The 56,557-nt window shown below is 62.8% G+C and carries 50 protein-coding genes (1 of these 50 cut by a window edge); 25 read left to right on the top strand and 25 right to left on the bottom strand.

The annotated features are described in order from the left end of the window. A protein-coding gene (locus QWI18_RS22835) for a heavy metal response regulator transcription factor (RefSeq protein ID WP_065988665.1) crosses the window boundary here: on the bottom strand, nt 1-574 show its 5' portion. 122 nt of this gene lie to the left of the window's left edge; 574 of the gene's 696 nt are visible here — the first part of the coding sequence; the start codon lies at nt 572-574; the stop codon falls past the left edge of the window. Between the two features lie 324 nt (nt 575-898). On the opposite strand from QWI18_RS22835, the gene QWI18_RS22830 reads away from it, so the two are divergent. Genes QWI18_RS22830 through QWI18_RS22820 form a run of 3 tightly spaced genes read left to right on the top strand, consistent with a single transcriptional unit; the run spans nt 899 to nt 2,966 of the window. After that, nucleotides 899-1,522 carry a hypothetical protein gene (locus QWI18_RS22830; RefSeq protein WP_369319931.1) on the top strand — a complete coding sequence of 208 codons (624 nt, stop codon included), beginning with the start codon at nt 899-901 and terminating at the stop codon, nt 1,520-1,522. A 57-nt stretch (nt 1,523-1,579) separates the two neighbouring features. Then, nucleotides 1,580-2,203 carry a cytochrome b/b6 domain-containing protein gene (locus tag QWI18_RS22825; RefSeq protein ID WP_192130106.1) on the top strand — a complete coding sequence of 208 codons (624 nt, stop codon included), beginning with the start codon at nt 1,580-1,582 and terminating at the stop codon, nt 2,201-2,203. Further along, complete coding sequence (locus QWI18_RS22820) at nt 2,196-2,966, top strand: molybdopterin-dependent oxidoreductase (protein WP_369319927.1); 771 nt, start codon at nt 2,196-2,198, stop codon at nt 2,964-2,966. The genes QWI18_RS22825 and QWI18_RS22820 overlap by 8 nt, the downstream gene beginning before the upstream one ends. A 1,062-nt stretch (nt 2,967-4,028) precedes the next feature. Here QWI18_RS22820 and efeO (QWI18_RS22815) read toward each other — a convergent pair. The 5 genes from efeO (QWI18_RS22815) to QWI18_RS22795 form a co-directional block, all read right to left on the bottom strand. After that, entirely contained in the window at nt 4,029-4,853 is an 825-nt protein-coding gene (efeO, locus tag QWI18_RS22815; RefSeq protein ID WP_192130107.1) for an iron uptake system protein EfeO, read from the bottom strand. Between the two features lie 27 nt (nt 4,854-4,880). Next, entirely contained in the window at nt 4,881-6,197 is a 1,317-nt protein-coding gene (gene efeB, locus QWI18_RS22810; RefSeq protein ID WP_065988661.1) for an iron uptake transporter deferrochelatase/peroxidase subunit, read from the bottom strand. Between the two features lie 65 nt (nt 6,198-6,262). Beyond that, nucleotides 6,263-7,474 (bottom strand): iron uptake system protein EfeO, encoded by a 1,212-nt coding sequence (gene efeO / locus QWI18_RS22805; protein WP_192130108.1) that lies wholly within the window; start codon nt 7,472-7,474, stop codon nt 6,263-6,265. 8 nt (nt 7,475-7,482) lie between these two features. After that, nucleotides 7,483-8,364, bottom strand: coding sequence for an iron uptake transporter permease EfeU (efeU, locus tag QWI18_RS22800; RefSeq protein ID WP_192130109.1), 882 nt, complete (start codon nt 8,362-8,364; stop codon nt 7,483-7,485). A 197-nt stretch (nt 8,365-8,561) separates the two neighbouring features. Next, entirely contained in the window at nt 8,562-9,440 is an 879-nt protein-coding gene (locus QWI18_RS22795) for a LysR family transcriptional regulator (RefSeq protein WP_192130110.1), read from the bottom strand. Here QWI18_RS22795 and QWI18_RS22790 point away from each other — a divergent pair. From QWI18_RS22790 to QWI18_RS22780, 3 genes are read left to right on the top strand one after another with little or no spacing between them, the layout of a single operon-like run. Then, the gene (locus tag QWI18_RS22790; RefSeq protein WP_141695162.1) at nt 9,418-10,908 is read left to right on the top strand and encodes a citrate:proton symporter; all 1,491 of its coding nucleotides are present in this window, start codon (nt 9,418-9,420) and stop codon (nt 10,906-10,908) included. The genes QWI18_RS22795 and QWI18_RS22790 overlap by 23 nt on opposite strands. After that, complete coding sequence (locus QWI18_RS22785; protein WP_369319926.1) at nt 10,909-12,273, top strand: acyclic terpene utilization AtuA family protein; 1,365 nt, start codon at nt 10,909-10,911, stop codon at nt 12,271-12,273. Continuing rightward, a complete protein-coding gene (locus QWI18_RS22780) occupies nt 12,270-12,587 on the top strand; it encodes a hypothetical protein (protein ID WP_369319925.1) in 318 nt (105 codons plus the stop codon). Before QWI18_RS22785 ends, QWI18_RS22780 begins: the two co-directional genes overlap by 4 nt. A gap of 218 nt (nt 12,588-12,805) precedes the next feature. Here QWI18_RS22780 and QWI18_RS22775 read toward each other — a convergent pair whose 3' ends face one another. Next, a complete protein-coding gene (locus QWI18_RS22775) occupies nt 12,806-14,146 on the bottom strand; it encodes an ATP-binding protein (RefSeq protein WP_369319924.1) in 1,341 nt (446 codons plus the stop codon). Then, nucleotides 14,143-14,883 carry a response regulator gene (locus tag QWI18_RS22770; protein ID WP_065988653.1) on the bottom strand — a complete coding sequence of 247 codons (741 nt, stop codon included), beginning with the start codon at nt 14,881-14,883 and terminating at the stop codon, nt 14,143-14,145. Before QWI18_RS22770 ends, QWI18_RS22775 begins: the two co-directional genes overlap by 4 nt. Before the next feature lie 306 nt (nt 14,884-15,189). On the opposite strand from QWI18_RS22770, the gene QWI18_RS22765 reads away from it, so the two are divergent. Next, on the top strand, nt 15,190-15,453 hold the full coding sequence (locus tag QWI18_RS22765) for a DUF2790 domain-containing protein (protein WP_369319923.1): 264 nt from the start codon (nt 15,190-15,192) through the stop codon (nt 15,451-15,453). A gap of 111 nt (nt 15,454-15,564) precedes the next feature. Beyond that, complete coding sequence (locus tag QWI18_RS22760; RefSeq protein WP_369319922.1) at nt 15,565-17,514, top strand: hypothetical protein; 1,950 nt, start codon at nt 15,565-15,567, stop codon at nt 17,512-17,514. 206 nt (nt 17,515-17,720) lie between these two features. On the opposite strand, the gene QWI18_RS22755 is transcribed toward QWI18_RS22760, so the two are convergent. Then, nucleotides 17,721-18,797 (bottom strand): AraC family transcriptional regulator, encoded by a 1,077-nt coding sequence (locus QWI18_RS22755; protein ID WP_369319921.1) that lies wholly within the window; start codon nt 18,795-18,797, stop codon nt 17,721-17,723. A gap of 449 nt (nt 18,798-19,246) precedes the next feature. Here QWI18_RS22755 and eat point away from each other — a divergent pair, with 449 nt between their 5' ends. From eat to QWI18_RS22735, 4 genes are all read left to right on the top strand, one after another. Further along, nucleotides 19,247-20,599 (top strand): ethanolamine permease, encoded by a 1,353-nt coding sequence (eat, locus tag QWI18_RS22750; protein WP_065988650.1) that lies wholly within the window; start codon nt 19,247-19,249, stop codon nt 20,597-20,599. A 27-nt stretch (nt 20,600-20,626) separates the two neighbouring features. Continuing rightward, nucleotides 20,627-22,018 carry an ethanolamine ammonia-lyase subunit EutB gene (locus QWI18_RS22745; RefSeq protein WP_369319920.1) on the top strand — a complete coding sequence of 464 codons (1,392 nt, stop codon included), beginning with the start codon at nt 20,627-20,629 and terminating at the stop codon, nt 22,016-22,018. A 34-nt stretch (nt 22,019-22,052) separates the two neighbouring features. Continuing rightward, on the top strand, nt 22,053-22,871 hold the full coding sequence (eutC, locus tag QWI18_RS22740; RefSeq protein ID WP_369319919.1) for an ethanolamine ammonia-lyase subunit EutC: 819 nt from the start codon (nt 22,053-22,055) through the stop codon (nt 22,869-22,871). A gap of 408 nt (nt 22,872-23,279) precedes the next feature. Further along, on the top strand, nt 23,280-24,698 hold the full coding sequence (locus tag QWI18_RS22735; RefSeq protein WP_369319918.1) for a CoA transferase: 1,419 nt from the start codon (nt 23,280-23,282) through the stop codon (nt 24,696-24,698). 22 nt (nt 24,699-24,720) lie between these two features. Here QWI18_RS22735 and argC read toward each other — a convergent pair whose 3' ends face one another. Beyond that, nucleotides 24,721-25,644 (bottom strand): N-acetyl-gamma-glutamyl-phosphate reductase, encoded by a 924-nt coding sequence (gene argC, locus QWI18_RS22730; protein WP_296313159.1) that lies wholly within the window; start codon nt 25,642-25,644, stop codon nt 24,721-24,723. 117 nt (nt 25,645-25,761) lie between these two features. On the opposite strand from argC, the gene QWI18_RS22725 reads away from it, so the two are divergent. Next, entirely contained in the window at nt 25,762-26,646 is an 885-nt protein-coding gene (locus tag QWI18_RS22725; protein ID WP_369319917.1) for a LysR family transcriptional regulator, read from the top strand. A gap of 87 nt (nt 26,647-26,733) precedes the next feature. Here the strand turns inward: QWI18_RS22725 and QWI18_RS22720 are convergent, their stop codons facing one another. Then, complete coding sequence (locus QWI18_RS22720; protein WP_369319916.1) at nt 26,734-27,165, bottom strand: nuclear transport factor 2 family protein; 432 nt, start codon at nt 27,163-27,165, stop codon at nt 26,734-26,736. On the opposite strand from QWI18_RS22720, the gene QWI18_RS22715 reads away from it, so the two are divergent. From QWI18_RS22715 to QWI18_RS22700, 4 genes are all read left to right on the top strand, one after another. Beyond that, complete coding sequence (locus QWI18_RS22715; RefSeq protein WP_141695161.1) at nt 27,164-27,358, top strand: hypothetical protein; 195 nt, start codon at nt 27,164-27,166, stop codon at nt 27,356-27,358. The two genes, QWI18_RS22720 and QWI18_RS22715, sit on opposite strands and share 2 nt — an antisense overlap. Nucleotides 27,359-27,432: 74 nt before the next feature. Continuing rightward, nucleotides 27,433-28,320, top strand: coding sequence for a YghX family hydrolase (gene yghX, locus QWI18_RS22710; RefSeq protein WP_192130125.1), 888 nt, complete (start codon nt 27,433-27,435; stop codon nt 28,318-28,320). 837 nt (nt 28,321-29,157) lie between these two features. Further along, entirely contained in the window at nt 29,158-30,978 is a 1,821-nt protein-coding gene (gene atzF, locus QWI18_RS22705; protein WP_369319915.1) for an allophanate hydrolase, read from the top strand. Nucleotides 30,979-31,088: 110 nt separating this feature from the next. Continuing rightward, nucleotides 31,089-31,739: a GntR family transcriptional regulator gene (locus QWI18_RS22700; RefSeq protein ID WP_369319914.1), complete on the top strand. Its 651-nt coding sequence runs from the start codon at nt 31,089-31,091 to the stop codon at nt 31,737-31,739. A 42-nt stretch (nt 31,740-31,781) separates the two neighbouring features. On the opposite strand, the gene QWI18_RS22695 is transcribed toward QWI18_RS22700, so the two are convergent. Together QWI18_RS22695 and QWI18_RS22690 are read right to left on the bottom strand one after the other, a co-directional pair. Beyond that, a complete protein-coding gene (locus QWI18_RS22695; protein WP_192130128.1) occupies nt 31,782-32,654 on the bottom strand; it encodes an NAD(P)-dependent oxidoreductase in 873 nt (290 codons plus the stop codon). Between the two features lie 240 nt (nt 32,655-32,894). After that, nucleotides 32,895-33,791 (bottom strand): LysR family transcriptional regulator, encoded by an 897-nt coding sequence (locus tag QWI18_RS22690; RefSeq protein WP_296309538.1) that lies wholly within the window; start codon nt 33,789-33,791, stop codon nt 32,895-32,897. A 183-nt stretch (nt 33,792-33,974) separates the two neighbouring features. Between QWI18_RS22690 and dapB the strand changes: the two genes are divergently transcribed. Further along, nucleotides 33,975-34,775, top strand: coding sequence for a 4-hydroxy-tetrahydrodipicolinate reductase (gene dapB / locus QWI18_RS22685; RefSeq protein ID WP_296309535.1), 801 nt, complete (start codon nt 33,975-33,977; stop codon nt 34,773-34,775). A 73-nt stretch (nt 34,776-34,848) separates the two neighbouring features. On the opposite strand, the gene QWI18_RS22680 is transcribed toward dapB, so the two are convergent. Further along, complete coding sequence (locus QWI18_RS22680) at nt 34,849-35,778, bottom strand: DMT family transporter (protein WP_296309533.1); 930 nt, start codon at nt 35,776-35,778, stop codon at nt 34,849-34,851. A 74-nt stretch (nt 35,779-35,852) separates the two neighbouring features. On the opposite strand from QWI18_RS22680, the gene QWI18_RS22675 reads away from it, so the two are divergent. Next, a complete protein-coding gene (locus tag QWI18_RS22675; RefSeq protein ID WP_369319913.1) occupies nt 35,853-36,707 on the top strand; it encodes a LysR family transcriptional regulator in 855 nt (284 codons plus the stop codon). A 12-nt stretch (nt 36,708-36,719) separates the two neighbouring features. Here QWI18_RS22675 and QWI18_RS22670 read toward each other — a convergent pair whose 3' ends face one another. From QWI18_RS22670 to QWI18_RS22655, 4 genes are all read right to left on the bottom strand, one after another. Beyond that, nucleotides 36,720-37,118: a glyoxalase superfamily protein gene (locus QWI18_RS22670; protein WP_369319930.1), complete on the bottom strand. Its 399-nt coding sequence runs from the start codon at nt 37,116-37,118 to the stop codon at nt 36,720-36,722. A 632-nt stretch (nt 37,119-37,750) separates the two neighbouring features. After that, a complete protein-coding gene (locus tag QWI18_RS22665; protein ID WP_065988636.1) occupies nt 37,751-38,116 on the bottom strand; it encodes a hypothetical protein in 366 nt (121 codons plus the stop codon). A gap of 163 nt (nt 38,117-38,279) precedes the next feature. Further along, nucleotides 38,280-39,029, bottom strand: coding sequence for a creatininase family protein (locus QWI18_RS22660; protein ID WP_192130134.1), 750 nt, complete (start codon nt 39,027-39,029; stop codon nt 38,280-38,282). A gap of 122 nt (nt 39,030-39,151) precedes the next feature. After that, nucleotides 39,152-40,342, bottom strand: a complete 1,191-nt coding sequence (locus QWI18_RS22655; protein ID WP_369319912.1) for an ATP-binding protein — start codon at nt 40,340-40,342, stop codon at nt 39,152-39,154. Between the two features lie 312 nt (nt 40,343-40,654). Between QWI18_RS22655 and QWI18_RS22650 the strand changes: the two genes are divergently transcribed. Continuing rightward, the gene (locus QWI18_RS22650) at nt 40,655-41,992 is read left to right on the top strand and encodes a sorbosone dehydrogenase family protein (RefSeq protein ID WP_065988633.1); all 1,338 of its coding nucleotides are present in this window, start codon (nt 40,655-40,657) and stop codon (nt 41,990-41,992) included. Nucleotides 41,993-42,107: 115 nt separating this feature from the next. Here QWI18_RS22650 and QWI18_RS22645 read toward each other — a convergent pair whose 3' ends face one another. Next, nucleotides 42,108-43,004 carry a DMT family transporter gene (locus QWI18_RS22645; protein ID WP_369319911.1) on the bottom strand — a complete coding sequence of 299 codons (897 nt, stop codon included), beginning with the start codon at nt 43,002-43,004 and terminating at the stop codon, nt 42,108-42,110. A 137-nt stretch (nt 43,005-43,141) separates the two neighbouring features. Between QWI18_RS22645 and QWI18_RS22640 the strand changes: the two genes are divergently transcribed. Together QWI18_RS22640 and QWI18_RS22635 are read left to right on the top strand one after the other, a co-directional pair. Then, the gene (locus QWI18_RS22640) at nt 43,142-44,476 is read left to right on the top strand and encodes a PLP-dependent aminotransferase family protein (RefSeq protein ID WP_369319929.1); all 1,335 of its coding nucleotides are present in this window, start codon (nt 43,142-43,144) and stop codon (nt 44,474-44,476) included. A gap of 175 nt (nt 44,477-44,651) precedes the next feature. Continuing rightward, the gene (locus QWI18_RS22635; RefSeq protein WP_296308444.1) at nt 44,652-45,341 is read left to right on the top strand and encodes an ATPase; all 690 of its coding nucleotides are present in this window, start codon (nt 44,652-44,654) and stop codon (nt 45,339-45,341) included. Nucleotides 45,342-45,575: 234 nt separating this feature from the next. On the opposite strand, the gene QWI18_RS22630 is transcribed toward QWI18_RS22635, so the two are convergent. Further along, nucleotides 45,576-47,999 (bottom strand): glucose/quinate/shikimate family membrane-bound PQQ-dependent dehydrogenase, encoded by a 2,424-nt coding sequence (locus tag QWI18_RS22630; RefSeq protein ID WP_369319910.1) that lies wholly within the window; start codon nt 47,997-47,999, stop codon nt 45,576-45,578. Between the two features lie 224 nt (nt 48,000-48,223). Continuing rightward, nucleotides 48,224-48,649 carry an NUDIX hydrolase gene (locus QWI18_RS22625; protein ID WP_296308441.1) on the bottom strand — a complete coding sequence of 142 codons (426 nt, stop codon included), beginning with the start codon at nt 48,647-48,649 and terminating at the stop codon, nt 48,224-48,226. A 245-nt stretch (nt 48,650-48,894) separates the two neighbouring features. Here QWI18_RS22625 and QWI18_RS22620 point away from each other — a divergent pair, with 245 nt between their 5' ends. Next, complete coding sequence (locus QWI18_RS22620) at nt 48,895-49,290, top strand: ester cyclase (RefSeq protein ID WP_369319909.1); 396 nt, start codon at nt 48,895-48,897, stop codon at nt 49,288-49,290. Between the two features lie 61 nt (nt 49,291-49,351). Here QWI18_RS22620 and QWI18_RS22615 read toward each other — a convergent pair whose 3' ends face one another. The 3 genes from QWI18_RS22615 to QWI18_RS22605 form a co-directional block, all read right to left on the bottom strand. Next, on the bottom strand, nt 49,352-50,491 hold the full coding sequence (locus tag QWI18_RS22615; protein ID WP_244656882.1) for a cytochrome c: 1,140 nt from the start codon (nt 50,489-50,491) through the stop codon (nt 49,352-49,354). An 88-nt stretch (nt 50,492-50,579) separates the two neighbouring features. Next, nucleotides 50,580-52,772, bottom strand: a complete 2,193-nt coding sequence (locus QWI18_RS22610; protein WP_369319908.1) for a molybdopterin cofactor-binding domain-containing protein — start codon at nt 52,770-52,772, stop codon at nt 50,580-50,582. Nucleotides 52,773-52,783: 11 nt separating this feature from the next. Continuing rightward, entirely contained in the window at nt 52,784-53,236 is a 453-nt protein-coding gene (locus QWI18_RS22605; RefSeq protein ID WP_065988623.1) for a (2Fe-2S)-binding protein, read from the bottom strand. A 513-nt stretch (nt 53,237-53,749) separates the two neighbouring features. Between QWI18_RS22605 and QWI18_RS22600 the strand changes: the two genes are divergently transcribed. Then, complete coding sequence (locus QWI18_RS22600; RefSeq protein WP_065988622.1) at nt 53,750-54,022, top strand: DUF2790 domain-containing protein; 273 nt, start codon at nt 53,750-53,752, stop codon at nt 54,020-54,022. Between the two features lie 176 nt (nt 54,023-54,198). Here QWI18_RS22600 and QWI18_RS22595 read toward each other — a convergent pair whose 3' ends face one another. Then, nucleotides 54,199-55,098, bottom strand: coding sequence for a LysR family transcriptional regulator (locus QWI18_RS22595; protein ID WP_369319907.1), 900 nt, complete (start codon nt 55,096-55,098; stop codon nt 54,199-54,201). Nucleotides 55,099-55,198: 100 nt separating this feature from the next. On the opposite strand from QWI18_RS22595, the gene QWI18_RS22590 reads away from it, so the two are divergent. Then, a complete protein-coding gene (locus QWI18_RS22590; RefSeq protein WP_369319906.1) occupies nt 55,199-56,065 on the top strand; it encodes an aldo/keto reductase family oxidoreductase in 867 nt (288 codons plus the stop codon). Nucleotides 56,066-56,557 lie beyond the last annotated feature (492 nt).

The raw sequence follows: 56,557 nt of genomic DNA, 5'->3' as shown, positions 1-56,557 counted from the left end.
CCACGTCGACGACGTTGGTGTCGCTGTCGAAATTCATGTCCCAGACTTCCGAAGCGATCTGCGCCCTCGACAGCACGTCGCCCTCGCGGCGCAGAAACAGATGCAGCAGCGCGAATTCCTTGTTGGTCAGGGTGATGACCTGTTGCTGGCGCGTGACCCGACGGCGCAGCAGGTCCAGTTCAAGATCGGCGAGGTGGAAATGATCGGCCTCGCGCACCACCCCTCGCCGCAGGATGGTGCGTATGCGCAGGAGCAGTTCGGTAAACGAGAACGGCTTGACCAGGTAATCGTCGGCGCCTAGTTCGAGGCCGCGGATGCGGTCCTGCAACTGATCGCGGGCGGTGAGAAACAGCACCGGCACGTCCTGCTTCGCCCGCAGGATTTCAATGATCTGCCAGCCGTCGATGCCCGGCAGCATGACGTCCAGCACCAGCAGGTCGTAGCTGTGCTCCAGGGCCATGTGCAGGCCGTCGGTGCCGTGCTGGGTCCAGTCGACTTTGTAACCGGACTCGGTGAGGCCCTTCTTCAGGTACTCGCCAGTCTTGGTGTCGTCTTCGATAAGCAGAATGTGCATCGTCGGTCAGGCTCGCTTCACGTCATTGGCAGCGTCGCCGGCGTGGGCTGTCAGGTGGGTGATCAGATTGGACAGAAGCGGCGCGAAGGGCTGCAGGCCGCGCCGGATGTGGAGTGTAACCAACGGATGGCGCGCGGTCGGTTACATTTTTGTCATTGATTGCGCCCTGGCGGACACGCTCAACGCTGGTGTGCTTGAATGACAAAAATGTAATCGGGCGGTCATTGTCGGGTGCCGGTTGCGGGTACAGGATGGCCGTCATGCAACACACATGACCCTCAGCTTCACCTTTCCCCAACTGCCTGAAGGAATCCACCGATGAAGATGAAGACAGCCCTGACCACCACGTTCGGCATGCTGATGCTCAGCGCCGCCGTCATGGCATCCGCCGCCGGCATGGCCGCCGTTGACATGCCGGTGGTCAAGCCACTGCGCGGGACGGTCGACAGCGTCGACAGCAACACCCTGAATTTCACCACCCGTTCCGGCGCCCATCAGAGCATTGGCCTGACCGACAAGACCGGCATCCGTCTGGTCTCCAAGACCGACATCGCGTCGATCAAAGCGGACAGCTTCATCGGCTCCGCCGCCACCCCACAGCCCGACGGCACGCTGAAGGCCCTGGAAGTGACGGTGTTCGAACCGAGCCTGAAAGGCAGCGGTGAAGGCCACTACGGTTGGGAAAACGCTGACGGCACCACCGGCACCATGACCAATGGCACCGTCGGCAAGCTGAGCGGCAAGGCCAACGGCCGTACCCTGAGCGTCGGCTACAAAGGCGGCGAGAAGCAGCTGGTCGTGCCGGAAGACGTGCCCATTGCCTACGTGCAGTCGGGCAAGGTCGATGAGCTGGTCAAGGGCGCAAAAATCGTCGTGTTCCCGGGCGAAGACGGCAAGACCGCACGCGGTGTCGCGGTCGGCAAAGACGGCTTCCAGCCGCCGATGTAAGCGGGTTGCGGCGTCTCACGGCGCCGCTTTCACCGAATCCGTGATGAGTCTCGCACCATGAAAAAAACCAGAATTCATCCATGGCCCATCCGCCTGACGCACTGGATCAATGCCTTCGGCATGGTCTGCATGTTCATGAGCGGGTGGGGCATTTACAACGCATCGCCGCTGTTCAGCTTCACGTTCCCCCGGGATTTCACCCTGGGCGGCTGGCTGGGCGGCGCGCTGGCGTGGCACTTCGCAGTGATGTGGCTGTTGGTGATCAATGGCTTGATCTACGTGCTGTATGGCTTGTTCACCCGGCATTTCAAGCGCGACTTCCTGCCGGTTACCCCCAAGGCCGTCAAGCGCGACATGCTCGATGCGCTGCGTTTTCGACTCAAGCACGAGAAGGGCGTCTACAACGCCGTGCAGCGCCTGATGTATTGGCTGGTGCTGGCCGCCGGCGTGTTGATCGTGCTGACGGGGCTGGCGATCTGGAAGCCCATTCAGTTGCAGGAATTGACTGCCGTGTTCGGCGGCTACGACTTCGCCCGGTACGTGCATTTTGCGGCGATGGCGTTCATTGGCGCGTTCGTGGTGGTGCATCTGGCGTTGGTGCTGATGGTGCCGAAAACCCTGATGCCGATGATCACCGGCGGTACGCGTGGGATTGAGAGCGGGAAGGTCGAGCATGATTGAGCCTAAGAAACGCGCCATTGCGCGCATCAAACTGGAGCCGGCCCAGCAGATCCAGCTGGAGAGCCTGCAGCGTCGACATTTCCTGAAAGGCGGGCTGACCGTGGGCGCGATGGCGATGCTCACCGGTTGCAACCTGCAGGACGGCGATCAGGTGGATAAGGTGCTGTGGAGCATGTCGCGCTGGAACGATCGGGTTCAGGCTTGGTTGTTCAGCGGGCAGAAGCTGGCGCCGACGTTCACCAAGGATCAGGTTCGTAATCCGTTCCCGTTCAATGCGTTTTACAGCGAGGACGATATTCCGGAGCTGGACACGGCGGACTGGAAGCTGGGTGTGTCGGGGCTGGTGAGGGACAAGGCGCCGTGGACGCTGGAGGGTTTGCGCAAGTTGCCTCAGCGCAGTGATATCACGCGGTTGATTTGCGTTGAGGGCTGGAGCGCGATCGGGCAGTGGGGCGGTGTGCCGTTGCGCACGTTCCTGGAGCATGTGGGGGCGGACACGACGGCGAAGTTTGTCGGGTTCAAGTGCGCGGATCGGTATTACTCGAGTCTGGATATGCCGACGGCGTTGCATCCGCAGACGCTGCTGGCACTTGATTTTGCCGAGGTGGCGCTGCCGCCGGAGTATGGTTATCCGTTGCGGGTGAGGGTGCCGACGAAGCTGGGGTTCAAGAATCCGAAGCATATCGTTGAGATTGTGGTGAGTAATGATAATCCCGGTGGGTATTGGGAAGATCAGGGGTACAACTGGTTCAGCGGGATCTGATTCTTTTTAAGATCAAGATCTAAAGCGTCGGCCTAACGGCCTCGGTTTCGCCTTCGGCGAGTTACTTGGAAAAGCACCCCAAGTAACCAAGGGTGCTTGCTCTCGGTTGGGCCCGACTTCGTCGGGTTCCCTCACTCCGACGACGCTCCGTGGGCCCGCGCCGAACGGACATCCATGTCCTGACGGCGCTCTCGCGGCATCCATGCCGCTCGGCCCACTGCGCGTCGTCTGCGTTCGGCCTGCACCCAAGTCGCGTTCTGCGGTGTCTGCGCTTTTTGCGTATGAAGATCAAAAGCAGATCAAAAGCGGATCAAGGGCGGATTGCGGTCTGAGGATACTGGGGACTTGTGGGAGCGAGCTTGCTCGCGAAGGCATTGGTACAGCCGCCAAATAATTGGTGTTTGAAATGCAGCATTCGCGAGCAAGCTCGCTCCCACAGGAAGGGGGTGCGGTCAGCAAAATTGTTGGCGCCTGGGCTGGCCTCTTCCCGGCTAAAGCCGGTCCCACTGAAAGCACCGCGTTCACCCTGCTGATCGTGCCCACGCTCTGCGTGGGTATGCATCTGAGGACGCTCCGCATCCATTCCCGGCTAAAGCCAGTCCTACAAACACCGCGGTCACCGTAGGACCGGCTTTAGCCGGGAAGCTTTTGATCTGCTTTTGATCTGCTTTTGATCTGCTTTTGATCTGCTTTTGATCTCAATACGCAGAAGGCTCAAACACCGCCAATCGCGACTTGGGTGCAGGCTGAACGCAGGTTTCGCGGAGTGGGTCGAGCCGCAGGGATGCGGCGAGAGCGCCGTCAGGGCATGGATGCCCGTTCGGCGCGGGCCCACGTAGCGGGACCGGAGTGAAGGAACCCCGAGGAACGAGGGGCCAAACCAGGAGCAGGGCCTTTTTGGTTACTTTTTCGGCTCTTGGAAAAAGTGACCCGCCGTAAGGGCGGAACCATAACGTCAGCTAACACAAATAATGGATAGAGCTCCAATCCAACAAACGGCGCACCCATAAAAAAGCCCGCCTGCCGATCTCTCGGCAAGCGGGCTCTTCATTACCTGAGGAATCAGTTCAAACCCAATTTCCCGCGCATCTGCGACAGATCTTCAGCCAGCGTATTGACCGGACCTGCCAGCGCCTTGCGGTCCTGCTCCTTCACCTTATCGTACGTCTCGTAGCCACCGTCCTTGGTCTTGTACTTCGCCAGGATCTTGTCCACGGTCGCAAAGTTCTTCTCCACCTTCGCCACGAACGCCTTGTCCGACTGCTCCAGCTGCGGCTTGAACAGATCGACGATCTTCTTCGACCCGTCAACGTTGCCCTGGAAATCATACAGATCAGTGTGGCTGTAACGATCTTCCTCGCCCGACAGCTTCGTCGCCGCCACTTCTTCCATCAGCGCAGCCGCACCGCCTACCACCTTCTCCGGCGGGAACGTCATGTCCGCGATACGCGACTGCAGCTCTTTCACGTCAGCCAGCAGCTTGTCCGCGAACACGCCCTGATCCTTGGTCGAATTCTGCGAGAACAACGCATATTCCAGACGGTGGAAACCGGTGAAATCGTCGGCCTTCACGCCGTTTTCGTGATCGTCCTCGCGGGAGTCGATCGACGCGTCCAGGTCGCTGAACAGCTCGGCAATCGGCTCGATTGACTCATAGGACAGACGCGTGGTCGGGAACAGCTTCTTCGCCGTTGCCAGGTCGCCTTTCTTGATCGCGTCGGTGAACTTCTGGGTGTCGGCAGCCAGGGTGTCGACGTTTTCAGTCACGTAGATTTTGTAGTCCGAAACCGGCGTGACCAGGTCCAGCGGCGCGGTGGCAGCGAACGCGGACATCGATGTCTGCAATACGCCAAAGGTAAGCAACAACGCGAGAGGCGACTTTTTCATAGGGCTCTTCCTGTGAGGTAAAGGGTGTCAGGCAGTTTTTGTTGTCTGGGCAGAGGCGGCCAGCAGCGACCGGCCGATGAAATCGTTGTTGTCGACCACGCCCGGCAGGGTGAAGAAATAACCGCCGCCGATCGGCTTGAGGTACTCCTCCAGCGGCTCGCCGTTGAGGCGTGTCTGCACGGTAATAAAGCCTTTCTCCAGATCCGCCTGATAGCAGATGAACAGCAGGCCCATGTCGAGCTGACCGTTCTTGTTCACGCCGTTCGAGTAGTTGAACGGGCGACGCAGGATCAGGTTGCGCTGGGTCTCCGCCGTGCGCGGGTTCGCCAGGCGGATGTGTGAGTCCAGCTTGGTGATCTTGCCTGCCGGATCATTGTGGTAATTCGGGACGTCGGCTTCGGTCTTGCCGTCCATCGGCGCGCCGGTGGTTTTGACCCGGCCGAAGATGGCTTCCTGTTCCTGCAGCGGGGTACGGTCCCAGCGCTCGACGAAGTTGCGGATGATGCGCACCGCCTGATAGCTGCCATTGGCGGCCCAGGCCGGTTCGTCGCTGCCCGGTTGCACCCAGACCAGCTCGTTCATGGTCTTCTGGTTGTTCGAATCCGGGTTGGCCGAGCCGTCGCGGAAACCCAGGAAGTTGCGCGCGCTTTCCGGGGCCTGGCCCGGTTTCAGCGGGGCCTGGGCAGGCACGGTGCCTTCCTGTTTCCAGCGCACCAGCAGCAGGTCCGGCAGGTTTTTCACGATGTCGCGCAGGGCGTGAATGTTGCTGTCCGGGGCGTTCGAGCAGAACTGAATGCTCAAGTCGCCGTGGCAGCACTCGGCCTCCAGCGCGTCGTTGGGGAAACCAACCATGCGCTGCAAACGCTTGGGCTTGACGGGTTCGAGACCAAAGCGGTCGTCGAACAGCGAGTCACCCACTGACACGGTGATGGTCAGGTTGTCCGGCGTGACCACCGGGCCGAGGATGCCGGAATCGAGCGGTGGCAGTTTCGGGTCGACCTGAGGCACGGCCCCGCCGGTCATGAGAAACGTGATCCGCTCATTCAAGGTGCGGAACATGCGCTCAAGGTCTTCGCGGTCCTGGGCCAGCACGTCGAAGGAGACCATCATCCCGGCGGCAGGGCGCGGGTTGACGATGCCGCTTTGATGCTGACCGTGGAACGCGTTGTGGTCCTGGGTCTTTTCGCTTTTCGGTGCTTCGGTGACCTGCGCCGGCGCGGTGGCGGCGAACGCATTGCCGGTCAGGCTGGCACCGGCCACCGCTGCGCCTGCAGCGCCAAGGCCCAGCAGGACGCGGCGACGGTCAGTAGAGATCGGCGCGTTTTTTGAATCGGAGTCTTTCATGTGAATGCTGTCTTCGCTCTGGTTTCAAGGCCAGGCGGGCGCGTGGGGCGCCCGCCCGGGCACGCTCACAGGCCTGAGAGGCCGAGGGCCGGATCGATTCCATCGAGTGCGTCGGCCAGTGCCTTGGCCTTGTCTGCTATTTGTTTTCGTTGTTCGGTGCTGACCTGGTCGTACGGTTTGAAGCCGTCGGCGGTCTTGAGCATCAGCAGCTGGTCATCCAGTGCGGTGCTCGCGGTGTCGATCTTTTTCAGCACGTCGCCGGACGTCTTGGTCAGCAGCGGACGCAGCAGGTCGATGACCTTGCGCGTGCCTTCCAGGTTGGCGGCAAAGCCGTTCACGTCGAGGTGGCTGTAGCGTTCTTCTTCGCCGTTGTTGCGGACCTCGGCGATGCTGCGCATGTTGCGCACGACCATGCTCGCCAGTTGCTCCGGGGCGATGCTCTGGGCCAACAGTTGCTGTTTCAGGCTGGCGATGTCGGCTTGCAGCTTCTGCACGACCGGCGTCAGGCCATCGATGGATTTCTGCGAGAACAGGCCGAATTCGAGGCGGTGGAAGCCGCCGAAGCCTGGATCCTGTTCGCGTTTCTCGTAGTAGTCGGCGCGGGCGTTGATCGCGTTGTCCAGCTCGGACAGGCGCTGGGCTGCAGGGGCGATACGCTGATAGGCGGCACGGGCCGGCGCGTAGGCTTTTTGCGCCTGGGCCAGATCGCCGCTGTCGATGGCTTGTTGCAGATCGTTCGTTGCGCGGATCAGCGCGCTGCTCTGGGTGCTCAAGTAGACGCGGTATTCGGACAGCGGGCCGATGAAGGCGACCATCGACGGCCGCGCTTTGGCGGCGGCGTCCGACTCAGCGGTTGGCGTCACGTGCAGGGTGCCGCGCGGGTTGCTCAGCAAGCCGCAGGTAATCGCGTAGTCGCCTGGCTGCAGGTTGGCGTTGATGATCTGGCTCAGGCCCGGAACGATGTTTTCACGTTCTTCCACCACCAGCACGCCGTCGAGGATTTCCCACTCCACGGCGCGATCCGAGGCGTTGACGATGCGGAAGGCGTTCTTGCCGGCCGGCACGGTGATCGAGTTCGGCTCGCAGCTCTTCGCGTTGATGGTCACGACGGTTTCATTGCCGCTGTTGGCGATGCGCTTTTTCTGCGCGGCCTGGGAGGCGAAGTAGAACATGGCGCCCGCGGCGATCATCAGAATCACCGAGCCTGCAACGGCGAACTGCAGGGCGCGTGGGGGCTTGGCTTTCTTCGGAGGAAGGCCGTTGGCAGTGGAGTTCATGAGTGCCCTTATTTGTTCGTAACTGAATTCGTAACTGAAGAAGTGTGGCCGTGTTCATGGGCCGGGCGGGTAGGCAGACTCACCACCCGCGCCTGAGGCTTGAAGAACAGGAACAGCGCAAAGAACAGGTACGCCAGGTACGCCACCAGCACGCTGACGGTCGGCGCATCCTGATAACCGAACATGCCGGCCAGCACCGAACCGGTCGGGCCATCCATCGGCAGGATCGCGCTGATGTCGAAGACCACGTCCTGGAAGTGGTTCCAGACACCGGCTTCGTGCAGCGAGCGCACCGAGTTGGCGAGAATGCCCGCCGCGACGACGAGGATGAACAGGCCGGTGTAGCGGAAGAACTTGCTCAGGTTCAGGCGCATGCTGCCTTTGTAGATGCCGACGCCGATGCACACCGCGATGATCAGGCCGAACAGCGCACCCAGCGGGCCGGACATGCCTTCGCTCTGCTGGAACACGGCGAGCAGGAAGAACACGGTTTCGAGGCTTTCGCGGGCGACGGCGAAGAACACCATGCCGATCAGCGCGTAGGTCTGGTTTCTCGACCCGGCCAACGCGGCGTCCAGGGACTGGTGCAGGTCATGTTTGACCGAGCGGGCGACTTTGCGCATCCACACGACCATCGAACTGAGTATCACAACGGCGACGAGGCCGACAATGCCTTCGAACAGTTCCTGCTGCTTTTGCGGGAATTCAGCACTGACCATTTCCAGGCCACCGCCGACGAACAGCGCCAGGGCGACGGCCAGAAACACGCCGATCCACACCGCGGGCATCCACTCGCCACGGCCGGTCTGTCTCAGGTAACTGGCAATGATGCCAACGATAAGCGCGGCTTCAATCCCTTCGCGCAGCATGATCAAAAAAGGAACGAGCATTTATCACCGGTGCAGATCTGATAGGGTGTGCGACGTGAATGCGTCATGTAGCCATTCGCATTCAGCCATTGTGTAACATAATGATACTCATTATTGAATGGGTGTACTGGTTTTTTTGCAAAACCCTGCTTGTTGTGAAGGTGTTCAGGTGGGGTTCAGGTGGTGGGCGAGCGGCAGGCTGCAAGAGGTGGTGGCGTTCACAGGGCGGCTTTCATTGTTTCGACGAATCGCTGCGCGGCGGGGCTCAGGCTCACGCCCGCTCGGGTAATCAGTCCTATCTCCCGACACACCCCAGGATGCTCAATGCGGACCTGCACCAAATCGCCGCGGCCTTCGTCGGCGGATTCCGGCAGCAGCGTCATCCCCAGGCCCTGCCGCACCAGCGCCATGACCGTCGACATGTAGTTCGCTTCCAGCCCAGGCGTCAGCACAAGCCCTTCTTCGGCAAATAACTGTTCCACCCGCTCGCGCACGCTGCTGTCGCGGCCGGTGAGGATGATCGGCTGCCCAGCAAGCGCCTGCAGGGTGACCGAGCGCTCCCGTGCCAGCGGATGATCCGCGGGGACGAACAGGCTGAGCCGGTCCACCATCACCACGTCGAACGCCAGCCCGTGACCCATGCGGGCCCGCACCCCCAGCCCGAAATCCACTTCGCCTTCGCGCACCAGCGCATCGATCCGTTGCGCCACCACGTCACGCAGGCGCACTTCGACACCGGGAAACTGCTCGCGAAAGGCCTTCAGCAGCGGCGGCAGCGTGCCGGAACACATCGAGGGAAGGGCAGCGATGGTCACCACGCCCCGGCGCAGTGCCGCCAGATCCCGCGAGCCACCGACGATGTTGTCCAGGTCCAGCAGCAGTTTCTCCATGGGCCCGCGATTGTTCTGGCCGGCAGCGGTCAGGCTGACCTGGCGCGGGCTGCGCTCCAGCAAGGCGACGCCGAGCCATTCTTCCAGCTGCTGGATCTGCACGGTCAGCGCGGACGGCGACAGGTTCAGCTCCAGCGCCGCTTTGGCAAAGCTGCCGGTATGGGCAACCGTGAGAAAGGCGCGGATGTGCTGGATCGAGTTCTTCATGGCGTTGTTTTCCACGGTTTCGTCACGGCAGTTGATTCGGTTTTTCCGAACGCAGGGCGCCGAACATTTCAATTTACAAAGCTTACCCCCGTTTCGATACTCGATGAAAACAACAACAGCTCGTCCCGCCGCCCGCCGGTCAGGGATGACGAAGGATCACACCATGCTCGCCACCCTCGGTGTCATTACCATCCTCTGCCTGCTCGCCGCCGTCATGAGCAAGCGCCTCTCGCCTCTGGTTGCCCTGATTGCTTTGCCCATCATCGCCGCGCTGATCGGCGGATTCGGGCTGCAAACCAGCGGCTTCATCATCACCGGCATCAAGAACGTCGCCCCGGTGGTCGGCATGTTCGTCTTCGCCATTCTGTTCTTCGGGGTGATGACCGACGCCGGCATGCTCGACCCGATCATCGACCGCATCCTGCGCACGGTGGGCACGCGTCCTACGCGGATTGTCGTTGGCACCGCACTGCTGGCGCTGCTGGTGCACCTCGACGGTTCCGGCGCGGTGACCTTCTTGGTGACGATCCCGGCGATGCTGCCGCTGTACACGCGGCTGGGCATCGACCGGCGGATTCTGGCCTGCGTCGCGGCGATGGCGGCGGGGGTGAATTTCCTGCCGTGGACCGGCCCAGTGCTGCGCTCGTCGGCGGCACTGCACGTGCCGGTGTCCGAGCTGTTCCAGCCGCTGATTCCGGTGCAGATCGTCGGCCTGGCGTTTGTCTTCTTCTGCGCCTGGATGCTCGGGCGTCGTGAGGAAAAGCGCCTGGGGCTGGGCCGTTTTCAAACCACCGCCGAGCACATCGATGTGGTGCCGCAGCGGGTGCTGACCGAGCAGGAAGCGGTGCTGCGCCGGCCGCGTCTGTTCTGGCTCAACCTGCTGCTGACCATCGTGGTGATGGCAGTGATGATTTCCGGCTGGGTCGATCCGGTGGTGATGTTCATGGTCGGCACGGTGCTGGCGCTGTGCATCAACTACCCCAACGTCGACGCCCAGCGCGCGCGCATCGATGCCCACGCAAAAACGGCCCTGACCATGGCCAGCATTCTTCTGGCGGCGGGTGTGTTCACCGGGATCATGCAGGGCACCGGCATGCTCAAGGCCATGGCCGAAGTGGCGGTGGCGCAGATTCCGGCCGGCCATGGCAAGTTGATTCCGATGGTGGTGGGCTTCCTGTCCATGCCGCTGAGCCTGCTGTTCGATCCCGATTCCTTCTATTTTGGCGTGATGCCGGTGATCGCCGAAGTCGGCCGCTCCCTCGGCGTCGATCCGCTGCAAGTGGCCCAGGCGTCGCTGCTGGGCGTGCACACCACTGGCTTCCCGGTCAGCCCGCTGACACCGGCGACCTTCCTGCTGGTCGGCCTGTGCAAGGTCGAGCTGGCTGACCACCAGCGCTTCACCATTCCGTTTCTGTTTGCCGCATCGGTGCTGATGACCCTGACCGCACTGCTGCTGGGAGTGTTTTAAATGAAGACATTACGTATCGGCTCCGGGGCCGGTTATTCCGGTGACCGTATCGAGCCTGCGGTCGAGCTGGCCGAGAAGGGCGAACTGGATTACCTGGTCTTTGAGTGCCTGGCCGAGCGCACCATTGCCCTGGCGCAACAGGCACGGCTCAGCGATCCCGAAGCCGGTTTTGACCCGCTGCTGAGCGAGCGCATGCGCCGCGTGCTGCTATTTGTAGGCCGAGGACGCGAGGCCGGGCAGCGCCGGCTGCGGCTGATCAGCAACATGGGCGCGGCCAATCCGTTGGCGGCGGCGCAGGAAGTGCGGCGCATCGCGGTCGAGTTGGGGCTGCACGGGCTGAAGGTCGCGGCGGTGACGGGGGATGACGTGCTGGCTGTTCTCAAGGCAAGTCCTGAGCAGATGCTGGATAACGGCGCGACGATTGCTTCGTTGGGTGATCGCTTGATCTCGGCGAATGCGTACCTGGGCGCCGAGGGGATTGTGGAGGCGCTGAAGGCCGATGCCGATGTGGTGATCACCGGCCGGGTTGCCGATCCGTCGTTGTTTCTCGCGCCGCAGCTCTTTGAGTTCGGCTGGGCAGCAGACGACTGGACGCGGCTGGGACGCGGCACCTTGATCGGCCATCTGCTGGAGTGCGCCGGGCAGATCACCGGCGGCTACTTCGCTGATCCAGGTGTGAAAGAGGTGCCGAATCTGGCGCGCCTCGGGTTTCCCCTGGCGGAAGTCGACGCCGAGGGCAGGGCGGTGATCAGCAAGGTCGCGGGCTCCGGCGGGCGCATCGACACCGCCACCTGCACCGAGCAGATGATGTATGAAGTCCACGACCCGGCGGCGTACCTGACCCCGGACGTGACGGCGGATTTTTCCGGTGTGTCGTTCCATCCAGTTGCCACCAACGAAGTGCGGGCTGAAGGCGCCGACGGCCGTGCGCGACCCGAGACGCTGAAGGTGTCGGTGGGCTATCTCGATGGCTGGGTCGGCGAAGGGCAGATTTCCTACGGCGGCCCCGGCGCGCTGGCCCGGGCGCAACTGGCGCGGGACGTGGTGCTGGAGCGTTTGCAGCTGACCGGTGTGGTCTTTGAGGACGTGCGCGCCGAACTGATCGGCGTGGACGCGTTGCACGGTGCGGCGCTGGGTTCGCGGGCAGCGGCCGAGCCATGGGAAGTGCGCCTGCGGGTCGCTGCTCGCTGTGCAGACAAAGCCGAGGCCGTGCGCATCGGCAATGAAGTGGAAACCCTCTACACCAACGGGCCGTATGGCGGCGGCGGCGCGACCAAGGGCGTGCGGCAAGTAGTGGCAGTCGCGTCGCTGCTGATGCCGCGGGACGCCATCAAGGCGCAAGTTCATCTGGAGGACGCATCGTGAGTGCCGTGAAATTGCGCGAACTGGCCCATTCCCGGACCGGCGACAAGGGCGATACCTCGAATATTTCGGTCATCGCGTTCAACGCGGAAGACTATCCGCGGTTGCTGCAGGCGCTGACGGTCGAGCGGGTGGCTGCGCATTTCGCCGAGCTACTGGGGGACGATGCCTCTCGGGTGCTTCGGTATGAACTGCCGAAGGTGCATGCCCTGAACTTTGTGCTGCCGGGCATTTTGAAGGGCGGCGTCACACGATCCCTGGCCCTCGATGCCCACGGCAAGGCGCTTGGGGCGGCGTTGCTGGACATCGACGTGTGAGGCTGCGAGTTTTGCGGTGCAGCGGCCGACGCCTTCCCGGCTAAAGCCGGTCCTACGCGGGCGCGGTGTGCCAATGGTGCCGGCGCCAACCGCAATTTTTGTAGGACCGGCTTTAGCCGGGAATGCGCCGGGCGTCACACTGCAGAATGTTCAGGGCTCACACCAGCCTCTGCCCGGCTGAAGCCGGTCCCACCAGGGATGCTCATCGTCACCACCCTCTAAATATCCGTGATCTTCACCGCCCCCGTCGCTATCCGCGCGGGCAGTTTCAATTGCGCGCACAACCCACCCCCTTCGCGGTTGGTCAGGCTCAACGTGCCCCCTAACGCGATCGTCAATTGCTGTGCAATCGCCAGGCCCAGGCCGGTACCGCCGGTGTCGCGGTTGCGTGAGCTTTCCACGCGGTAAAACGGTTTCAGCACTTCCGATAATTCCCCTTCGGCTATGCCCGGCCCGCGGTCGAGCACGTGCAGCGACAGGCTCTGGTCGGCGTGGGCAATGACCTGAATCTCCGCCGCCCCGCCAAACTTCAACGCGTTGTCAGTCAGGTTGACCAGCACCCGGCGCAGGGCGTGGGGGCGGGTGTCGATGACGGCGCCGGTTTTGCCGTGCAACTGCACGTCGCGGCCGACGTCTTGGTAGTCAAACACCAGGCTGTCGAGGAATGAATCCATGTCCACGCGCCGCGCCGTCTCGGTGGATGTGTCCATGCTGCGCGCATACGCCACGCCTTCCTGCACCAGGTGCTGCATCTCGCTCAGGTCGCTCCACAGCTTGTCTTTCTCGACGCCATCGTCCATGAACTCGGCGCGCAGTTTCATCCGGGTGATCGGCGTTTGCAGGTCGTGGGAGATTGCCGCCAGCAGTTGCATGCGCTCCTTCACGTAGGTCGAAATCCGTTGCTGCATGGTGTTGAACGCCACGGCGGCGAAGGCCACTTCGGTCGGGCCGGTTTCATCCAGGCGAATGCCTTCGCCGTTCGGGTCGAGGTTGTCGACGGCGTGGGACAGGCGCGTCAGCGGGCGAATGGCCGTGCGCACGGCCAGCCAGGTGCAGGCAAACAGCAGCACCAGTTGGCCGATCAACAGCAACGGCAGCCAAGGCGACAGCGGCGTGATGCGCGGGTGCATGTCAATCGTCAGCGGGCTGCCGTCTTTCAGCGTCAGGTGCGCTTGATAGTGCAGTCGGGTGTCGGGAATGTCCGTGAACGTCAGCGCGTAATCGCGGCCGAGGCTGCGCTGCATGGAATGCACGGACATCGGCGCGTTGCTCATATCCATCGGCGCGCCGGTCTCACCGCTACCCAGGATGTAGCGACAATTGGGGCTCTCGAAACGCGGCAGCCAGGCTTGACGCTCGTCGGCGGGCAAGCGTTCCAGAACGGCCACGGCGGTGCTCAGGTCCCGTTCCAGATTACCCAGCATCAGCGTCATTGCGCTTTGGTAGCGCTCATAGAATTGCAGGCCGAACGACAGCCCGTGGGCCAGCACCAGGCTGATCAGGAAAATCAGCGAAAGCCGTGACGCCAGGGTCCGCGGCCATCCGAAGCTCAGCTTCATGGGCTATCCCCGAGAATTTCCACGGCGTAGGTAAAGACGTAACCCTCGTTGCGCACGGTCTTGATGTAGGCCGGGTCGCGGGCGTCGTCGGCCAGGCGCTGACGCAAACGGCTGACCAGCAAGTCGATGGAGCGGTCGAACAGATCGGCGTCGCGGCCCTGGGTCAGGTTCAGCAGTTGATCGCGACTCAACACACGCTGAGGGTGATCGAGGAAGGTGCGCAGCAGGCGGTATTCCGCGCCGCTGAGCGTAACGACCGTGCCTTGGGCGTCGAGCAGGTGGCGGGCGGTGGTGTCCAGCTGCCATTTGCCGAAGGCCAGCAAACGACCGGCTTCGGTGACGATCAGGTTCGGCGGCAGCATGCGGGTGCGGCGCAGCACGGCGTTGATCCGCGCCAGCAGTTCCCGGGCGGCGAAGGGTTTCACCAGGTAGTCGTCGGCGCCCATTTCCAGGCCGATGATGCGGTCGGTTTCGTCGCTGCGGGCGGTGAGCATCAGCACGGGTGTGGTTTTGTGCTTGCCGGTGCGCAGCTCGCGGCACAGCTGCAGGCCGTCGTCGCCGGGCATCATGATGTCGAGCACGATCAGGTCGACGGGCGTCGACTCCAGAAACGCGCGCATCTGCCTGCCGTCCGCCACCACCGTGGTGCGCAGGCCGTTCTTCTTCAGGTAGTTGCCGACCAGCTCCCGAATCTCGCGATCGTCATCGACAATCAGAATGTGATCGACGTGCTCCATTGCCGCTGCTCCCGCGTTCATTGATGTGTGGCGCATCTTAACCAGTCGCGCGTGACTTGCCTGCGGGCGTTTGTATTCCACTGTATCTGGCGCTGCCGGGCATACATGCGCATGCAAAAGGCGGGTTTTCGGCGCGAATGTATCGCTGTGTATCTGCAGCGGGCTCTGACACGTGAGGATGATTTTCCGGCCGTTCGCGACACAAGCGAGATACCTGCGGGGCGTTCAATGGGACCCATCGAGACGACAGACGCACACCGCCTCGAACCCCTAACCGAATGACCCCATTGAATACCGGAGCACATCATGAACTGGAAGAACCTCAGCATCGCCACCCTGTTTGCCGCCCTGAGCCTCAGCGCTCTCACCGTACAAGCCCAGCCCGTTGCTCAAGCGCACACTTATATGTACGGCGATCACCTGGACATCGCCAAGGCCCTGTCCACCGAAGTCGATTCGACGCCGGTATGCGGCGTGGTCAATGCCCGCCTGCGCTACCTCGATTCCCAAGGTCAGCAGCAGACCCTGAACTACGAAACCGTTGCCCAGAACTGCCCGCAGGACAACTGAGGCTGGCCGGTAGCGGCAACACGCAAGTGGGCGGTGATCGGGCGGCAGGAGTAAGCTGTGCTCCTTTTTGACTGCCCGCGCCCACGCGCCGCCCAGGACCTGACGCCCGCAATGAGATCACCCGCTGCCTTCGCGCCCCCGCCGTCGTTGTTTTTGCCCCTGACCGAAGAGGTGTGCAAGGGCCTGGCCGCTGGCGAATCGCTGGACGATTTCCTGAGTGAGGCGGGCCGGCCGCAACTCGCCGCGCTGATGCTGCTGCTCAATCTGAAGGCGCTGGTCGCGCAAAACACCGCCGTCGAACAGCTCGAACGCATGCTCGATGATGTCCTGCGCGCGGCCGCTTCCGTTGAAGAAGCGGGCGGTCGTTTTGCCGATCTGGTGCGCGGCAGGTTCACCGCCGACCATCTGGCCGCAGGGCTCTCGGTGCTTGAAGTCGCCGGCGTCAGTCTGCTCGAAGACGCGGACATTGAGCAGCAGGATTACCTCGACGGGGAAGGGCAGTGGGACTTCGGCTTTGGCCTGCGCCATCGCGCCAAACTCGAACCCCTGACCCGCGAGGTCGTGATGCCGTCCGGCGATGTCCTGCGCCTGAGCGATCAGCAGAGCCGGATCTTCGACGAGTTCAAGGTCTGCAACGAAGAGTCGTTCCACCTCCAAGCCTACGCCGGGGTGGGCAAGACGTATCTGCTGGCGAAGTTCTTCGAGGTCCTGGTCCCGGAAAAGACCCTGCTCATGGCGACCTTTCCGGGCCAGGTGAGCGCGCTTCAGGCGCGGGTGCGTCAGGCCAATCCCGACGCGCGGATCAACGCGTGCACGTTTGGCCACATGGCCAACCTGCTGCTCAACCGCGACTTGACCGCGCGCGGCTGGCGCAACACCGACATTCAGCGGACCGGCGCCAGTTCACTGGTCGATGACCGGCAAGTGGCGCAGTGGCTGAACCTGCAAGCCGTGGGCAAGCTGCAGCCCCGTGACGTGGCCCGGGTCTGTCGCGCCACCGTGCACAGTTTCAGCCTCTCGCCGCTGGCGAATATCGAAGCGCGGCACTTGCCGTCGCTGGGGCACGCAGCGGGTCAGGCGGACATTGCCCTGCTGCTGGAATACAGCCGCCTGCTCTGGCGCGAAACGGTCAGGCCGTCGGCGCCGCACATTCGTCTGCCGATCCGCAACAGCCACCGGATCAAGTTTCTGGCGCTGACCAGCGAAGTCATCCCCGAGAACTACAGCCACATCATCATCGACGAAAGCCACGAACTGACGGCGCCGATGGTGCAGATCCTTGATCGCAGTCCCCAGGCGGTCATTACGTTGGGCGACGAATTCCAGCAGCTCAGCGGCAAGACCCCGCGCCACGGCGGCTTCATTCGCCAGCGTTTCATGACCCAGTCGATCCGCGCTGGCAAGCAAATGGCCGACGTGCTCAACCCGATGATTCAGTTGCACCCCAGCGACATCAAGGAAGGCTTCGTGGGCCGCGCACCGCACCCGACGCGGGTCATTGGCCACGGCGTCATGCCGATTCCGGAAAAACCCACGACGATTCTGGTCGCCAACGAATGGGGCTTGTTTGCCTGGTTCAAGCGCCTGACCGAAGCCGGCGCGCGCTTTCAAATGCCGCCGCGCACCCTTGAAAATCTCACGCTGTTCGTCAAAGGCCTGGACCTGCTCTACCGTGAAGACCTGCGCCCGCAACACCGGCTGATCTTCCGCTTCGCCTACTGGGACGCGCTGGCCTCGGCCATGGGCGGCAGCCATGAATTCAAGGCGATGCACGAGTGGCTCGGCCAGGGCAACCGGCTGCAGGACTTCATCGACACCACCCAAAGGTTCTGCAACGACCCGGCCGCCATTCTCAAACTGGCGAAAGTCGAAGACGTGAAGAACCAGGAGTTCGACTCTGTGTTGCTCTCCCGCGACCTCATGCGCCCACCGCGTGAAGGCTCGACGCATTCAATGGCCAGCGTGTGCTCGCTGCTCTACACCGCCAGCTCCCGCGCCCGGCACGAACTGCTGCTGCCGGGGAACATGAATGACTGGTTGCAGGATTTGGGGCGTAAGTAGAGCGCGCTTCTGATCCAGACGCCGCGCTGCCCGCTGGAACTGATTTACCTGTGGGAGCCGAGCTTGCTCGCGAAGGCTTCCTGTCAGTCACCAGAGAAAGTGGCTGAATGTTTGGGCCCTTTCATGAGCAAGGTGGAGCGCCACCCCGGTCACTCCCACATGACCGGTGCTGTCTGGAAAAACAAGGAAAGCCGGCCGTCGGCGTTTCAAACCCGGCAATCACCCCCCCGCCACTGCTTCGGACTCACCCCAAACCATCGTTTGAACGCCCGAGAGAACGCGCTGGTTTCCGAGTAGCCGAGCAGCGAGGCGAGTTGGGTGATGCTGAGGTTCTGCTGTTTCAGGTGGTTCAGTGCCAGCTCCTGACGGATCTGGTCGACCAGTTGCGTGAAGCTGAAACCGTGTTCGCGCAGTTTGCGCTGCAGGGTCCATTCGGACAGGCCGAGGGTCTCGGCAATGTCCTCCAGCGCCGGTTCGCCCAAGTGCAGGGTGGCTAGGAGGGTCTGGCGGGCGCGGTCGAGGAGCGTGGCCTCGTGGCCGTTGCTTGTGCCACTGCCGGTATCGCCCAGTTGACGGATCGCGTCCTTGATCAGCATCAGCAAGACTGGGTCGCTGCCGGGCATGGCCTTGCCCACGACATCGCCCTTGGGAATCAGCAGTGAATTGCAGCGCTGCCCGAAACACACGTCCGCGCGGAAGACGTCGCGGTGTTCGTGCCAGCCTTGGGGTTTGGCGTGTTCGAAGGCGACCTGCCGAGGTGCCCAGTCCGGGCCGAGCACGTGGCGCACCAGGTTCAGCGCCATGCCCATGGTCAGTTCGGCGTCCTGGCGGCGTTCGGCGATCGCGCCGTGGCGCACCAGATAGTCGAAACGGTAGCACTCGCCTTGATCGACCAGTTCGATCAGGGTGCTGTGTTGATGGAAGGGGAAGGCGGCGGAAAAGTTGATCAGCGCGTCTTCCAGCGTCGCCGAGCACAGGCCGATGTAGCCCAGCAGACCCAGCGCCTGTGGGCGGAATTGCTGGCCGTAACGCAGGCCGAAATTGTCGCAGCCGGTCTGGTTGGCGGCTTCTTCCAGCACTTTGCAGTAGTTGGTCAGCGGCAGGCTCAGGGTCGGGTGCAGCAGTTGCTCGGGGTCGATGCCGGAGCGGCCGAACACCCGGTCCAGATCACCGCCGTGCTGCACGATGAAGCCATCGAGCCCGTTGGCCGCAGCCGACAGCACGCCGCGATTGCTGGCGGCGGGCGTGTTCGATGCGGCGGCGGGGACGAGTGTCTGGAACATGGGGGTGAAGGCTCTGACGGTGTGTAGGCAAAGTGTGCAAGCAAATGTCATACCTTCATGGCTTCAGCACGCCTTCCGACACCCACGCGCCGGCCTGCCATTCAGCTGTGGAGGCTTGATCGCATCTCGGCTGGGCGGACGGCTTCGCGAGCAAGCGCGCTCCCACAAGAGGCGCGGTGCTACCCGGCGACTCATCCGGCAACCAGGGTTTTGGGAAGTACGGTGCCACGCCGACCCGGAAATGCAGCCTTACACTGACCTGCAATCGTGACCCCCAATAAAGCACCGGGCCGTTTTTACGCGCCAGCGTGGCGCACCCCCGGCAGATACCCCCAAAACTTGACCGCAGACGACAAACCGCGCGCCGTACGGTCAAGCCTTCGCCCGTCAGCTGTGACTATGCTCGACGTCAGACAAATACCGTCGCCTGGCTACCGGGGTACACGCTCATGACTGCTTCACAACTCAAACCCACCTTGGGAACCCTGCATTTGTGGGGGCTGGCCGTTGGCCTGGTGATTTCCGGCGAATACTTCGGCTGGAGCTACGGCTGGGGCACTGCCGGGACGCTGGGCTTTCTGGTGACCACGCTGATGGTCGCGGTGATGTACACCTGTTTCATCTTCAGTTTCACCGAGCTGACCACTGCGATTCCCAATGCGGGCGGCCCGTTTGCCTACAGCCTGCGTGCCTTCGGCGTCACCGGCGGGATGATCGCCGGGCTGGCGACACTGATCGAATTCGTCTTCGCCCCGCCGGCCATCGCCATGGCCATTGGCGCCTACCTCAACGTGCAGTACCCGTCCCTGGACCCAAGGGTGGCGGCCATCGGCGCGTATTTCGTGTTCATGACCCTGAACATCCTGGGCGTGAGCATCGCCGCGACCTTCGAGCTGGTGGTCACCATCCTGGCGGTGGCCGAACTGCTGGTGTTCATGGGCGTTGTCGCGCCGGGCTTCAGCTTCAGTAATTTTGTCCTGGGCGGCTGGGCCGGTTCCGACACCTTCAGCCTGCCGGCCATCAGCGGCATGTTCGCGGCGATCCCGTTTGCCATCTGGTTCTTCCTGGCCATCGAAGGCGCGGCCATGGCGGCTGAAGAAGCCAAAGACCCCAAACGCACCATTCCGCGTGCGTACGTGGCGGGTATTCTGACCCTGGTGGTGCTGGCGATCGGCGTGATGATCTTCGCCGGCGGCGTCGGCGACTGGCGTACGCTGGCCAACATCAATGACCCGCTGCCACAGGCGATGAAAGCGGTAGTCGGCGGTAACTCCAACTGGATGCACATGCTGGTGTGGATCGGCCTGTTCGGTCTGGTGGCGAGTTTCCACGGCATCATCCTCGGTTACTCGCGGCAGTTCTTCGCCCTGGCACGGGCGGGCTTTTTGCCACCGAGCCTGGCAAAACTGTCGCGCTTCCAGACCCCACACCGCGCCATCCTCGCGGGCGGCGTGATCGGCATCATCGCAATCCTCAGTGACGGCGTGATCAACCTGCAGGGCATGACACTGACCGCGGCGATGATCACCATGTCGGTGTTTGGCGCTATCGTGATGTACATCATCAGCATGCTCAGCCTGTTCAAGTTGCGCCGCAGCGAACCGAACCTCGAGCGCAGCTTCCGTGCGCCGGGTTATCCGATCGTGCCGGGCATCGCGCTGGTACTGGCGGTGGTGTGCCTCGTCGCCATGGTCTGGTTCAACCTGCTGATCTGCGCCATATTCATCTGCCTGATGGCCGTGGGTGCGCTGTTCTGCAAAATGGTGCGCGGGCGCAGTGCGTCGGTCGCGGTCACCGGTTAATCACGCGGTTCGAATGAAGAGGTGTGCATGAGCTTTTCCCACAGCATCGGTGGCATGGTCTGGCGCTTCGACAGCCTGCGGGAACTCATGGCCAAGGCCAGCCCCGCACGCTCCGGCGACTTCCTCGCAGAAGTCGCCGCCAGCAGCGATGCCGAACGTGCGGCGGCGCAGATGGCCCTGGCCGATGTGCCGCTCAAGCAATTTCTCACCGAAGTGCTGATTCCCTACGAAGAGGACGAAGTCACTCGCTTGATCGTCGACAGCCATGACCGCGCGGCCTTCGCCCCGGTCAGCCACCTCACGGTCGGCGGCTTTCGCGACTGGCTTCTGGGGGACGACGCCACCGAAGCCAGCCTCAAGGCCCTGGCGCCGGGGTTGACCCCGGAGATGGCAGCAGCGGTGTCGAAGATCATGCGCGTGCAGGATCTGGTGCTGGTGTCACAGAAGATTCGTGTCGTCACCCGCTTTCGCAACACCGTCGGCCTGCGCGGGCGCATGTCCACCCGGCTGCAGCCCAATCACCCCACCGATGACCCGGCCGGCATCGCCGCCAGCGTGCTCGACGGTCTGCTGTACGGCAACGGCGACGCCATGATCGGCATCAACCCGGCCACCGACAGCGTCAGCGCCATCAGCGAACTGCTGAAAATGCTCGACGGCGTCATTCGTCATTACGAGATTCCCACCCAGTCCTGCGTGCTGACCCACGTCACGTCCTCAGTCGCGGCCATTGAGAAGGGCGTGCCGCTGGACCTGGTGTTTCAGTCCATCGCCGGCACCGAAGCGGCCAACAGCGGTTTCGGCATCAGCCTGGAAATCCTTCGCGAGGGCTACGAAGCTGGGCTGAGCCTGAAGCGCGGGCCTCTGGGCGACAACCTGATGTACTTCGAAACCGGGCAGGGCAGCGCCTTGTCGGCCAACGGCCACCACGGCGTCGACCAACAGACCTGCGAAGCCCGGGCCTACGCCGTCGCGCGGCATTTCAACCCGTTTCTGGTCAACACCGTGGTCGGCTTCATCGGCCCGGAATACCTGTACAACGGCAAGCAGATCATTCGCGCCGGGCTTGAAGATCACTTCTGCGGCAAGCTGCTCGGCGTGCCCATGGGTTGCGACATCTGCTACACCAACCACGCCGAAGCCGACCAGGACGACATGGACGTGCTGCTGACCTTGCTCGGCGTCGCGGGGATCAATTTCATCATGGGCATTCCGGGGTCCGACGACGTGATGCTCAATTACCAGACCACCTCGTTTCACGACGCCTTGTATGCACGCAAGACCCTCGGTCTGCGCCCGGCCCCGGAGTTCGAGGAATGGCTGACGCGCATGGACATCCTGCGTCAGGACGACGGCGGTGTGCGGCTGGGGCAGGGCGTGCCGCCATTGTTCCGCAAGGCGCTGGCGCAACTTAATTAGTCGCTGATCAGCAGTTCAGACAAGGGCATGAGCCATGAGCGATGACAAGAAATCACCCGCACACGCCGATGCCTGGCAGCAGTTGCGCTCGTTGACCTCGGCGCGGATCGCCCTCGGGCACGCGGGCACTAGTCTGCCGACGGCGGCGCAGCTGGATTTCCAGTTCGCCCACGCCCAGGCCCGCGATGCCGTGCATCTGGCCTTTGATCACGGGGCGCTGGCTGAGCAATTGGCGGGTCGGTCCCGGGAAACGCTGACCGTGCAAAGCTCGGCCACCGACCGCCATATGTACCTGCAACGGCCTGATCTGGGGCGGCGCTTGTCCGAGGCGTCGGTTGCGCAACTGAAGGATTACGCGGGTGCGCATCCTGAAGGATTTGATTTGGCGCTGGTGGTCGCAGACGGCTTGTCTGCGCTGGCGGTGCAGCGTCATAGCCCGGCGATGCTGGAGCGCATCGATGAAATGGCGGCAGCGGAAGGCTGGAGCCTGGCGCCGGTGGTGCTGGTGGAGCAGGGCCGGGTCGCCGTTGCCGATGAAATCGGCGCACTGCTCAAGGCGCGCATGGTGGTGATCCTGATCGGCGAACGGCCAGGCCTCAGCTCACCGGACAGCCTCGGTCTGTACTTCACCTACGCACCGCGCGTGGGCCTGAACGACGCTGCGCGCAACTGCATTTCCAATGTGCGCCTTGAGGGGATGAGTTACGCGATGGCGGCGCACAAGTTGCTGTACCTGATGCGCGAAGCCTGGCGCCGGCAATTGTCCGGCGTGAGCCTGAAGGACGACGCGCAAGTGCCGGTTTTGGAAGCGGGCGAGGGCAACCGGCCGGGGAATTTTTTGTTGGGTGGGTGAATGTCTCAGGCACTGCGGGGTTTTGTGGGGCCGGCTTCAGCCGGGAAGAGGCCAGTGCATTCGCTGCATCTGCACCGGCAGAGACACCGCTTTCCCGGCTAAAGCCGGTCCTACGAAATGCACGCGAGGTGTCAGTGGGACCGGCTTCAGCCGGGAAGAGGCCAGCACATCCGCTGCATCTCCACCGGCAGAGACAACGCTTTCCCGGCTAAAGCCGGTCCTACGAAATGCGCGCGTGGTGTTAGTAGGACCGGCTTCAGCCGGGAAGAGGCCAGTGCATTCGCTGAATCTCCACCGGCAGAGACACCGCTTTCCCGGCTAAAGCCGATCCCACGAGCTGCGCGGTGTCAGCCCGCTTTCCAGATTCATTTGCTAGGCTGCTCTCACCACTTCCGAGAGCGCCGCCTTATGCCCACTGCCCATTCCGACACTGCCTGCACGCATTTCCTGCGTGAATTCTGGCTGGCCCTCGGCGGCGAGCCTCGCTACCTCGATCATCTCCAGATCACTGGCGAAGGCGCGCTGACCTCGGCATTTCCGGTCACCGATTTCGCCACCGCCGCCATCGCTGCCGCCCATCTGGCGGTGGGCGAACTGATCGTTCAGGCCTACGGCACCGCGCCCGCGATCACGGTCGACCGGCGCCTGGCCTCATTCTGGTTCGCCACGTCTCTGCAGCCCCAAGGCTGGTCGCTGCCGGCGCAGTGGGACGCGGTGGCGGGGGATTACCGCGCGGCGGATGGCTGGATTCGATTGCACACCAACGCGCCGCACCATCGTCAGGCCGCGCTTGCCGTGCTGAACACCGCCCCCGAGCGCGATGCGGTCAGTCAGGCCGTGCTGTGCTGGAAGGCCAGTGAGCTGGAAAGCGCGGTAGTGGGCAACCAGGGTTGTGCCGCCGCGATGGGCAGTGCGCTTGCCTGGCGCGAACATCCCCAGGGTCGTGCCGTCGCTGCCGAACCCTTGCTGCATCGCACCGAAGCGCCAGTGGGACCGGGTGGGCCGCATCAGTCCAAACCTGCGCGACCTGAATGTATCGCCCCACGCGAACGCCCCCTGCGCGGCATCCGCGTGCTCGACCTCACGCGCATCCTGGCCGGCCCGGTGGCGACGCGCTTTCTCGCCGGGTTCGGCGCTGAGGTCTTGCGCATCGATCCCCCTGGCTGGGACGAGCCTGGCACCGTGCCCGAAGTGGTGCTGGGCAAACGCTGCGCGCGGCTGGACCTGCGCGACCCTGCCGACCGCGCAGTGCTGGAGGGCTTGATCAGCGAAGCCGACGTGATGATCCACGGTTACCGCGCCGACGCCCTCGCGCGCCTGGGCCTCGGTGCCGAACGCCGTCGGGCGCTCAATCCCGGTCTGGTGGATGTCTCGCTGAACGCCTACGGCTGGACCGGCCCGTGGCGCGAGCGACGGGGTTTCGACAGCCTGGTGCAGATGAGTTGCGGCATCGCCAACGCCGGCATGGTCGCCGCGGGAAGTGACCGGCCCGTGCCGCTGCCGGTGCAGGCACTGGATCACGCCACGGGGTATTTGATGGCGGCGGCAGCGGTGCGCGGGTTGACTCAGCGACTGATCACCGGCGACGGCGTTCAAGTCCGGGCATCCCTGGCGCGAACGGCGTTGTCGTTGCTGTCGTTCACGCCCGCCGACGCGCCGCCTGCAGCCCTGCACCCGCTGAATCCGAGGGATTATTCCCCTGACATTGAGCACACCGCGTGGGGCCCGGCGCTGCGCCTGACACCCGCCGGAGTGATTGAAGGTACCCCGACGCAGTGGGATTTACCGGCGGGCGAGCTGGGCAGCGTCGACGCGAGATGGCTGTAACGCACGACGGGTCGAACGTCAGTCAGCCACCCGCAATCATCAAATCCAGGTTCTGCACCGCCGCCCCGGCCGCGCCCTTGCCCAGGTTGTCGAACACGGCGGCGAGCAAAACGTGGCCCTCGTTCTCGAACACCATCAGCCGCAGGTTATCCGTGCCGTTGAGCTGGCGCGGGTCGATCCCGCTCAGCGCGCCTGATTGTTCCATCGGCATCACTTCCACACACCCGCTGCCCTGATAATGCTCAGCCAGCGCAGCATGCAGCGTCTTGCCGGTCACGTCGTGGGGCAGCAAGCGCGTTTGCAGCGCGATGGTCAGCACGATGCCCTGACGAAACGCGCCATAGGCCGGAATGAACACCGGCCGCTCGCTCAAGCCGCTGTATTGCTGAATTTCCGGGACGTGCTTGTGCGCCAGGCTCAGGCCGTAAATCTGAAACGGGATCGCCTGGGCAGCGTCCGGCCCTTCGAATTCATCGACCCCGGCGCGGCCTTTGCCCGAATACCCTGACACCGCATGGATGCTGATCGGGTAGTCGCGCGGCAGCAGACCCGCCTCCAGCAACGGACGCAACAGACCGATCGCCCCGGTGGGGTAGCAGCCCGGATTGCTGACGCGGCGGGCGGTGGCGATGCGTTGTTTCTGCGCGTCACTCATCTGCGCGAAACCGTAGACCCAGTCGGGGTGGGTGCGGTGCGCAGAGCTGGCGTCGATGACCCGCACCTCCGGATTCGTAATGCTCGCCGCCGCATCCCGGGCGGCCTCGTCGGGCAGGCACAGCACGGCAATGTCGCACGCGTTGATCGCGGCGGCGCGGCTGGCCGGGTTTTTGCGATGCTCGGCTGGAAGGGTGACCACGTGCAGGTCGGTGCGGCCTTGCAGGCGCTGGTGAATCTGCAGGCCGGTGGTGCCTTGGTCGCCGTCGATGAACACAATGGGGGTGGGCATGAGGTTGGAATTCCGCTGAAGGTCGTCAATGACTGACATCTTCAAGCCCTATCGTTGATAGAGAAAGTTGAATTTGATGACGGTACACTTCAGGTTTTCTGAAGGAGGGGCTGGCCAGTGCGGGAAATTAGCCTGGATCGTCTGCGCACCCTGGTGGCCATCGCCGACCACGGCTCGTTTGCCGAAGCGGCGCGGGTGCTGAATCTCGCGCCGCCGACGGTCAGTCTGCACATTGCCGATCTTGAGCAACGGGTGGGCGGCGTGTTGCTCTCGCGCACCCGTGGGCGGGTTCAGCCTTCGGCCATCGGCGATACGCTAATCGAGCGCGCGCGGCGTCTATTGGCCGACGCCGAACAGGCGCTGGAAGACGTCGAGCGTCAGGTCAAAGGGCTGGCCGGGCGGGTTCGACTGGGGGCGTCCACCGGCGTTATCGCGCAATTGCTGCCCCAGGCGCTGGAAACCCTGGAGCAGTTGCACCCCGGCATCGACGTGCAGGTCGCGGTGCTGACGTCGCAGCAGACCCTGCAAAAACTCGCGGACGGCAGCCTGGACATTGGCGTGATTGCGTTGCCCCAGGCGCCGGTCAAGGGCCTGTCGATACAGTCGTGGCGGCGCGACCCGGTGATGGCGTTTCTGCCGGCGCGCTGGGATTGCCCGCCGGTCATCACGCCGAGCTGGCTTGCCGGTCAGCCGCTGATTCTCAACGACGCCACCACCCGGCTGTCCCGTCAGGTGGCGGAGTGGTTCGCCGGCGAGGGGCCGCAGCCGACGCCGCGCATTCAGCTCAATTACAACGACGCCATCAAGAGTCTGGTGGGGGCGGGCTATGGCGCGACGTTGCTGCCCCATGAGGCGTCCACGCCGCCGCCGGAAAGCCGCATTGTCATGCGTCCGTTGCAGCCGGCGTTGTGGCGGGAGTTGGGCATCGCGCACCGGGCGGGAAGTGTCGAGCGCTCGACCCGCAATGTGCTGGCGGCGTTGCAGGAGTTGGAAGCGTTGTAGCTCAACGGGCGGTAAAAACAGACATGTAGCCGACCGGCGCCTGACCCTCTCAGGCAACCGGTCGGGCCAGACGTTGAAGTCACGCCATCAGAATTTGAACGCCTGGCGTCCGATCAGCAGCCATTGGCCTTTCTGTTTCTGCCAGACCTGAAAGTTTTCGATCTCGGTCGGCACAACCTTGCCACTGTTCACGGCTTCGGCGGAGAAATGGTTGCGCACCAGGGCAGTGTCGCCGTTCATGTTGATTGTCTGGTTTTTCATTTCCAGGGTGTTGAAGCCGCTGCGACCGGTTTCGATGTCCGCAATGAATTCATCCTTGTTCTGCACCTTGCCGCTGGAGTGTCCGTAGGTGACGTTGTCCGAAGTCAGCGCGCCCAGGGTGGCAATGTCTTTGTGCAGCATCGCCTGAGTCATGTTGTCGACGGCCTTGGCGACGGCTTGTTCATCGGCAGAAGGGGCGGCGGCCACGACGCCTGAAAACAGGCAGAAGAAGCCGAGGGTCAGTTTGAGTCGGGTCATGAGTGCATCCTTTTTTATTGTTGATGGAAGCGGCATGCAGCGGCCATTTCTGAAGAAAGGTGGCTTTGTACGTCGTCGTACAACTGCGCCGCTCAGGCTAGCCCACATCGAGCCTGTTGGAAAGGGAGCGTTTGAAAGTGGGGTGCCGTCACGTCGCGGCGTGATACAGGCTGGCGAAATACTGCTTTACTGAGGGCTCGCTGCGGCACGTTCAGGCGCTCGGTTCTAGGCCTGTGCCCGTTGGACAATCGATGAGGATGCGCACAGATGACCCGTCTCACCGCCAAAGACTTCGCCCCGGAATTGCTTGAGCTCTACGACTATTACGTTCACGGCAAGATCAACCGCCGGGAGTTTCTCGATCGCGCGGCCGTGTTCGCTGTGGGCGGGCTTGCGGCGACGACCATTCTGGCGTCGCTGAGCCCCAATTACGCGCTCGCCGAGCAGGTCGAATTCACCGATCCTGACATCATTGCTGAATACATTTCCTACCCGTCGCCCAAAGGTCACGGCCAGGTGCGCGGGTATCTGGTGCGGCCGGCAAAAGCCGACGGCAAGGTCGCGTCGGTGCTGGTGGTGCATGAGAATCGCGGCCTGAATCCTTACATCGAGGACGTCGCCCGGCGGGTGGCCAAAGCCGGTTTTATCGCTTTGGCGCCTGACGGTTTGTCATCGGTCGGGGGCTATCCGGGCAATGACGACAAGGGCCGCGAGCTCCAGCAGAAGGTTGATCCCGAGAAGCTGATGAACGATTTCTTTGCCGGCATCGAATGGCTGATGGCCCATCACGCGTCCACCGGGAAAGTCGGGATTACCGGGTTTTGTTACGGCGGCGGTGTTTCAAATGCTGCTGCCGTGGCTTATCCGGAGCTGGCGGCGGCGGTGCCGTTTTATGGCCGCCAGCCCAAGGCTGAAGACGTCAGCCGGATCAAGGCGCCGCTGTTGTTGCATTACGCGGAGCTGGACAAGCCGATCACCGATGGCTGGCCGGCGTATGAGGCGGCGTTGAAGGCGGCGGGGAAGACGTATGAGGCGCATATTTATAAAGGCGCCAACCACGGGTTTCATAACGATTCGACACCGCGTTATGACGACGCTGCGGCAACATTGGCGTGGAACCGGACGGTGGATTGGTTCAGGAAATACCTGACCTGACGGTGAAGGGGACTGATTTATTTACAGCGCTTGATCGTAAATTAATCTGTCCCCGGGATACGCGGTGCGGCTGCAATGGTCGGCCTAACGGCCTCCGGTTTCGCCTTCGGCGAGTTACTTGGAAAAGCACCCCAAGTAACCAAGGGTGCTTGCTCCTGGTTAGGCTCCTCCTGCGTCGGAGTTCCCTCACTCCGGTCTCGCTCCGTGGGCCCGCCGCCATCCGCCATCCATGGCGGGGGGCGGCTCTCGCGGCATCCATGCCGCTCGGCCCACTCCGCAAGACCTGCGTTCGGCCTGCACCCAAGTCGCGATTGGCGGTGTCTGGACTTGCTTCGTAGGAAGATCAAAAGCAGATCAAAAGCTTCCCGGCTGAAGCCGGTCCTACAGTCGAGGTCACCGCGACTCTCATGGGATGCACGCGATGCTTTTTGTAGGACTGGCTTTAGCCGGGAAGGGGCCGGTGCAGGCGCCATCAATTCTATGATCGTGCCCACGCTCCGCGTGGGAATGCATCCCCTGACGCTCCGCGTCACCGGTCTGGCTGGATGAACGCACACTCATTGTAGAGGACTGGCTTTAGCCGGGAAGAGGCCAGCGTGTTCGCCATCACTTTTTTGGTGTGACGCCGGACGCCCCCCGGCTGAAGCCGGTCCCACTATGTGATCGTGGCGTGCGAGGCGGCACCAAAACCCTGCACGGTGTGCTTTTTTGAGGCGTGCGCTGGCGCTTCCAACGATACGAAATAGCCTTACACCCAAGCAATCCGGACCTTCCACCCCAGTGGCCCGGCTTTTGCTTTCATTGAATCCAAACTTGGATACAAGATGGATACCCCCCATGCATGACCTCCAACACCCTCATTTCGGCTGGACGATCAACGAGTGGCTGATGGCCTACCAGACTAGGCAGTTGTCGCCTGACGTGCTGCTGTCGTTCGCCAGCGCCTACCCGCAAACCGACACCGCCTGGATCGCCCGGGCCAGTCAGGCGCAGATCAGCGAGCAGCTTGAAGCCCTCGCCGAGCGTCTTGCTGCAGTCAACGGCGACATCACTCAGCTGCCGCTGTACGGCGTGCCGTTCGCGATCAAGGACAATATTGACGCCGCCGGGTGGCCGACGACGGCGGCGTGCCCGGAGTTTGCCTACACCGCAAGCAAGGACGCGACGGTGCTGGCCCGACTGCGCGCCGCCGGGGCGATTTTGATGGGCAAGACCAACCTCGACCAATTCGCCACCGGCCTGGTCGGCACCCGCTCGCCTTACGGCGCCGTGCCCAACAGCGTCAACCCGGATTACGTCAGCGGCGGCTCCAGCTCGGGCTCGGCGTCGGTGGTGGCGCGGGGGCTGGTGGCATTTTCGTTGGGCACCGACACCGCAGGCTCGGGTCGGGTGCCCGCCGGGTTCAACAACATCGTCGGCCTGAAACCGACCAAGGGCCGCTTGCCCAACACCGGGCTGGTGCCGGCGTGCAAGACGGTGGACTGCGTCTCCATCTTCGCGCTGACCGTAGACGACGCGCAGAAGGTCGCCGGCCTGGCCGAAGGCTTTGATGGCGATGACGCCTATTCCCGCCACAACCCGGGCACGGCGCCGGTGGGCTTTCGCGCGGCGATGAAGCTGGCCGTGCCGGACACCCTGGAGTTCTTCGGCGATACGCACAATCAGGCGGTGTTCGAACAGGCGCTGCACCGATTGAGCGACATGGGCGCCGAGATCACCCGCATCGACTTCGCCCCGTTCAAGGCCCTGGCCGAGCAGCTGTATTACGGCCCGTGGGTGGCCGAACGCACAGTCGCCTTGACCGCGATGCTGGAAACCAACCCCGACGCCATCAACCCGGTGGTGCGTGGCATCGTCGAAAGCGGTCTGGGGTACAGCGCCTGTGACGCCTACCGCGCCGAATACCTGCGGGCCACGCTGAGCCGGCAGATCAACGACGCGCTGGTCGGGTTCGACGCCTTGGTCGTGCCCACGTCCGCGACCCTGCGCACTCAGGCGGAAATAGCCGCCGAACCGGTGCTGTACAACTCGCAGTTCGGCTTCTATACCAACTTCACCAACCTGGCGGACCTCTCGGCCCTGGCATTGCCTGCGGGTATACGCGCCGATGGCTTGCCGTCGGGGATCACGCTGATTGCGCCGGCCTGGCACGACACTGCGCTCGCCCGGTTTGGCCAGCGCTGGCAGGAAAACGTCGGCTTGCCACTGGGCGCCACAGGTCGCTCACTTCCTTCGCCCACGGCATCGCCAGCGACTGCGCCGTGGGGCAGCGTGCGGGTTGCCGTGGTGGGCGCGCACCTGACCGGCATGCCGCTCAACGCGCAGCTGACCCGTCGGGACGCCGTGCTCGTCGAACAGACGCTCACGGCAGGCGACTACCGGCTCTACGCCTTGCCCGGCACCGTGCCGCCCAAACCGGGGCTGGTGAAATCCGCAAGCGGTGCATCGATCATCGTGGAACTGTGGGACATCCCGCTGGCGCGCTTTGGCGAGTTCGTGGCCGAGATCCCTGCGCCGCTGGGCATCGGCACCCTGACGCTGAAGGACGGTCGCAGCGTCAAGGGCTTCATCTGCGAACCCTGGGCGATTGACGGCGCGCTGGACATCACCTCGTTCGGTGGCTGGCGCGCGTACATCGGCAGCCTGAAAAAAGCCTGACCCGACGCCTGACGCAGCCTCGAAACGCCGTCGCGTCAGGCGCAAAGATCACCCGAAGGAGCACCCCGGCCATCATCCCTTCACAGACACCCAAACGTCGCCCGGACAACATGGCCGAGCGCATCTATCAGCAGCTCAAGGACGACATCTTCGAGTTTCGCCTGCTGCCCGGGGATCGCTTTAGCGAAGGCGAGGTGGCCGAGCGCGTGCAAGCCAGCCGCACGCCGGTGCGACAGGCGCTGTATCGGCTGGAGCGCGAGGGCTATTTGGAGGTGTATTTCCGCAGCGGTTGGCGGGTGAGGGCGTTCGATTTCAATTATTTCGAAGAGCTATACGACGTGCGCATCGTGCTGGAGTGCGCGGCACTGGCGCGTCTTGAAGCGCTGGATCTGGAGCAACACCCGGTCATCGATGGACTGAAACACACCTGGCTCGTCACCCCCTCCGAACGTCTGCAAGACGCCCAGCAGGTCTCATCGCTGGACGAGCGTTTCCATTGCGCGTTGCTGGAGGCGGCAGGCAACACCGAGATGGCGCGCCTGCACCTGGAGATCACCGAGAAGGTCCGCATCATTCGCCGCCTGGATTTCACCCAGGCGGCGCGCATTGAGGCGACCTACGACGAGCATGGGCAGATTCTCGGCGCCGTGCTCAATCGCCAGACCGCGCAGGCCCAGCAGTTGCTCACGCGGCACATCGAAATCAGCAAGCAGGAAGTGCGCAAGATCACCCTGCACCGGCTCCACGTCGCCCGGCCATGAGCTGACGTCTGCCCCTCACATCAACGGCAAACAAAAAAGCACTCAGCGCGGATTGCGCCGCTCTGCCACTTCGGCCAACACCGCCAGGTCCATCTCGCCTTGGCCATGGTCGATGGCATCCTGCAAGTGGGCGCGGATCATCTCGGCGCTCGGCATCTCCACCGACACCTGGCTGGCGGCGGCCAGGACCAGATCCACGTCTTTAAGGCCCAGCACTGCCTTGAATGCCGCCGGCTCGTACGTGCGTTCGCCGATCAGCGCGCCATACCCTGCGTAGACCGGCCCGGGAAAGATCGTCCCCGACGCCAGCTCCACCAGATCAGCGGATTTCAGACCGTGGCGAGTGACCAGCACGGCCGCTTCACTCATCGCCTCGATGGCCGAGACCAGCATGAAATTCATGGCCAGTTTCATCGCGTTGGCGCTGGAAGGTTTGTCGCCCATCCGCCAGGTCTTGCTGCCGATCAGGTCGAACAACGGCTGCACCCGGTCGATGGCCTGGGCAGCGCCGGCAGCCATGATATTCAGCTTCGCTGCGGCGGCCATGTTCGGCCGGCCCATCACCGGCGCGGCGATGTAGTCGATGCCCTGTGCGGCGTGCAGCTCGGCCAGCTCGTCGGCGAAGGTCACGGAAATGGTCGCCATGTTGATGTGGATCAGCGGGCCCTTGAGCTGCTTGAGCAGACCGGCATCCAGCAGCACCGCGCGCAGGGCCTTGTCGTCGGCAAGCATGCTGAACACCACGTCGACGGCGAACGCCTGGGCAGGCTCGGTGACTGCCGTGGCACCTTGCTCGACCAGTGGCTGCGCGGCCTCGGGGGAACGGTTCCAGACCAGCAGTTCATGACCGCCTTTCAACAGATTGCCAGCCACGGCCTGACCCATATTGCCGAGGCCCAAAAAGCCGATTTTCATGGGGATGCGCTCCAGTAGAAGGTGGGGTGTGCGGCGCACACTCGTATCACCCACCTTGAGACAGTTGTCTTGGCGAAAACGACGCTATGGGTGACAAACGGCTGCATTGGCCCAGCATTCCAACGCATGGAGGTCACGCGCCGTTGGGTGGCCTGAAGATCGTCAGGGCTACAGGCGCCGCAAGTCAGTGCCAGGCCCTATCGATTCAGCGCGGGACGACCGTCTCTTTTCCGGGAGGCGCTAATCGTATTTTCCGGTCTTGTGGGTCTGGGCAAGAATGAAGTCCACCAAGTTGGAAAATCCCTTGTGTTCTTTACGCGCGGGGAGGTAGAGCAGGTGGACCTGCAGCGGCGTTGGGCGATGATCGCGTAGCACTTCCACCAAACGGCCGGTGGATAAATCATTGATCACTGATAGTTCGGGCTGCAGTATCAGACCTGCGCCGCCCAGTGCGGCCTGACGCAGAGCATGACTGTCGTTGGAAGCAAAGCATCCATCTCCCGTCCAGCAGTAGCCGTCAGCGTTGTGTAACGGCCATTGAATACAGCCATAGACAGACAAGTGTCCAAGACACGAGTGGCGCTCGAGGTCGCGGGGGACCTGCGGCGTGCCCCGCTGCAACAAGTAGTCCGGCGCTCCGCAGATCACCATTTGGTAGGGCGGAAGCCGGCGTGCCACCAGCTCTGAATCGGGCAGCGCCCCTACCCGAACGACTAAGTCAAATTGGTCACCGATCAGGTTCACATAAGCGTTGCTCAGAATGAGTTCGATTTTCACGGCGGGGTAGAGGCGTAGATAGCGGGTAACCAACGGAGCAATCCATGTGGCTCCCACGCTGTGTGGCGCGCTGATGCGGATCATGCCTCGCGGATTCGCGTGCATGGATTCAATGGTGTTTTCGGCCAGTTTAATCTGGTTGAGTACCCCGCGAGCTGTCTCGCAATACACCTTGCCCGCCTGGGTCAAGCGTTGGCTGCGAGTGCTTCGTTCCAGCAATCGCATGCCGAGTAACTCCTCCAGCTGCCGTACGTGCTTTCCCACCATAACCGCAGACAAACCCAGACGGCGAGCAGCGGCACTGAAGTTGCCTGCGTCTACCACCTCAAGCAGCACCTGCATCGACTGCAATTTATTCATATTCCTAACCACCGGTTACAGATGCTCGAACGCTACAGCGCTTTTTCCTTCTTAACCAGCGCTCTAATCTTCGGTGCGTCGCCATTGTTGCCGATGAAGACCCAGGCACTTTAGCGGCCTGGAACCGAATGCTGCCTCATGGCTAGCCTTAGAAGTGTTGTGCGCAAAAAAAGGAATGGACCTGTGAAAATCGTTATTGCTGGAGTGACTGGTTGGGTCGGGCAAGCTATTTTTCGTGAAGCAATCAAAACGCCTGGCGTCGAGGTAGTCGCAGGTGTCTCTCGCAGCCGTGCCGGTGAAGACATGGGTACTGCTCTCGGCTTACCCGCCACCGGTATTGCCATCGTAGGTACGCTCGATGAAGCGTTGAACCTGCCATCGGATGTGGTCATCGACTACACGAATACCGAAGGTGTTCGTACTCACGCGCCCGCTGTCATCAGAGCGGGAAGAGCGCTTGTGATCGGGACCAGTGGCCTCGACGAAGTCGAGCTCCAGGCGTTGGATGCTTTGGCCCGGCAGCACGGTGTTGGTGTGGTCGCTGCGGGCAACTTTTCCATCAGCGGCACGCTGTTGAAACGCTTCGCGCTCGAAGCGGCGCGCTATCTGGCTGACGTAGAAGTTGTCGAGTACGCCAGCGCGCGTAAACAAGACGTCCCTACGGGCACCGGTCGGGAGCTCGCAGAAGCACTTTCCGCACTGCGCCAGGCGCCCACCACGATCCCGCTCGAAAAATTGAAAGGCTTGGTAGGGAGCAGGGGGGTGCCAATCGGTTCTGGCAGTCATGCAGTCCAGTTGCACAGCGTGTATCTGCCTTCCTATGTTCTCGCAGTCGAAAGCATCCATGCGACAGAAAGCGAGCGACTGGTCATCCGCCACGAGGCTGGCTCCAGTGCCCAGCCTTATGTCGCCGGCACGCTGCTTGCCGCGCGCGCTGCGCTGACGTTAAAAGGTTTGCTGCGGGGGCTGGAGTCGCTGATTTGATGGGCAACCACGAGCCAGCTGTCGCTTTGATTTGTCGCGATAGCGTGATGAGCGATGCGCAGGACCGGCCAATTCATGACGCCTCTCGCGCCTCGCCGCGTATCACCAGACCAATGCCGACCCCCGAGACCACCATGCCTAAGGCCATCAGCCACGACAGCGGTTCGTCGAACAGGGCCCAGGCCAGCAGCAGCGTCAGTGGCGGACTGAGGTAAAGCACACTGGCGACTCGCGTCGGCGTGGCCCGGCGCAGGCACATCCAGTAAAGGCCGTAGCCGCCGACCGTCGACACCGACGTCCACAGCACACTCATCGCGAAACCTGCGTTGGGCACGGGCGCGAGACTTCCGTGCAGTCCGGCAACGAGGGCAAACACGAAGGTCGAGACGAAGCACTGCAACCACAGGTTGGGCATCAGGCCCAGCGCCTGCGGGTCTGGGGAGTGTTTTTGCCACAGCGTGGCGACCGCCAGTGACAGCATGCCCAGCACGGGCAGGGCGTAGGCCCATGGGGGTGCGCTGCCCCAGGCCAGCGCGTCGTGGGTCGCCAGCATCACGCCCGCCAGACCGATCAGCAATCCGATCCATACGCCGCGGGTCAATCGCTGGCGGAGCACCACGGCCGCCAGCACAGCCATGCCGATTGGCAGCAGATCGGCGAACAGCGCTGCCAGCCCGGCGGGCACACCCAGGGCAATGCCCTCGGTCACGCCGAACAGATAACCAGCCATGGCCAGCAGGCCGATGCCGGCGTTTTTCAGCAGCACCGCAGGCGGTGTCTGGCGCAGCTGTCTGGCGACGAAGGGCAACAGAATCAGCGTGACCAGAAGGCAGCGCCAGAACACCATCAGGGAGGCCGGCGCGTAATCGATGGAGAAGCGCGCGCCAATGAAGCCCGAACTCCAGATGATCACCAGCCCGGCTTCGAGCAGCGGCAAGGGAATCGCCCGGCGTGGGGACGGAAGGGCAAGGCTCGCGTTGGTCAGTTCGTTTGAAGTGTTCATGGACCCAACGTACCCATCCGCCGTAATCTAATAAATCAAAATAAACGACAGCAGTGCTTCGGGATCAGTGAACCATGAGTGCCATTCTGGATATCGAACAGGTCCGCACCTTTCACGCCGTGGCGCGCATTGGCAAGTTCAGCGCGGCGGCGGAACAGCTGCACAAAAGCCCGGCCGCGGTCAGCGTGCACGTGCAGCGGCTGGAAGCGGTGGCGGGGGGGCGGCTGCTCAATCGCGACAATCAGTCGGTGTCGCTGACGCCCCTGGGCAAGCGTTTTCTGACCTCCACCGCCGAGCTGCTGAGCACCCACGATCAAGTGCTGGCCGAGCTGCAGGGCACGCAGCTGGCGGGGCGCATCACCCTCGGCGTGCCGGATGAATACGCCACGCACCTGATTCGCGACGTGCTGCCGATTTTCACCGCCGCCTGGCCGAACATCGTTCTGGAGCTGAAGACCGCGCCCAGCTTCATCTTGCGCGATCAGGTGCGGCGGGGTCGGCTTCAGGTGGCGGTCATCGCCCAGCCGGAAGGCCAGTTGGCCGCGGACGATCAGTTGCTGGTGCCGACCACGCCGGTGTGGGTCGGCGCCGCGCATCAATCGGGGGATTTACCAACCCCGTTGCCGCTGGCCGTGCATGCCGCGCAATGCTCGTACCGGCAAGCGATGGTCGAGTCGCTCAAGCGCGCCGGCCACCCCATGCGCATCGTGCTCGAGAGCTCGTCCAATCAGGCGGTCAAGGCCTGTGTTGAGGCAGGACTGGGCATCAGCGTGATCGACCGCGCCCGGGTCACCGACGGCATGCGCATCCTCGATGGCCTGCCGCCGATCGCCGACCACGACATCATCGTCGTGCGCTCGTCAGCCAGCCACGGAGATGAGGCGATAGAACTGCTGCGGCAGGCCATCGGGCAGTATTTCCGGCTTTGAGGGCGCCGCGGGTCAGTCCTCGGAGCGCTCGCAGAAGCGCAGGCGGTTGCCGAACGGGTCGGCGATGTCCATGACCTTGCCCCAGTCGAGGTCTTGAATGCCGGGGCGTGAATAGCCGTAGTTTTTCGCCAGCAGTTCGCGCTGCAATTCGTCGATGTCGCTGACCGGCACAAAGATCGTCGAGCCCGGCGTCGCGTCGCCATGGTGCTCGGTCAGGTGGATGACCAGTTGGTCGCGACGGGCCTGGGCGTACAGCGGCAGACCCGGTTCAAAGCGGTGCTCCCACTCCAGGCTGAAGCCGAGAAAATCCACGTAGAACTCTTTCGCCTTGGCTTCGGAAAAAATACGAATCAGCGGTATCGCCGGGGACATCTGCACAGGGTTCACTCCTTGATGATCTGAGCGGGCGATTCTAGCCCAGACCTCTAAAGGATGGTGTTCATACAGGCCTCTTCCCGGCTGAAGCCGGTCCCACTGACGGACTGCGTGCACCTGTAGGGCTGGCTTTAGCCGGGAAGGCGTCGGATGCCACGCTGCAAAAATTGATGGCGTTCACACAGGCCTCTTCCCGGCTAAAGCCTGTCCCACTGACGGACGGCGTGCACCTGTAGGACTGGCTTTAGCCGGGAAGGCGTCGGATGCCACGCTGCAAAAATTAAGGGCGTTCATACAGGCCTCTTCCCGGCTGAAGCCGGTCCCACTGACGGACTGCGTGCACCTGTAGGACTGGCTTTAGCCGGGAAAGCGTCGGATGCCACACTGCAAAAATTGAGGGCGGTCACACAGGCCTCTTCCCGGCTGAAGCCGGTCCCACTGACGGACTGCGTGCACCTGTAGGCCTGGCTTTAGCCGGGAAGGCGTCGGATGCAACGCTGCAAAAATTGAGAGTGTTCACACAGGCCTCTTCCCGGCTGAAGCCGGTCCCACTGATACAGCGCGTGCACTGGGTAGGACTGACCGGAAATGGGTGCAGCAGAAACAAAAACGGCGCCGTGCTGAAGATCAGCCACGGCGCGCGTCGGAGAAGCGGGGGGTGAAGCGGATTAGCTGCGCAGGTCTTTCTTGATTTCGTCTTCGTCCTTGTGAGGCGCCGCAGTCGGCAGCTCGGGAGGATAGAACTCGCCTTTGAGATTCAGTGCGGCAATGCGTACCTTGAGCTTCTCGATCACGAGGTCGATGTCCTGTTGGTCATCGAGATCGTCCACACGCAGCCACAGGTGCGGGAGATTTTCAAAGTAAACGCCGTCGATTTCCACATCGGAGGTCATCTCGCGATCCTGGCGCCACAGGCACTTGCGGTGAACCGTCGCCGGATCCTGTGGCCAGGTTTCCGACGTGGTCAGCCAGACCTCGTGGTAATCCTGCAGATCGATTTCTTCAACTTTGTCCAGTGGGATAAACGTATTCACATATCACCTGTCAGCCAAGGGGACCGGGCGAGGTCGTTGCGCTGCAGACTGCCCCAGATCCCATACCGTTTGAAAAAGCGCATACCACTATGGCCGCCATTTGGCGGACGAGTTCAACGCCCGCGCGCTATTGCCGCACGGCCAGGCCGTCAACGCAGCGACGTTAATGCAGCGCCGGTTCGCGACTGAACGCGTCAACCGCGCGCACCAGCCCCTTGGCCGCCAGCGCCACCAGCTCTCCGCCTTTTTCCGGCGTGGCCAGCGCAGGGTCTGAGCCCATGCGGCCATCGGGGAAGCGCGCTCGAAAATCCTTTGCTTCGCGGATCGGACCGGTCGGGGCAATCTGCGGCGAGTAGTCCGCCGACTTGATCGACTCCGGGTAGGCCCACTGGGTCACCGCGATCTCGGACGGCGTCGCGTGGGAGCCGTGGCCCACCGGAAACTGCCGATGGGCGAGTTCGCCGACGCCCTCCAGGTCCCACCAGTTGGTGAGCTTCAGGGCGAAGCCGGCAGAGCGCCCGGCGAAACTGGCTTCTGCGTACAGCTCGGAAAACGCCGCCTCGATCGACGCGACGTTGCCGCCGTGACCGTTGAGGAAGAGGATTTTCTCAAAGCCATGACCCGCCAGCGAGCGCGCCCAGTCACCGATGGCGGCGATGAACGTCGAGGGGCGCAGCGAGATCGTCCCGGGAAAGCCCAGATGATGCTGCGCCATGCCGATGTTGAAGGTCGGCGCGATCAGGATATCGGCGCTCTTCTGCGCTTCGTGGGCGATGATCTGCGGGCACATCCAGTCAGTGCCGAGCAGGCCGGTGGGGCCGTGTTGTTCGTTCGAACCGATGGGCACGACAATCGTGCGGCTGCGCTTGAGAAACTGTTCGATCTCGATCCATGTGGACTGGTGCAGAAGCATGTCAGGTGCTCTCCTCAGGAAAGTGGGCTTCAGAAAAGTGGGCTTCAGAAAAATGGGGCGAGCGAAAAATCAGTGTGCCCGCGATGCTATGGCGCGGAGGTGCCGACATCACCTGTCGGCGCTCAAGCGGGTTGCGTGTAAGGAAAGCGCGCGATGAAACAGGTGCCCAACTGAGCCGATGAGCTCACGGTCAAAGTACCGTGATGAGCGCTGGCGATCTGCGACGCGATGTACAGCCCAAGACCGAGGCCTTCGCCGCGCCCGCCCGCTTCGGACCGGGTGAACGGCTCGAACAGCAGCGGCATCAGCCGTGGCGAGATGGGCGCGCCGTGGTTCATGACGGAAATGATGACCTGATCAGATTCCTGCCAGATGTGCAGGTCAATCGGCGAGGCGAGTGAGCCATGGGTCACCGCGTTGCCCAGCAGATTGGACAACAACTGGCTGATGCGCAGCGGGTCGCAGTAGACGCTCCCGGTGAGGTCGATGGCTTCGTTGAACGTTGCCTGCGGGTGCGACGCGCGGATCTCGTCCACCGTCGCTTTCAATACGTCGGGAAGATCATCCGTGGCCTGGCACTTCACCGGAATTCCTCCGCCCATGCGGCCCCTGGCGAAGTCCAGCACGTTCTCGATCAGCGCGCCCATGCGGATCGAGCTCTGCCGTATGGCAGCGACCAGCCCCTGCGAGCGCTTGTCCTCGGTTTTGGTCGCCAGCAGGTCGGCGCTCATGCGAATCGCACTCAACGGTGTACGCAGGTCGTGCCCCAGCACCGCCATGAATTGCTCCCGCAACCGTCCGTTTTCGTTGGCGTCGTTCAGCTCGGCGCGGGCGCTGTCCAGGTGGCCCTGAGTGTCCAGACTCATCGCAATCAACTGCGCGAAGAGGGTCAGTGTCTTGACGATGGCAGGATCGCTCAGATCGGCAGGCACTGAGTCGATGGCGCACAGCGTCCCGAAGAAGCGGTCGTCGGGCAGGATGATGGGAATCGAGATGTAGCTTTCCAGCCCATAGGTGAGCGGCGTGTGATGGGTGGCGAAGTGCGGGTCGGCGCTGGCATGGCCGAACACCACGGGCTGGTGATGCTGCCTGATCTCGTGGCAGATGGTTGATTCCAGCACCAGCTCGCCGCCCGGTTTGAGGCCGAAATTGATCGCGTCATCGACGGCGCAGGCCACCCAGTGGCTTTCCGTGACCCTGGCGATTGCCGCGAAGCGCATGCCTGTCATGTGCTTGACCATGCTCAGAATGACGGGCACGGCGGGGATCGCATGGATCGCCTCAACATCCAAAGCAAACTCTGGGCGGGTCATCGGATCTGGCTCTGGGGGTTATAGGCATGAAGCGTATCTAAAATCGGCCAACATGGCTAACCCCTCGGTCCACCACGGGAGATGCCGGCGCAGATTATTGAACCCTCACGCCCCTGCCGGGGTCGTTTTATTGATGCCCTGAGGGCAAATGTCATTTGCGTCCCGTGAGCTGTTTGCTGTCGGTCGACGTGGCGATACTTGTCAGCCTTATGTCATGTCTCTCGAAGCCTGCGCTTCTCCAAGCTGCCTGTTTGTCAGCGCTTTGATTTCTCAAAACAATGGGCCCATGGATGGCCGCCGCGAGGTTGAACGATGATTGCGATGCACCGATTTGCACTGCTGATGACCACTGCTGCGATGCTCAGTGCCTGTGGCGAAACCGCCAAGCTGCCGTTCCAGGCCGGCGTAGGCGCACAGCCGCAACTGCCCGAGCCCAATAGCACGCTGATACCGACCGTCAAGGTGTCCAAGGCCGTCGGCTGGAAGGGCACCGACACGCCCAAGGCCGCCGAGGGCTTCACCGTCAGCGCACTCGCCGAGAACCTCGATCACCCGCGCTGGCTGTACAGCCTGCCCAACGGCGACGTCCTGGTCGCCGAAAGCAACAAGCCGCCGAAGCCTGAAGGCGCGACGGACGGCGGCCCGGGGGTGATGGCATGGATCAAGCGCACGGCTACCGGGATCGTCATGAGCCGGGTCGGCGCCGAAGCCGAGAGCGCCAACCGCATCAGCATCCTGCGCGATGCCGACGGCGATGGCCGGGCCGAAATGAAGAAGGTGTTCATCAGCGGCCTGACGTCGCCATTCGGCATGGTGCTGGTGGGCAACGAACTGTTCATCGCCAACGCCGACGCCGTTGTCAAGGTCCCGTACAACGACGGCCAGACTGAAAGCACCGCCACGCCGGTGAAAGTCACTGACCTGCCGGCAGGCATCAATCACCACTGGACCAAGAACATCATCGCCAACCGCGAAGGCACCAAGCTGTACGTCACCGTTGGCTCGAACAGCAACGTGGCCGAAAACGGTCTGGAAGCCGAAGAGGGACGTGCGGCGGTCTGGGAAGTGGACGTCAAGACCGGGCAAAAACGCCTGTTCGCCAGCGGTCTGCGTAACCCCAACGGGCTGGCCTGGAAGCCGGGCAGCAACGAGCTGTGGACAGTGGTGAACGAACGTGACGAAATCGGCAGCGACCTGGTGCCGGATTACCTGACCTCGGTCAAGGATGGCGCGTTCTACGGCTGGCCGTGGAGCTACTACGGCAATCACGTCGACAGCCGTTTGCAACCGCCGCGCCCGGACATGGTCGCCAAGGCCATCGCCCCGGATTACGCCCTCGGCACCCACGTCGCGCCGCTGGGCCTGACCTGGTCCGACCCGCGCGGCATGCCGGCCAAATTTGCCGACGGCGTGTTTGTCGGCGAGCACGGCTCGTGGAACCGCAATCCCCAGGCCGGCTACAAAGTTGTGTTCGTCGGCTTCAAGGATGGCCGACCTGCGGGCCTGCCGGTGGACGTCCTGACCGGCTTCCTCAACGCCGATGGCGACGCACAAGGCCGTCCGGTCGGCGTGATCCTCGACAAGCAGGGCGCATTGCTGGTCGCGGATGACGTGGGCAACAAGGTCTGGCGCGTCAGTCAGGCCAAGTGATGGCTTAGCAATGAACGGGAATGCCGGTGATGATCACCGGCATTTTTCGTTTTGGGGATGGTTAAAAAACGTTGGGTGAGGCCTGCACTGTTCAGCCGTCCTGAGAGACCTGCTGCTAGCGTGAAAACCGCCGCGCGCCGGCAACGCACGCGATAACCCCGACGGTCACTCCCAGCATGCCCGCGCTGACCTGTTCATGCAGAAGGGTTGCGGCCAGCGTCAGACCAAAAAAGGGCTGCAGCAACTGCAGCTGTCCCACCGCCGCGATTCCGCCCTGGGCCAGACCGCGGTACCAGAACACGAAGCCGATCAGCATGCTGAACAGCGACACGTAGCCCAGACTCACCCACGCCGGTGCGCTGATGGTGGCCAGGACTGGCGGCGCGCTGAACAGGGTCAGCATCAGCATCAGCGGCAACGCCAGCACCAGCGCCCAGCAGATGACCTGCCAGCCGCCGAGCGTCCGGGACAGCGTGGCACCTTCGGCGTAACCCAGGCCGCAGACGACAATCGCCAGCAGCATCAGCAGATCCCCCGCCGGCGACGCCGACAACCCTTGGGCACAGGCGAACCCCACTACCAGCGCACTGCCCAGCAACGAGAACACCCAGAACACCGGACGCGGACGCTCGCCGCCACGCAACACCGCGAACACAGCCGTCGCCAACGGCAACAGGCCGACAAACACGATGGAGTGCGCCGACGTGACGTATTGCAATGCCAGCGCGGTGAGCAGCGGGAAGCCGACCACCACGCCGCTGGCAACGATGAATAGCGGCATCAGTTGGTTGCGCTGCAGGCGCTTCTCTCGCAACACCAGCAGCAGACAGACCGCGACCAAGCCGGCAATCGACGCTCTGGCGACAGTCAGAAACAGCGGCGCAAACTCCAGCACGGCGATGCGCGTGGCCGGCAACGAACCGCTGAAAATGATCACGCCCATCAGGCCATTCAGCCATCCGGCAGTGGAGCGCTTTGTCGCCAGGGGCTGGACCATTGAAGAGATTTCCATGGGGTTCGGACTCCTGAGGTGCAGGCGTGAGGACGCCATTGCTGATTGAGGTTGAATTGCCAACGGGTCAATTGCCGTCAAGGCAGCGTAAGGGGCAGAATCAGTACAATCAAAGAATTGTCATGGATACAGCGTCTATGCCCCGCGCCCGCTACAAAACCCTTGTGGACCGATTTGCTGCGCAGATTGCGGCCGGTGAACTGGCGCCCGGGACGCGCCTGCCGACCCATCGTCAGTTGGCGGCGGCTGAAGGCCTGGCGCTGGTCACGGCGTCGCGGGTCTACGCCGAGCTGGAAGCCATGGGACTGGTGAGCGGCGAAACCGGGCGCGGCACCTTTGTCCGGGAAATCGCCCTGCCGCTCAGCCATGGCGTCGATCAACAGACCAGCACGCCCGGCGTCCTCGACCTCAATTTCAACTACCCGACGCTGCCGGGCCAGGCGGATCTGCTGCGCAACGGCCTTCGCCAACTGGCGTTGTCGGGTGATCTGGAGGCGCTGCTGCGCTATCAGCCCCATGCCGGCCGAAGCCATGAGCGCGCGTGCATGGCGCGGCACCTTGCTGCTCGGGGCTTAACGGTCGAGGCCGACGAGGTGGTGATCGTCAGTGGCGCGCAGCATGGCCTGTCGGTCATTGCGATGGCGTTGCTCAAACCGGGCGATGTGGTGGCGGTGGATGCGTTGACCTATTCGGGGTTCAAAGTGGTGGCCGACGCCCTCCGGCTGGAATTGCTCGCGATCCCCCATACCGATCACGGCCCCGATCTGAACGCCTTGGAAACACTCTGCCAGCGAAGGCGGATCAAGGCCGTCTACACGATGCCGACCCTGCACAACCCCATGGGCTGGGTGATGGACCTGCCGTGGCGCGAACACTTGGTGCGCATCGCTCGGCACCATGGGGTGCTGTTGATCGAAGACGCAGCGTATGCGTTCCTGGCCGAGGACCCGCCCGCACCGTTGAAGGCCCTGGCACCGGAGCTGACCGTCTACGTCTCGGGTTTCTCGAAAAACATCGCGACCGGGCTGCGGGTGGGTTACGTGGTTGCGCCGCTGCCCTGGGTTTCGGCGATGGAGCGTGCGATCCGGGCGACGGTCTGGAATACCCCAGGGGTGATGACGTCGCTGGTCTGCGGCTGGATTGGAGACGGCACCGTCGCGCGTCTGGAGGCGGAAAAACGCCTGGATGCGCGGACCCGACAGACGCTCGCCCGGGCGCTGTTAATCGGGTTGAACGTCATCAGTCACCCGGCGTCCTATTTTTTGTGGGTACAACTGCCTGAGGACGCCAGGGCCGACCAGGTGGCCATGGAGTTGCTGGCGAACAAGGTGGCGGTTTCGACTGCCGAACCCTTCGCCACCTCCAGCGTCGTCCCCCACGGAATTCGCTTGGCGTTGGGTTCTGTGGATCTTGAGGCGTTGCGGGTTGCGTTGCAGGCAGTGCGTCGGGCAGTCGGCCGCTACGTGTATTGAACAGTGCGAAAGGTGAGGGCGGCAGCGGGCTTTGTTGAGGCATCGGTAACGGTGTTTCTCAAAGCGCCTACCATTCTTGAAATCGATAGTGAACATCACGGTAGGCGAGTTCTCTTTTTCCCGGAAGGGAGGAGGATGGCCCCATACCGAACTGGCTTTAAAAGGACACCACGCGATGAAAATCTCAACCCTGCTGACCCTCGTCGCCGTGCTGTCCAGCGGATTCGTCGCTACCGGTTCTGCTGTTGCGGCAGGCACTGTTTCGGCGGCGGATGCCGAGGCGTGCCATTTGCTGCCGGTGGTTGAAAGCCGTGTGGCATTGCAGTCTTCCCAACGCGTGGGTGTGCTCTACAGCGAAAACACCGTTGGCACCCTCGAATACCTTGAGCGTTATCACGCGGTGGCGCTGAAGGGCGTCAAGAACGGCGGTCTGGATTCGCGCATTCGCGAGGCGTTCGTCAACAGCTCCGATCCAAAGCTGGCGATGGACTGGCTGAAAGGTTCGTTGCAGAAGCAGTTTGCTTCAGTGACCGTGTACGACAACCTTGACGCGCTGATGCAGGCGCGGCCTGACGTGGTGGTGATGCTCGACACCTACAGCCGCTTGGTATCCCAGCGTAACTCTCAGGTCGAAGCGCGCTTCATTGCCACGTTCTACGATTCGAACCTGCAATACATCGGCAAGGCTGAAGGCTTGGGCGCCCAGGAGCTGAGCTCGGTGTGGGTCCACGGCAAGGCCGCCCCGGAAATCGCCGCGCAGATCAACCAGCAGCGCGACCTGCAGGTCAATGCCCTGAAGCAGTTTGATGTGTCCCTCAAAGCGCTGGTGACCACCGGGAAGACGGCGGAAGTGGCGAGTAATTGATCGCTGCCTACCAGCCTAGCGCGGTTTGATAGTGGGACCGGCTTTAGCCGGGAAGAGGCCGGTTTGATCACCCTCAATTTCGCAGTGTGACGTCCGACGCTTTCCCGGCTAAAGCCGGTCCAACAGACTGCACGCGGTCCCACTAGGTGAATCCGGCCTGAGCCTTTCCCCTGACGCAACAAAAAACCGCTGCGCCCCTCTTCAAGGCGTCAGCGGTTTTTTTTGTGAGGGCGGTTACTTGCTGTCAGGCAGTGCGTAGGCAATCACATAATCACCGCGATCCTTCGACTGACGGGCGCCGCCGGCGGTGATGACGATGTACTGCTTGCCGGTCTTAGGCGACACATACGTCATCGGGCCGCCCTGGCTGCCCACGGGCAAGCGGGCTTTCCAGGCTTCTTCGCCGTTGGCGCTGTTGAACGCGCGCAGGTAGTAGTCCTGGGTGCCGGCGATGAACACCAGACCGCCCTGGGTCGACAGCGTGCCCCCCAGCGTCGGCATGCCGATCGGCAAAGGCAGGTGCATTTTGATGCCCATCGGGCCGGTGTCCTGAACGGTGCCGACCGGCACTTGCCAAGCGATCTTTTGAGTCTTCATGTCGATGGCGGTCAACGTGCCGAACGGCGGCGCCTGGCACGGGATGCCCGCCACCGACAGGAAGCGGTTCTTGTTGACGGCGTACGGCGTGCCCTTCAGCGGGACGGCGCCCATGCCGGTATTCAACGCCTCACCGCCCGACGCCGCGATGGCGTCCTTCAGCTGCGGCACCATCTGAATCCACAGGCCCAGGCGCATGTCATTGACGAAGATGAAGCCGTGAACCGGATCGGTCGACAGGCTGCCCCAGTTCATCCCGCCCAGCGATCCCGGAAAGCTCAGCGAAATGTCAGTGCCCGGCGCGGTGAACAGGCCGTCGTAGCGCATCTTCTTGAACGAGATCCGGCACAACAGCTGGTCGAACGGTGTGGCGCCCCACATGTCCGATTCGGTCAGCGTCTGCGCACCGATCTGCGGCATGCCCACGGATTTTGGCTGGGTCGGCGAATACGGTTCGTTGGGGATATTCGACGCCTTGACCGGGACTTCCTTGACCTCGGTCAGCGGCTGGCCGGTGTGGCGATCGAGGACGAAAATCTGCCCGGCCTTGGTGCCAATGACCAGCGCCGGCACCTTGCTGCCGTCAGGCTTGGCGAAGTCGATCAGGCTCGGCTGCATCGGCAGGTCGAAATCCCACAGGTCGTTATGGACCGTCTGATACACCCACTTCTGCACGCCGGTGGTGGCGTCCAGTGCCAGCACCGAGGCGCCATAGGTGTGGTCAAGCTCGGTGCGTTTCACGCCATAAATGTCGGTGGACGAACTGCCCATCGGCAGGAACAGCGTGTTCATGGCCGGGTCGTAGGACATCGGTGCCCAGCTGTTCGGCGTGCTGCGCACATAGGTTTTGTCGGCGGCAGGCGCCTGTTTGTCTTCGGGATTGCCCGGATCGAACGCCCAGCGCATCTGCCCGGTGACCACATCAAAGCCGCGGATCACGCCGCCCGGCATATCGGCCTGCACGTTGTCGGCCACGCGACCGCCAACCACCACCGTGGTCCCGGCCATCAGCGGCGCCGATGACAGTTGATAGTAGGAATCGGGCACGTTGCCCAGACCGGCTTTGAGGTCGACCTGGCCATTGTTGCCGAAGCCCTGGCAGAACTCGCCGGTGTCGGCGTCCACGGCAATCAGGCGCGCGTCGATGGTGTTGGTGAGCAGACGACGCTGGCAGTTGGCGCCAGCCGGCACAGCGACCGCCGCCGCAGGCCTGCTGCCATCGGTGGGTGGCGCAATGGCGGCGCTGGCATCGAAATAAGCCAGCCCGCGGCAGCGTTGCCACACGGCGGACTTGGCGTTGATGTCGTTCTTCCACAGCTGCTTGCCGGTGTCGGCGTCCAGCGCGATGACGTTGTTGTGCGGCGTGCAGATAAAGACCTTGTCGCCGACCTGCAACGGGGTCATCTGGTCTTCGGCACCATTGCCGTCGCTGAGGGCGACGTCGCCGGTGTGGTAGGTCCAGGCCGGCACCAGCTTGCTGACGTTGTCGCGGTTGATCTGGTCCAGCGCGGCGAAGCGGCTGCCGCCTTCATCGTTGCCGTAGTGCGCCCAGTCTTTCTGCGCGTGGGCAGGATCGACTTTGGTCAGCCCCGGGCCAGTCCCCGTAGGCGACACCGACGCATGGGGCTGAAACATGCCCCAGGATCCGGCGACGATCGTCAGCGCCAGCACGCCGCCAACGACATAACCGCCGCGACCGGCTGCGTGGCCATTGGCCTTGCGCAGGGAAGGGTAGATCAGCGCGACCAGCAGGCTCAACACGCCGAGGGCAAACAGCCGGGAAACCAGCGGCCAGAACACCAGCCCGGCGTCCACCAGCGCCCAGATCAGCGTCAGCAGCATCACCGCTGCAAACAGCCACGCGCCTGACAGGCGACGTCGGAACAGCAGGACGGCCGAGACAATCAGGCCCAGGCCGGCCAGCAGGAAATACGCACTGCCGCCCAGCGTGACGAGGTAGCCGCCGCCCGCTGCGAAGAGTAATCCGAAAACCAGCACGCCCAGCGCAACGACCCGAATGGGCCAGCGGCTGGCGGCTGCCGAAGAAGGTGAGTGATTCATGAGGCATTCCTGCTGACGCGAAGAAGGGTCGGGGACGACCGATCAAGTGATTTGAGGACAAGGGTTCACAGCGTGATGGCTGCCAGGCGTATCGCTTACGGCATATCCGTCGTGTAATTAACCGGTTAGTTAATTCCGGCGACGATAGCAAAAAAACGCATTGCCTGCGTCAATTTGTCTCTGTCAGAGGGGCTCGCGCGGAGCGCCGTCAGGCGCTGAACCTGTCAGCGCTGCTGATCCATGAACGCTCGCAGACGCTGTTGCAGGCGGTCCACAGCGTTGTCCATCGAGAGAAACGCGTCGACCGTCATCACTTGCCAGCGCTGGCCTTCATCGCCGAACACCACCTGATCGAATAAACCCTCGGCCACTTCAGCGACGAAAAACCAGGTGTCGAGCCCGTCGACGCCCTGACCCGGGTAGACCTGCTTGTGAGTAAAGGTAGCGGGGTCGAGGACGATGCCGAATTCCTCCATCGTCTCCCGCACGGCGCATTCTTCCGGCGTCTCCTGGCCCTCACGCCCGCCGCCGGGCAGGTCCCACAGGTTCGGCCAGGGGATCTCGGGTTTGTCATCGCGTTGATAGGTGAGCAGCGTGCCATTGCACAGGATCGCGACTTTTGCGCCGGAGAAAGAAGGATGTACGGACATGATTGCGCCTTGATGAAGTCAGTGCGGATAACACTAGCAGTGTCGGCCTGAAACATGCAGCCAACGGCAACCACACACTGCAGTCATCGAGTGAAACCGGCTTCAGCCGGGAAAGCGTCAGTGGTCGCACTGCAAAATTGATGGTGTTCACGCTGGCCTCTTCCCGGCTGAAGCCGGTCCTGCTAAGCATCGCGTGCATCCATGGGTACTAACATTCATGCGAACCACCCACACCGGGAGAAACGATGAACAACCAGACACTGAAGGACTTCTACACCGGCTACATCGACTGCCTCAATCGCCAGGATTGGGCTGCCTTGGGCGATTTCGTCGGCGATGAGGTGCGTTACAACGGCGAGCGCGTAGGCCTGGCCGGCTACCGGCAGATGCTGGAACTGGATTTTCGCGCCATCCCTGACCTGCGTTTTGTCATCGATCTGCTGATCGCAGAGCCACCGCACATCGCCGCAAGGCTGACGTTCGATTGCACGCCGGTGGGCGAGCTGTTCGATGTGCCGGTGAATGGGAGGAGGGTGCAGTTTACGGAGAACGTGTTCTACACATTTGCGGCGGGGTGTATCGTCAATGTCGAGTCGGTGATCGACAAGGCGGCGATGGCGGCGCAGGTGCTGAAGACCTGAACCGCCGAATGGTCCGGCAGCACGGCTGACTCACAGGAGAGCCAGCCGCGCTGCCGCTCCATCAATGCAACGCGCTGGCGCGATTTTTAGCGACGTCTTCGGCTTTGATCTCACCGTCGCTCTGACCGAACCGACGCAGCACGAAGGTGCTCACGGCGGCCAGTTCAGCGTCGCTGTAACTGCGGGCGAAATCAGGCATGCGCTGATCGACCCGTGCCGCCGTTGGCGTGTGACCTTCCAGCAACGTCGCCATCACGTTCCGGCCTTTGGGGTCGTTGACGGTTTTCAAGCCCGCCAACCCGCCTGCCGGGGACTGCCGGCCACTGCCGTCGATCTGGTGGCAGGCCACGCAGGTGTCGTTGAACAGCTTCTGACCAAGACCCTTTTGCAGTGCGGCATCGTTCATCACCATGCTTGGGCGGGGGATGCCTTCGCTTCGTGCCGGCGTGCTCTTGAGGTACACCGCGATGGCTTTCAGGTCCGCCGGATCGAGGTAGCGCAGGCTGTGCTCTACCGCGTCACCCATCGGCCCGCCCGCGCCGCCGAAACCGGCCGCGTAGCCCTTCGACAGGTAGCTGACGATCGCTTCTTCCGGCCAGGCGCCGATGCCGTATTTGGCGTCGGAGCTGATGTTGTAGGCCATCCAGTTGCCCAGCTCGGCACCCGCCAGGGAATTGCCGGAGCTCATCGCCTGGAAGATGTTGCGTGGCGTGTGGCATTCGCCGCAGTGGCCGGGGCCCTGCACCAGATACGCGCCGCGATTCCATTCAGGCGATTGCTTGCTGTCCGGGACGAAGCGTTCGTTGCCGGCGAACATCGCGTTCCAGAACATCATTCCCCAACGCTGATTGAACGGGAACGAAATCTTGTTCTCTGGCGGCATCTGCTTGACCGGCTCAAGGCTGAACAGGTAGCCCTTGATCGCCAGGATGTCTTCCCGGGACATCAGCGTGTACGAGGTGTAAGGGAAGGCCGGGTAGTAATGCTTGCCGTCCTTGCCCACGCCTTTCTGCAGGGCGTCGACGAACTCGTCGTCGGTCCAGTTGCCGATACCGGTCTCTTTGTCCGGGGTGATGTTGGGCGAATACAGGCTGCCGAACGGCAACTTGAATTCCAGCCCGCCGGCGTACGGCTTGCCGCCCGGCACGACGTGGCAGGCCACGCAATCAGCGGCGCGGGTCAGGTATTCGCCCTTGCTCATCGCCGGGGTGTCGCTCGCGTAAACGGTGCTGGCCAGCAAACCGGCCACAAGTCCGAGCGCAGTGTTGAAAACGTTCATGACGCGCTCCTTAAACAGTGAAATAGCCAGAACGGCTCAACGGCAAACGACGCTCACGCACACCGGTCGCGGCGTACACGGCGTTAACCAGCGCGGCCGCAGCGGGCACTGCGCCGGTTTCACCGACACCGCCAGGGGTCTCGACGCTCTCGACGATGTGCACCTCCACCGGCGGCGCGTCGCTCATGCGAATCTGCCGGTACTCGTGGAAGTTGGTCTGCTGCACTTGACCCTTCTCGACAAGGATTTCGTTGAACAGCGCGGCCGACAGACCGAACAGCGTGCCGCCTTCCATCTGCGACGCCACGGAGGTCGGGTTGGTGGCAAAGCCGCAGTCGATGACCGTCACCAGCCGTTTGATGCGCAGGCCTTTTTCGCCTTCCTTCTCCAGCTCGACGATGGTGGCGACGAAGCTGCCGAACACCGCCGTCACTGCCACGCCACGGCCCGAACCGGCAGGCAGTGGCTTGTCCCACTCCACCAGTTGCGCGGCCTTGGTCAGCACCGCTTGAGCGCGGGGTTGCGACTGCATCAGCGCCAGGCGGTATTTCACCGGATCGACCTTGGCGTTGTGGGCCAACTCGTCGATGAAGCACTCGATGGCGTAGGTGCTGCGCAACGGTCCGACGCCACGCCACCACGAAACCGGAATCACCTCGGGGTCGTGACGGATGTAGCGCACCTGCAGGTTGGGCAGGGTGTAGATCGGGTCCTTCGCCACTTCGACGGCATCGCCATCGACGCCGTCAGCCGGCAATGCGCCGATGTAGGCAGCGACCACCGAAGCACCGGCGATGCGATGCTCCCAGCCCACCGGACGCAGGTCTTTGTCCAGCGCCGCATTGAGGCGGTCGACGTAGTGCGGACGATAACGGTCGTGGGTCATGTCCTCTTCGCGGCTCCAGATCAGCTTGATCGGGTAGCTGAGCTGGCGCGCGATGTCCACGGCCTGGAAGATGAAGTCAGACTCCAGACGACGGCCGAAACCACCGCCGATCAACTGGTTGTGGATCACCACCTTTTCCACCGGCATGCCGCAGACTTTGGCGGCGCCTGCCTGGGCCATCCCCGGCGCCTGGCAGCCGACCCACAACTCGCACGCGTCGGCGCGCACATGGGCGACGCAGGTCATCGGCTCCAGCGGCGAGTGGGACAGGAAGGGTTGCTCGTAGATCGCTTCGAAGCGGCTGGAAGCGTTTTTCAGCGCGCCGGCGATGTCACCGGACTGGTGCGCGAACACACCATCGCCAGCGCTGGCGTCGAACAGCGATTTGTCCAGCTGGGCGGAATCCAGACCGGCGTGGGGGCCGAGGTCCCAGTCGATGTCCAGTGCTTTGAGGGCTTGCTGGCAGGACCAGAAATTGCTCGCCGTTACCGCCACCGCGTTGTCCAGCCGCACGATATCGCGCACGCCAGGGATCTTGCGCGCAGCGTCTTCATTCTTCACGCCGCGCAGTTTGCCGCCGTGAACCGGGCAGGTGAGGGTGGAGGCAATCAGCATCCCCGGCACTTGCAGGTCGATGGTGAATTTCGCCGTGCCGTTGACCTTGTTCGGCGTATCCAGTCGCTGGACCGGTTTGCCCAGCAGTTTGAATTCGCTGACGGCTTTGAGCGGGATGTCGGTTGGCAGCGGTAACTTCGCCGCGGCATCCACCAGCTCGCCGTAACCGGCACTTTGACCGTTCGGGCCGATGACCCGGCCGTTCTCGGCATGGCACTGGCTCGGCGCGACTTTCCAGCGCATCGCCGCGGCCTGGATCAGCACGATGCGCGCGCTGGCGCCGGCCTTGCGCAGGGGCTCCCAACTGTAGCGGGTGGAGGTCGAACCGCCGGTGGCCTGGAAGCTCAACAGCGCGTCGGTGTACAGCGCTGCATTGGGCGGGGCCTCGGTGATGGTGATCTGGCTCAACGGCACTTCGAGCTCTTCGGCGACCATCATGGCGATGCCGGTCTGCACGCCCTGGCCCATTTCGATCTTCGGCGAAATCAGCGTGACGGCGCCGCTGTGATCAATGCGCACGAAAGCGCCATAGCCTTGCTCGGCGTTGTCGCCCAGGCCCGCGCCCTTGACCAGGTCGGCGGCGAAGCTGCGGGTGACGGTCGCCGGCAGGTAAGTGCCAATGACCAGCCCGCCCAGCAGCGCACTGCCTTTGAGCAATCCACGACGCGAGAGCATCGCGGCAGATGATTGTGATTCGGACATGATGACTTCCTTCAGGCCTGGCTGACGCTTTTGATGGCGGCGCGAATGCGGGTGTAGGTGGCGCAGCGGCAAAGGTTGCCCGACATGGCGTTGACGATCTGCTCGTCGTTGGCTTTGGGGTGTTCCTGCAACAGCGCGACGGCCGACATGATCTGCCCCGGCTGGCAGTAGCCGCATTGCACGACTTCATGGTCCAGCCAGGCTTTCTGTACCGCCTGACCCACAGCCTGCTCGCCGACGGCTTCGATGGTCGTGACCTTGCGGCCCGCCACGGCGCTGACCGGCAGCACGCACGAGCGCACGGCCTGGCCGTCCAGGTGCACGGTGCACACGCCGCACTGGGCGATGCCGCAGCCGTACTTGGTGCCGGTCAGGCCCATCACGTCGCGCAGGACCCACAACAATGGCATGTCGTCGGCGACATCCAGGTCGTGCTCCTGGCCGTTAATCATCAATTTCTGCATTGCAACCTCAGAAGGTCATCACGGTTGACGCACTGCGTCACGAGCAGGGTCGTGAGGCGGCATCAAGGCTTCGGTTTGTTTGAAAATAGCGCCGTGCCAGTGGCCAGCGCTTTATAGAGGTCTGCCCGGACATCTTGGTGTCAGACGAGTCAGGGGGATGAATGGTAGTACGTTCATCATTGGAAATGTTTGATTGCGCGGAAAATATTTCTCAGGCGCCGTTAAATGACCCGCGACAACATGACGCGCTCCGGGAAAGTGCAGCGCCAGGATCTGCCGCACTCTAAAGGGTGTTGGCGAAGCGTTCATCAGTGGCGCATAAAGTTGTGGGTAACGGAAGATGCAAAGGACTATTACGGGAATTGATCTAATAACTATGCGCATCGATGGCGGTGATGGGCTTTATCAATTTTAAGTATTTATCATCGGCGCGGATCACGAACAGAATGGCCCCAGAAGCAAACGACAAGCGCTTTGCTTAATTACGACTGAATGCACTTCTGGAGAATGACCATGAAAGTATTAACCTTCGCCGCCCTGTCCCTTGTCAGTGTGTTCGCCGCTGCCGGCGAACGCCCGGCCACCCACCAGCAGCCCTCGACCCAGGTTGAACAATACAACCGTCACAAAGGCATCGACGTCGCTAAAGTGATCAGCATCAAAAACGCTCAGGACCCACAGAAAGTTGATGGCCCCGTGCAATCCACCATGGTGTATGTTGACCACGCCGGCGTGACCCACAGCCTTGACTACACCATCATGGGCTACGGTCGTCAAAATGGTTAATCGCCAGTGCCCTGGCGGCTTCAATTACAAACGCTATAAAAGAAACGCTGCATTGAATGCAGCGTTTTTTTTTTGCGTGATTATTGAGCTGGAACGTTCCGTTGTATCGTTCGCCAGGAACGTGTTCCAGCCGCTTATTTATTTAAAGGCTCATTACGCGTTGGCGCCGATGAGGGTTACCCACGTCGCTGGATGAAGTCCAGAAATGCTCTCAGTGGTGATGGCACATAGCGCCGGCCGGGGTAATACAGAAACGGCCCGCTGAAACGCGGCCACCAGGGTTCGAGTACCGGTTCCAGTGCGCCGCTGTCGAGATGGGGGCGCAACCAGTCTTCGAACAACGAAACGATGCCCAGGCCGTCGATGGCGGTTTGCACGGAGAGGTCCACTGCGCCGCCAATTCGCACGGTGAGTGGGCCGGTCGGGTCGACACAAACTTCTTCCCCGTCACGCTCGTATTCCCACAGTGGAACAGAACCGCTGGGGAATTTGCCGCGCAGGCAACTGTGGTTCAACAGATCACGCGGATGCTCGGGCCGGCCCCGGGCGTCGAGGTACGCCGGCGAGGCCGCCGTCGCGAAACGCTGAACGCGCGGGCCGATGGGCACGGCGATCATGTCTTGTTCCAGGCGGTCGTCGTAGCGGATGCCCGCGTCGCAGCCGGCGGCGAGCATGTCGACGAAGCTTTCCTCGGTGATCACTTCCATGCGGATGTCCGGGTGCGCTTGCAGGAACGGGGTGATGATTGCCGGGAGTATCAGGCGAGCGGCGCTGACCGGTACGTTAAGCCTGAGCGTGCCGGAAGGGCGGTCGCGAAAATCGTTGACCACGTCCAGCGCCGATTCGACTTCCCCGAGCGCCGGTACAATCCGTTCCATCAGCCGCGCGCCGGCTTCCGTCGGCACGACGCTGCGCGTGGTGCGGTTGAGCAAGCGCACGCCCAGCCTCGATTCCATGCGTCGAACCGCGTCGCTGAGGCTGGATGCCGACTTGCCACTCAACCGTGCGCCTTCCCGAAAACCGCCCGCGTTGACCACGGCCACGAAGGCCAGCAAATCCTGAATGTCTGTTGCCATTGTCCGCTCACTCGTACAACCCGTGCCGATTGCACCTGATTATCAGCGCATCGGTCAACGCCTATAGTCGTCCTACATTCTTGATCACGAGGCGTTACCCATGAGCCAGGCCAGCAAGGCAGGACAGTTTTCATTCGGCGGTCGCACCGTCAACCGCATGGGCTACGGTGCCATGCAACTGGCCGGGCCGGGCGTTTACGGACCGCCGAAAGACCACGCGGCTGCAATCGCCGTGTTACGTGAAGCGCTGGCGGCCGGGGTCAACCATATCGACACTGCCGACTTCTATGGCCCTCACGTCACTAACCGCCTGATCCGCGAAGCCCTGCATCCTTATAGCGACGAGTTGCTGATCGTCACCAAGGTCGGCGCGTCGCGAGGCACCGACGCGTCATGGAACGCTGCCAATAGCCCGTCGGAGTTGGTGAGCGCGGTGCACGACAATCTGCGCAATCTCGGTGTCGAAGCGCTGCACGTGGTGAACTTCAGGGCGTGGGGCACCGGGCACTCCCCGGACCAGCAGTCGATTGCCGAGCAGTTCAGCGCGTTGGCCGAGTTGCAGCGTCAGGGGCTGATTCAGCACTTGGGCCTGAGCAACGTCAGCGCCAAGCAGGTCACTGAAGCGCAGAGCATTGCCGAGGTGGTCTGCGTGCAAAACCACTACAACCTGGCCCACCGGGATGACGAGCAGTTGATCGCCGAACTCGGCAAGCAGGGCATCGCCTACGTGCCGTTCTTCCCGCTGGGCGGGTTCACACCCTTGCAGTCGCAGACGCTGTCGGACGTCGCCACACGCCTCGACACCTCGCCGATGTGCGTGGCCCTGGCGTGGCTGCTGCAGCGTGCGCCCAACCTGCTGCTGATTCCGGGCACCTCGTCGGTGGCGCATCTTCACGAAAATCTGAGCGCCACCGAGCTGGTCATTCCGCCAGACATGCTCGCCGAACTCGACGGCCAGGGCGCCTGATTCATTATTGTCAGTAGGACCGGCTTTGGCCGGGAAGAGGCCGGTGTGAACACCCTCGATTTTGCGGTGTGACGACCGACGCATTCCCGGCTGAGGCCGGTCCTGCATCCAGCATCCGCGGTGCATCTGGATGAATGCGGTGTCTTCGTGGGACCGGCTTTAGCCGGGAAGAGGCCGGTCCTACACCCAGCATACGCGGTGCCTCTGGCTGGATGCGGTGTCCTCGTAGGACCGGCTTTAGCCGGGAAGAGGCCGGTGTGAACACCCTCAGATTTGCAGCGTGACGACCGACGCCTTCCCGGCTGAAGCCGGTCCTATATCAAGCATCCGCGGTGAATCTGGATGGATGCGGTGTCATCGTGGGACCGGCTTTAGCCGGGAAGAGGCCGGTGTGAACACCCTGTAGTGGTCAACTAATTCCGGACACCTCGATAGGTTGTTTCAAGGCCATCGTCCGTTCGTAAACGGTCGGTGGCAGATACCCCAGTTTTG

It is taken from the genome of Pseudomonas sp. W2Oct36 (genome assembly GCF_041060465.1).
GTDB lineage: Bacteria > Pseudomonadota > Gammaproteobacteria > Pseudomonadales > Pseudomonadaceae > Aquipseudomonas > Aquipseudomonas graminis_B.
This window is presented reverse-complemented; position numbering and strand designations above follow the sequence as displayed.

What these genes read in the sequence shown, in the direction of transcription:
- QWI18_RS22830 (WP_369319931.1), top strand. Translation starts at nt 899, where the DNA reads ATGAAGACAGCCCTGACCACCACGTTCGGCATGCTGATGCTCAGCGCC.
- QWI18_RS22825 (WP_192130106.1), top strand. Translation starts at nt 1,580, where the DNA reads ATGAAAAAAACCAGAATTCATCCATGGCCCATCCGCCTGACGCACTGG.
- QWI18_RS22820 (WP_369319927.1), top strand. Translation starts at nt 2,196, where the DNA reads ATGATTGAGCCTAAGAAACGCGCCATTGCGCGCATCAAACTGGAGCCG.
- efeO (WP_192130107.1), bottom strand. Translation starts at nt 4,853, where the DNA reads ATGAAAAAGTCGCCTCTCGCGTTGTTGCTTACCTTTGGCGTATTGCAG.
- efeB (WP_065988661.1), bottom strand. Translation starts at nt 6,197, where the DNA reads ATGAAAGACTCCGATTCAAAAAACGCGCCGATCTCTACTGACCGTCGC.
- efeO (WP_192130108.1), bottom strand. Translation starts at nt 7,474, where the DNA reads ATGAACTCCACTGCCAACGGCCTTCCTCCGAAGAAAGCCAAGCCCCCA.
- efeU (WP_192130109.1), bottom strand. Translation starts at nt 8,364, where the DNA reads ATGCTCGTTCCTTTTTTGATCATGCTGCGCGAAGGGATTGAAGCCGCG.
- QWI18_RS22790 (WP_141695162.1), top strand. Translation starts at nt 9,418, where the DNA reads ATGTGCTGGATCGAGTTCTTCATGGCGTTGTTTTCCACGGTTTCGTCA.
- QWI18_RS22795 (WP_192130110.1), bottom strand. Translation starts at nt 9,440, where the DNA reads ATGAAGAACTCGATCCAGCACATCCGCGCCTTTCTCACGGTTGCCCAT.
- QWI18_RS22785 (WP_369319926.1), top strand. Translation starts at nt 10,909, where the DNA reads ATGAAGACATTACGTATCGGCTCCGGGGCCGGTTATTCCGGTGACCGT.
- QWI18_RS22775 (WP_369319924.1), bottom strand. Translation starts at nt 14,146, where the DNA reads ATGAAGCTGAGCTTCGGATGGCCGCGGACCCTGGCGTCACGGCTTTCG.
- QWI18_RS22770 (WP_065988653.1), bottom strand. Translation starts at nt 14,883, where the DNA reads ATGGAGCACGTCGATCACATTCTGATTGTCGATGACGATCGCGAGATT.
- QWI18_RS22765 (WP_369319923.1), top strand. Translation starts at nt 15,190, where the DNA reads ATGAACTGGAAGAACCTCAGCATCGCCACCCTGTTTGCCGCCCTGAGC.
- QWI18_RS22760 (WP_369319922.1), top strand. Translation starts at nt 15,565, where the DNA reads ATGAGATCACCCGCTGCCTTCGCGCCCCCGCCGTCGTTGTTTTTGCCC.
- QWI18_RS22755 (WP_369319921.1), bottom strand. Translation starts at nt 18,797, where the DNA reads ATGTTCCAGACACTCGTCCCCGCCGCCGCATCGAACACGCCCGCCGCC.
- eat (WP_065988650.1), top strand. Translation starts at nt 19,247, where the DNA reads ATGACTGCTTCACAACTCAAACCCACCTTGGGAACCCTGCATTTGTGG.
- QWI18_RS22745 (WP_369319920.1), top strand. Translation starts at nt 20,627, where the DNA reads ATGAGCTTTTCCCACAGCATCGGTGGCATGGTCTGGCGCTTCGACAGC.
- eutC (WP_369319919.1), top strand. Translation starts at nt 22,053, where the DNA reads ATGAGCGATGACAAGAAATCACCCGCACACGCCGATGCCTGGCAGCAG.
- QWI18_RS22735 (WP_369319918.1), top strand. Translation starts at nt 23,280, where the DNA reads ATGCCCACTGCCCATTCCGACACTGCCTGCACGCATTTCCTGCGTGAA.
- argC (WP_296313159.1), bottom strand. Translation starts at nt 25,644, where the DNA reads ATGCCCACCCCCATTGTGTTCATCGACGGCGACCAAGGCACCACCGGC.
- QWI18_RS22715 (WP_141695161.1), top strand. Translation starts at nt 27,164, where the DNA reads ATGAGTGCATCCTTTTTTATTGTTGATGGAAGCGGCATGCAGCGGCCA.
- QWI18_RS22720 (WP_369319916.1), bottom strand. Translation starts at nt 27,165, where the DNA reads ATGACCCGACTCAAACTGACCCTCGGCTTCTTCTGCCTGTTTTCAGGC.
- yghX (WP_192130125.1), top strand. Translation starts at nt 27,433, where the DNA reads ATGACCCGTCTCACCGCCAAAGACTTCGCCCCGGAATTGCTTGAGCTC.
- atzF (WP_369319915.1), top strand. Translation starts at nt 29,158, where the DNA reads ATGCATGACCTCCAACACCCTCATTTCGGCTGGACGATCAACGAGTGG.
- QWI18_RS22700 (WP_369319914.1), top strand. Translation starts at nt 31,089, where the DNA reads ATGGCCGAGCGCATCTATCAGCAGCTCAAGGACGACATCTTCGAGTTT.
- QWI18_RS22695 (WP_192130128.1), bottom strand. Translation starts at nt 32,654, where the DNA reads ATGAAAATCGGCTTTTTGGGCCTCGGCAATATGGGTCAGGCCGTGGCT.
- QWI18_RS22690 (WP_296309538.1), bottom strand. Translation starts at nt 33,791, where the DNA reads ATGAATAAATTGCAGTCGATGCAGGTGCTGCTTGAGGTGGTAGACGCA.
- QWI18_RS22680 (WP_296309533.1), bottom strand. Translation starts at nt 35,778, where the DNA reads ATGAACACTTCAAACGAACTGACCAACGCGAGCCTTGCCCTTCCGTCC.
- QWI18_RS22675 (WP_369319913.1), top strand. Translation starts at nt 35,853, where the DNA reads ATGAGTGCCATTCTGGATATCGAACAGGTCCGCACCTTTCACGCCGTG.
- QWI18_RS22660 (WP_192130134.1), bottom strand. Translation starts at nt 39,029, where the DNA reads ATGCTTCTGCACCAGTCCACATGGATCGAGATCGAACAGTTTCTCAAG.
- QWI18_RS22655 (WP_369319912.1), bottom strand. Translation starts at nt 40,342, where the DNA reads ATGACCCGCCCAGAGTTTGCTTTGGATGTTGAGGCGATCCATGCGATC.
- QWI18_RS22650 (WP_065988633.1), top strand. Translation starts at nt 40,655, where the DNA reads ATGATTGCGATGCACCGATTTGCACTGCTGATGACCACTGCTGCGATG.
- QWI18_RS22645 (WP_369319911.1), bottom strand. Translation starts at nt 43,004, where the DNA reads ATGGAAATCTCTTCAATGGTCCAGCCCCTGGCGACAAAGCGCTCCACT.
- QWI18_RS22640 (WP_369319929.1), top strand. Translation starts at nt 43,142, where the DNA reads ATGCCCCGCGCCCGCTACAAAACCCTTGTGGACCGATTTGCTGCGCAG.
- QWI18_RS22635 (WP_296308444.1), top strand. Translation starts at nt 44,652, where the DNA reads ATGAAAATCTCAACCCTGCTGACCCTCGTCGCCGTGCTGTCCAGCGGA.
- QWI18_RS22630 (WP_369319910.1), bottom strand. Translation starts at nt 47,999, where the DNA reads ATGAATCACTCACCTTCTTCGGCAGCCGCCAGCCGCTGGCCCATTCGG.
- QWI18_RS22625 (WP_296308441.1), bottom strand. Translation starts at nt 48,649, where the DNA reads ATGTCCGTACATCCTTCTTTCTCCGGCGCAAAAGTCGCGATCCTGTGC.
- QWI18_RS22620 (WP_369319909.1), top strand. Translation starts at nt 48,895, where the DNA reads ATGAACAACCAGACACTGAAGGACTTCTACACCGGCTACATCGACTGC.
- QWI18_RS22615 (WP_244656882.1), bottom strand. Translation starts at nt 50,491, where the DNA reads ATGAGCAAGGGCGAATACCTGACCCGCGCCGCTGATTGCGTGGCCTGC.
- QWI18_RS22610 (WP_369319908.1), bottom strand. Translation starts at nt 52,772, where the DNA reads ATGTCCGAATCACAATCATCTGCCGCGATGCTCTCGCGTCGTGGATTG.
- QWI18_RS22605 (WP_065988623.1), bottom strand. Translation starts at nt 53,236, where the DNA reads ATGCAGAAATTGATGATTAACGGCCAGGAGCACGACCTGGATGTCGCC.
- QWI18_RS22600 (WP_065988622.1), top strand. Translation starts at nt 53,750, where the DNA reads ATGAAAGTATTAACCTTCGCCGCCCTGTCCCTTGTCAGTGTGTTCGCC.
- QWI18_RS22595 (WP_369319907.1), bottom strand. Translation starts at nt 55,098, where the DNA reads ATGGCAACAGACATTCAGGATTTGCTGGCCTTCGTGGCCGTGGTCAAC.
- QWI18_RS22590 (WP_369319906.1), top strand. Translation starts at nt 55,199, where the DNA reads ATGAGCCAGGCCAGCAAGGCAGGACAGTTTTCATTCGGCGGTCGCACC.